The following is a 56,597-nucleotide window of genomic DNA, read 5'->3' as shown; positions in this document are numbered from 1 at the left end:
GTACGCGGGGCCGGAACGCGGGGCCGGAACGCGGGGCCGGAACGCGGGGCCGGAACGCGGGGCCGGAACGCGGGGCCGGAGCGCGGGGTTCAGCGCGGGGCCGGAGCGCGGGGCGGGAGCGCCGGGTTCAGCGCGGGGCGGGCGTAGCCGTTGCAGCCAGGTCAGCCGGGACCTCGCCGGCGGAAGCAACATCGGCCTCGGGCCCGTCGGCAGCGGCTGCGGTTGCTGCGGGAGAGGCGCTCGCGGCTTCGGCGCGGGCGCGGCGGGTACGGCGCAGGGCGCGCACGGCCAACACCAGGGCGGCCAGCCAGCCGGCGGCCAGGAGGGCGTACAGGGCGGGGCGGGTCGGACCGTCCAGTTCGGCAGAGCGGATCAGGGTGCGGGCGTTGGTCAGCACGATCACGCCGCCGACTGCCGCGCCGAGCAGTTGGGCGGGCACGATTCGTACCAGCCACGCGGCCAGCGGGGCGGCGATGAGCCCGCCGATGAGCAGCGCGGCGACGGTGGGGAGCAGGAATCCCTCCGCGCCCAACCCGATCAGGAAGCCGACGCTGGCCGCGCCGGCCACGACGAACTCGGCGGTGTCCACGGAGCCGATCACCTTGCGGGGCTCCATGCGGCCGGACACCAGTAGCGCCGGGGTGGCCACCGGGCCCCACCCGCCGCCGCCGGTCGCGTCGACGAAGCCGGCGACCAGGCCCAGGGGCCCGAGGAAACGGCCGCGTAGCCGCCCGCCGACCCGGTCGGTGCGCAGGGGTCGGGCGAAGCGGATCAGGAGGTACGCGCCGAGGGTGAAGAGAATGCCGGCCATCCACGGTGCGGCGGCCTCGGTGGAGATCGAACTGAGCAGGGTGGCGCCGGCGAAGGCACCGACAGCGCCGGGTAGGGCGATGCGGGTCACCACCCGCCAGTCGACGTTGCCGAACCGCCAGTGCGCGACCCCGGCGGCGAGCGTGGTGCCGATCTCGGCCAGGTGCACCGAGGCCGAGGCGGCGGCCGGGGCGACCCCGGCGACCAGGAGCAGGGTGGACGAGGTCAAGCCGTACGCCATGCCGAGCGAACCATCGATCAGTTGCGCGACGAGCCCGACCAGAGCGAGGACCAACAGCTTGCGCACGAGCGCCCCCTGACTTTTCGGTATCTCCTATCGACTTGGTCGACAATGCGGGATGGGACAGCCAGGGTCAAGCCCCCGATCGGTGGATGGGACGCCGGGGGGCGGTGCGCCGGGTCAGCGGCAGATGGCGCGGAACCCGGAAGGCGGGCCGGCACGCGGACTCAGGCGCGCGGGCTCAGCCGCCGGGCGACGCGGAACCGGCAAAGCGGGCCGGCACGCGGGACCCAGGCGCGCGGGCTCAGCCGCCGGGCGACGCGGAGCCCGGAAAGCGGGCCGGCGCTCAGATCCAGGCGCGCGGGTCGGCGGCCAGCTCGGTGACGCGTGCGGGCAGGGTGCCGGCGGCCACGTCGGCGACGCTGACCAGTTCCAGGATCTCCCGCTCGCTTGCCCGCAGCGCGATCCAGACCTCCTGGAGGGCGTGCGCCGGGCCGTGGTAGCCGAGCTGCTCGGGGCGTTGCCCGCGGACGTGGGCGAGGGGCCCGTCGATCACCCGGATGACCTCGGCGAGGGAGATCTCCTCGGCGGGGCGGGCCAGCCAGTAGCCGCCCTCCGGGCCGCGCTGGGCGTGCACGATGCCACCTCGGCGCAGCTGGAGAAGGATGCTCTCCAGGAACTTCGGCGGGATCTCCTGGGCGCGGGCGATCTGGTCGGCCGTGACCGGCCGGCCGCGCCCGGGGCCGCTGGCCGTCGCGGCAAGCTCGGCGGCCGCGCGGAGGGCATAGTCGACCCGAGCGGAGAGGCGCATGTCGGCAAGGTTAGTCGCTGGTCAACCGGGCGGGCGGGCGACCCTCGGCCGATCGGCCACGCATCGACGGGAAGTGGTGCCGCCGGCACCGTCCGGGCCACCGGCAGGGACCGGTGAACGGCCGCCGGCCGGGGCCGGTGAGGTACGTCATGATCCACCGCACGGTGGCGGCCGGAATGCCGATCCGGAGCGTCCCTATGCTGGGCGGGAGTACGAATGTCTGGCCGTTTGCACGGCCGCCAGCAACATATTGATAAACACCGGGCCGCGCTCGGGGGGAAGGCAACACGATGACCGATGTCGCCACACGCACCTGGGATGGCATGACCATCCCGGTCGCCGGCACCTATCTTCTCGATCAGGCGCACAAGCGGATCGGTTTCCTGTCCCGGCACATGATGGTGAGCCCGGTACGCGGCGAGTTCGCCGAGGCCACGGCGCAGATCTTCGTGGCGGAGGACCCGCTGCTCTCCTCGGTGACGGCCACCATCATGGCGGCCAGCATCACCACCGGCAGCGTCGACCGGGACACGCATCTGAAGAGTGCCGACTTCCTCGACGTGGAGCGCTTTCCCACCCTCGAATATCGAAGCACCGGCATCAAATGGCAGGGCAACGAGGACCCCATCTTCCAGTGGGCGCGTCTGCGCAACCATCGGCTGGGCGGAAGAGGCCGGAGTCACATTGTTCCGCCGCAGTCCGACGGCATTCCCGGACGATTCGTCCTCACCGGTGAGTTGACCGTGAAGGGCATCACCCGGGCCGTCGACCTGGAGGTGAACTTCGGTGGCGCTCGTCGTGATCCGTACGGGCAGAACATCTTCGGCTTCAGCGCGACGGCCGAGATGAACCGCGAAGACTACGGCCTGCTCTGGAATGTCCTCCTGGAGAGCGGCGGGGTGCTGGTCGGCAAGACGGTGCAGATCGAGATCGCCGGAGAAGCCATCTACCAGGCCTGACCGGCCTCATCCCCGCCAGGTGCCTGGCGGGGATCAGCGACAGCCACCTGGCGGGGATCAGCGACGGCGTCAGGCGCCGACGCGGCGCAGCAGACCCTCCTGGACGGCGCTGGCGATCTGCCGGCCGTCCGTGGTGAACATCCGGCCGGTGGCCAGCCCTCGCGCGCCGGACGCCGACGGGCTCAGGCAGTCGTAGAGGAACCACTCGTCAGCCCGGAACGGCCTGTGGAACCAGAGCGCGTGGTCCAGGCTCGCGCCGACCAACCCGCCCGGCCCCCACACCTCGCCGTGGACGGAGAGCACCGAGTCCAGCAGGGTGAGGTCCGAGGCGTAGGTGAGCGCGCAGGCGTGCAGCAGGGGGTCGTCGGGCAGTTTGCCGTCGATGCGCATCCAGACGCGCTGGTGCGGGTCGGCGGGCCGGTCGCCGGGGCGGACCCAGCCGGGCTCGCCCACGTAGCGCACGTCGATGGGTCGCGGGATCTGGCCCCACATGCCCAACCGCTCCGGGTAGCGGGACAGCCGGTCGGACATCGTCGGCACGTCCTGCGGCGGGGGTACGTCCAGCGGGGTCGGGGCCTGGTGGTCCAGGCCCTCCTCGGCCCGCTGGAACGACGCCGACATGAAGAAGATCGGCTTGTCGTGCTGGAGGGCGACCGCGCGGCGGACCGAGAAGGACCTGCCGTCGCGGATGTTCTCCACCTGGTACGCGATCGGCTCGACCGGGTCGCCGGGGCGGACGAAGTAGCCGTGCAGCGAGTGCACGAACCGCTCCGGGTCGACGGTGCGGCCGGCGGCGACCAGGGCCTGACCGGCGACCTGGCCGCCGTACACCCGTTGTGGGCCGACCGGGGGGCTCATCCCCCGGAAGGTCATCTCTCCGGTCGGGTCGAGGTCCAGCACTTCCAGCAGCTGGTCTACCGCCGCCTGGCCGACCGCGACCCGACCGTCACTCACTGCAGCGCCCGCGCCGACGCGGCGTCGACAAGCGAGCCGAGCTGGTGTACGCGCAGCGTGTTGGTCGAGCCGGGGGTGCCGGGCGGGCTACCCGCCACGATCACCACGTAGTCACCGGGGTTGGCCCGGTCGAGGCCGAGCAGCGCCTGGTCGACCTGGCGGAACATGTCGTCGGTGTGCTGCACGAACGGCATCAGGAAGGTCTCCACGCCCCAGGTGAGGGCGAGCTGGTCGCGCACCTCGGGGACCGGCGTGAAGGCCAGCAGCGGCAGGTCGCAGTGCAGGCGGGACAGCCGTCGCACGGTGTCGCCGGTCTGCGAGAAGGCGACGAGCGCCTTGGCGTTGATGGCCCGGGCGATCGACGAGGCGGCGACGGTGAGGGCGCCACCGTGGGTACGGGGGTCGTGCTGCAACCGCGGCACCCCGATCGAACCGGCCTCGGTGGTCGTCACGATCTTGGCCATGGTGCTGACGGTGAGCACCGGGTACTTGCCGACGCTGGTCTCGCCGGAGAGCATCACCGCGTCCGCGCCGTCGAGCACCGCGTTGGCGACGTCGGACGCCTCCGCCCGGGTGGGGCGGGAATTCTCGATCATGGAGTCGAGCATCTGGGTGGCCACGATGACGGGCTTGGCGTTCTCCCGGCACAGCTGCACGGCGCGCTTCTGCACCAGCGGGACCTCGTCCAGCGGCATCTCGACACCGAGGTCACCACGGGCGACCATGACGCCGTCGAAGGCCAGCACGATGGCCTCCAGGTGCTCCACCGCCTCCGGCTTCTCGACCTTGGCGAGCACCGGGCGGAACACGCCCTCCTCGGCCATGATGTTGTGCACGAGCTTGATGTCCTCGGCCGAGCGGACGAAGGACAGCGCCACCAGGTCGACGCCGAGGCCCAGGGAGAAGCGCAGGTCCTCGGCGTCCTTGTCCGACATGGCGGGCACGCTGACCGCCACGTTGGGCAGCGACACGCCCTTGTTGTTGGAGACCGGGCCGCCCTCGGTGACGAGGCAGCGGATGTCGTTGCCGGTGACGTCGGTGACCTCGACGGCGACCCGACCGTCGTCGATCAGCAGCCGGTCGCCGGGCTTCACCTCGTGCGGCAGCTTGGTGTAGGTGCAGGAGACCCGCTCCTTGGTGCCGATGATGTCGTCGCCGGTGATCACGACCGAGTCGCCGGTGCGCCACTCGTGTGGGCCGTCGGCGAACTTACCGAGCCGGATCTTGGGGCCCTGCAGGTCGGCGAGGACGGCCACCGGCTTACCCGCCGCCTCCGACGCCTCCCGGACCAGTCGATAGACCGCCTCGTGGTCGGCGTGGCTGCCGTGGCTGAAGTTGAGCCTCGCCACGTTCATGCCGGCCTCGACAAGACCCCGGATGCGCTCCGGGGACGAGGTGGCGGGACCCAGAGTGCAGACGATCTTTACGCGGCGTGTCACGCCCATCAGGCTAGTCTCTCCTTCAGGTCGGACTCGGGGCCGACCCCTTGCAGGCAGCGGAACAGTTGTCCAACGACGCGCGGCGCGCATCGGGCCGGCGGGCGGAACCGCACCGGGAACGTTGTGGCGACGGGCATCAGCGACCGCGCGCCGGGAATCGTACGCCTCCGCCGGCGTGCGCTGTCGGGGTGCTCCCGGCGGCGGCTCACCTCGGGTGCCCCGAGGCGGCAGGGTGGGCACCGCGTGGAGCAGGTCGCGGGAGTCGCGGCGGCGCCGACCCACGACGGCGGGTACGCCCCGGCGGCGGCCCTCGCTGGGCGCGACCGTAGCACCGGCGGGCGGGCGAGCGCCGTCGTCATCACGACAGCCACCGATGGATCGGCGGCTCAGCTGCCGGCCTTGACCAGCGGGAACTCCAGGGACCCGGCCGGGCAGAGGAAGGTCAGCACCTCCACCCGGTAGAGCCCGGCCTGTACCGCCGGGTTGGCTTCCAGCACGCTGCGGACGTCGTCGACGCTGCCGGTGCGGGCCAGCCCGAAGCCGATCGGCGGATCCGGCTCGCGCGCCGGCCCGTCCACCGAGCCGGCGACCAGGACGATGCCGCGGCGCTGCAACGCCTGCATGTGCTCGGCGTGCTCGGCCTGCAACCGCTGCACGGTCTCGGGGGGCAGGGCCCGCCCGGCCGCGCCGGGATAGATCACGATGCACTCGTACGTGTCGAGCGCGAAGTTGACCTGCGGCACTCCCATGGGTGCTCCCTCCGCCGTCGCGCCGGAACGCACCGGCTCCGGCCAGCGTCGCACGGACATCCCGCTCGTACCGGGCGCTTCCCGGCAACTCGGCTGGCGTACCCATGGCGTGTCCGCGCCCACACTCGGCCGACCGGCGGCATGGCGGTGGCGATCCGGGGGATGATCCATCGGTGGCGGGTGGGCTCTTCACGCCCGCGCTGTCCACGCCCGCCACGACGAGACGATTGGGGATCAGGCAATGGCGACAAACATCAGTGAGCAGCCCGCGAAGGCGTCCGGCACGTACCGGATCGGCGGCGACGTCACAGTCAACCGGCTCGGCTACGGGGCCATGCAGCTCACCGGCCCGGGTGTCTGGGGTGACCCGAAGGACCCGGCCGAGGCGGTTCGCGTGCTGCGCCGTGCGATCGAGCTGGGCGTGACGTTCATCGACACCGCCGACTCTTACGGGCCGTTCGTCTCGGAGGTGCTGATCCGGGAGGCCCTGCACCCGTACGCCGATGACCTGGTCATCGCGACCAAGGCCGGGCTGAGCCGCTCCGGCCCGGGCGACTGGCGTCCGGTGGGCCGCCCGGAGTACCTGCGCCAGCAGTGCGAGCTGAGCCTGCGCCACCTCGGCCTGGACAGCATCCCGCTGTACCAGCTGCACCGGATCGACCCGAAGGTGCCGCTCGCCGATCAGCTCGGTGAGCTGGCCCTGCTGCGGGAGGAGGGCAAGATCCAGCACATCGGGCTGTCCGAGGTGAGCGTGGCGCAGATCGAGGAGTCCCAGGCGATCACCACGATCGCGTCCGTGCAGAACCTGTACAACCTCGCCAACCGCAGTGCCGAGGACGTGCTGGAGTTTTGCGAGCGCAACGACCTCGCGTTCATCCCGTGGTTCCCGATCGCGACAGGTGAGCTGGCCCGGCCGGGCGGCCCACTGGACGCCATCTCCAACGCGCACGGCGCGTCGCCGGCGCAGCTCGCGCTGGCCTGGCTGCTGCGCCGCTCGCCGGTGATGTTGCCGATCCCCGGCACGTCCTCGGTCACGCACCTGGAGGAGAACGTGGGCGCGGCCGACGTGCGGCTCACCGACGACGAGTTCGAGGCGCTGGCGAAGGCGAGCTGACTCGCCGGTCCGGACGCCGTCGGGCCCGTCGCGGGCCGGTGCGGCGGCCCCCCTGCGGGACCGCCGCACGCAGACCGGGTCAGAGCGCGAGGCAGTTGGGTCGCACCGGGCCGTCGACCAGGGCGCCGCGCACGATGGTGTACGCCGTGCCGTCGAGCACCAGACCGAGGTGCCCCACCACCCGCAACGGGCAGTACGCCTGGATCAGCACGTTCGTCGCGCCGTCGTTGACGGCGGCGTTCCCGGTCGGCCGGACCAACTCGTCCTGCAGGGTGCGGATGGTGGTGTAGCGCACCGCGCCCGGGGTGTCGTCGCCGGCGTTGAGGTCGGCGAGGAAGGCCGAGCCGATGGTCATCTGTTGGCAGGCCACCACGCCCGCGCAGCTGCCCAGGCCCAGGAACGCCACGATGTTGGCGACGTACGTGCCGTACTGCGGTGTGCCCAGGCTGACGTACCGGCCGACGGTGGCGGTGCCGCCGAGCCGCTTGAGGTAGTACCGGCTGACCAGTCCCCCTTCGGAGTGGGCGACGACGTCGACGGTCGCCGCGCCGGTGCCGGCGCGTACCTGCTCGACGTAGGTGGCGAACGCGCGGGCCGAGGTGGGGATGTCACCGAGGCCCAGTCCGGGGAGCTGGTAGATGAAGGTGCGGTAGCCGTCGGCGCGCAGGCGGGCGGCGATCGGCTCGTACGCGACGGCGACGCCGCTGAGCCCGCCGACCACGATGACGGGGTTGGCCGCCGCGGCGGCGAATGGCGTGGGTGCGGCGCTGGCCGGGGCGGGGGCGGCGCTCGCGGTGGCGTTGGACGTGAGCAGCGCGGCGGTGGCGAGGGCCAGGACGAGGGCGGTCTTTCGGAGCAGCATCGCTGCACCTCCGGGGGAGGCACCCGGCGAACCGGGCAGGTGGGTGGGGGTGTCCGGTCGACCGTGCGACGATGATGCCCGCGACAATTCAGAAACGTCAATGGCTTGTTACGCGCGGGTAACCCGTTGTTCCGGCGGGGGCGTAAACGGTCATAGCGCCGCGCTCCATCTCGGACACCAACTGTGGCTGGCATGCTGTGGTCGTGGCTGTCGACGAACCCACCGAGCGCGGGCTGCGGGTGATGCCGTGGTGGCTGGTCCTGGTCGGCCTGCTGGCCGCCGTCGCCCTGGGCTGGCTGGTGCTGGACCTGCTGCTCAGCGAGGCCGACCGCGCCAGCCAACCCGACACCCGCGCCACGCTGCGCATCGACGCCATCCGCACCGGACTGACAGTGGTCGCCGGCACCGGCGGAGGACTCGCGCTGCTGCTCGCCGCCCGCCGCCAGTGGATCGCCGAACGCGCTCAGCGACACCAGGAGAGCGTCGCCGCACGGGACCAGGCGCACCGCGACCGGGTGCAGGCGCACGCCGAGACGGTGGCCGAGGCCGCGCAGCGCCACCAGGACCGGCAGTCCGGAGCCGCCGAGCACGACGCGGCGGAGCGCCGGCTGACCGAGCTCTACACCCGCGCGGTCGAGTTGCTCGGCAACGACAGCGCGGCGGTACGCCTCGGCGGCCTGCACGCGCTGGAGCGCCTCGGTCAGGACAATCCGGGGCAGCGCCCGACGATCGCGGCGGTGCTCTGCGCGTACCTGCGGATGCCGGCGCCCGACGGCGAGCCGCGCGAGACGGAGGTCCGGCGCAGCGCGCAGCGCGTGCTCACCCGGCACCTGCGCGCGGACGACGCGGCCCACTGGCCGGAGCTGCGGCTCGACCTGGCCGGCGCCACGCTCGTCGACTTCGACGCCGCCGGCTGCACGCTCGTCGACGCGAACTTCTCCGAGGCGGTGTTCACAGGTACGACCAGCTTCGCGGGCGCGACGGCGCGGGGGCGGCTGCTGCTCACGGCGGCGACCGTCGACGACGTGGTCTTCGAGGGGCTCGCGGCCGACGGCGAGGTCGTCCTGGACGGCATTCGCGTCCGCGGTGAAGCCAGTTTCGACGACGCCACATTCGTCGGCGGCCTGTCCTGCCGGCGTGCCAGCTTCGCCGGCCTGACCTCATTTCGTCGGGTGACCTTCGGTCAGCCGACCAGCTTCGACGCGACCCGCTTCGAGGACGCCGCCACGTTTCGGGAGGCCGTCTTCGACGGCGCCCTGTCGATGGAGCACACCGAGTTCGGCCGGTCGGCCGGCTTCCACGCCGTCCGCTTCACGAACATGGCGCTGTTCCGCTGGACCGTGTTCGGCGCGGAGGCGCTGTTCGACAGGGCCCGTTTCCTCGACGCGGCGAACTTCGGCCGAGCCCGGTTCCACAGCATGACCAGCTTCCGCGACACGCAGTTCAGCCGGCCGCCGCAGGTCGAACAGGCTCGGGCGGTGCCCGATCCTGGTCATCGCTGGCCGGCGGGCACGACTGTGGAACGCCTGGACGACGAGTGGTTGCTGCTGGTCGACGGCTGACCGGCCGGACGGGCGTCAGGGCACGCCAGCCGGCTTCGGCGTCAGCGCGACGCGGCCGGTGGGCGTAGGCCGTCCAGGGCGACGCCGAGCACCCGGTCGCGCTGTTCGGGTGACGGGAACTGGGCCATGGTGAGGCCGCTGATCAGCCGCACCACGTCGTCGAAGCCGATGTCGTCACGGACCACCCCGGCGGCCTGGGCGCGACGCATCAGCGGCTCACCGGCGGAGAAGATCTCCGTCCGGCAGCTGGTGAAGATCTCGGAGTCGCGCAGCAACTGCTCGGCCAGCGCCCGCTTGGTGGCGACGTACGCGACGAAGCGGTGCAGCCAGGCGACGAGCGCGTCCCAGGGTGGCAGCTCGGCCAGGCCCTCGGCGGAGTGGCACAGCTCCCGGACCTCCTCGACGTACACGGCCTCGAACAGGTGCCGGCGGGTCGGGAAGTTGCGGTAGAGCGTGCCGATGCCCACCCCGGCCCGGCGGGCCACGTCCTCCAGGGAGGCGGCGGCGCCGTGCTCGGCGAACGCCTCGCGGGCCGCCGCGATCAGGGCGTCGTAGTTACGCCGCGCGTCGGCCCGCTTGGGCCGCTGGGCGAAGACCTCGGGCGCCTGCCCCGCGCTGGTCATGACGTGCGTCACCTCACCCTGGTTGCATCCGGAGGCAACCCTCCGCTAGCTTAGTGGAGGCACCCCTCCGGAATCCCGGAGGCCTGCCTCCGGTTACCTTACCTCGGGACCCGCCCGATCGCCGCCTGGCCACCCCGATCGCCCGGACCCCGACAGACCACCCCATCGCCCACGACGGGCGACAAGCCTCATTCCCGTACGTAATCAGGGAGTTTTCTCTCGTGGCAGTGACCTCCCGACGCAGCTCGCGTCGGCTCACCTTCACCGTGCTCGCGGCCGGCGCCGGGTTCTTCGCGATGCTCCAGTCGCTGATCACCCCGGTGCTGCCGACCATCCAGCAGGACCTGCACACCTCCCAGAACACCGTGACCTGGGTCCTGACCGCCTACCTGCTCAGCGCGTCGATCTTCACGCCGATCCTCGGACGCGTCGGCGACATGGTCGGCAAGGAGCGGATGCTCGTCGTCTCGCTCGCCGCCCTCGCTCTCGGCTGCCTGCTGGCCGCCATCGCGCCGAACATCGGCGTCCTCATCCTCGCCCGGGTCGTGCAGGGCATCGGCGGAGCGGTCTTCCCGCTGTCGTTCGGCATCATCCGCGACGAGTTCCCGGCCGCGCGGGTCTCCACCGCCGTGGCCGCCATCTCGGCGATCGTCGCCGTCGGCGGCGGCCTGGGCATCGTGCTGGCCGGCCCGATCGTCAGCACGCTGGACTACCGCTGGCTGTTCTGGATCCCCATGGTCGTGGTCGGGCTGACCGCCGTGGCCGCGCACCTGTTCGTGCCCGAGTCGCCGGTCCGTACCCCCGGTCGCATCGACTGGCGCGCCACCCTGCTGCTCTCCGGCTGGCTTGTCGCGTTGCTGCTGCCGATCAGCCAGGGCGCGGCGTGGGGCTGGACCTCCGCCCGGGTGCTCGGGCTGCTGGCGCTCGCCGTGGTGCTGCTTGTCGGCTGGCTGATCACCGAGGTGCGCTCGAAGAACCCGCTCATCGACATGCGGATGATGCGCCTGCCCGGCGTCTGGACCACCAACCTGGTCGCCCTGCTCTACGGCGCATCGATGTTCTCCGTGTACGCGTTCCTTCCCCAGTTCGTGCAGACCCCCACCGTCGCCGGCTACGGCTTCGGCGCGAGCATCAGCCAGGCCGGTCTGCTCATGCTGCCGATGCTCGTCGCGATGTTCGTCGCCGGCATCGTCGCCGGGCGGCTCCAGGCCGTCTTCAGCGCCAAGGCGCAGCTCACCACCGGTGCCACCCTCAACGTGGCCGCCGCCGCGATGCTCGCCACCGCGCACGACACCCGCTGGGAGGTCGCCATCGCCGGCGGCCTGGTCGGCCTCGGCATCGGCCTGGCCTTCGCGTCGATGGCCAACCTGATCGTCGCCAGCGTGCCAGCCAGCCAGACCGGTGTGGCGACAGGCATGAACGCCAACATCCGCACCATCGGCGGCGCGATCGGCGCGGCAGTGGTCAGCGGCGTGATCACCGCGCACCCACAGGCCACCGGCCTGCCCCGGGAGGCCGGCTTCACGATGGGGTTTCTCGTCCTCACCGCGATCGCCCTGGCCGCCGCGCTCGCGGCCCTCGCCGTCCCGTCCGCCCGGCGGGCGTCGGCCGGTCGCCGGCCGTCCGCCACGACGATCGTCGAGTCGGAGCTAGCCGGCGAGTTCGCCACCATGCCAGCGACCCGCTGAGGGAACGTGTCGAAGCCCGGGCGGTTCGCCGCCCGGGCTTCGGCATATCCGGGAGTACGCTGGCCGCTCCCCCACCCACCGTCCGTCGTCTTTCAGGATGCGCCCATGTCCGAGTTGCTGACCGCCGACCGCATCGAAGAGATCGGCGCCCTGGGCGCCGAGAGCCCCGACCCGGCCGCGCTCGTCGCCGAGTTGGTGGGCGCCGTCGACGAGGGGCGCGTCGCGGACCCCGACGACATCGGGTACGCCCTGCTGGTCGCCGTGGACATCCTGGAGCAGGCCGGCGACCTGGCCGACGCGCTCGCCCTGGCCACCCGCGCCATCGCCGAGCAGCCGGACGACAACGCGTACCCGCGAGGGGTGCGCGGTGGCCTGCTGCTCCGCCTCGGACGTACCGACGAGGGCATGGCCGAACTGACCGCCCTGCGTCCGCTGCTGGAGACCAACCCCAACTCCATGTTCCTGATCGACGAACTGGCCGAGTCCGGCCACCCCGAGATGGCGCTGGAATGGCTCACCGGGGCACTCGACGCGATCCTGGAACGGACCCGCAGCCAGCAGCACGAATCCGAGGACGCCCAGGACGAGGCCGCCGCCATGATCTACGGCCTGGCCCAGCACCGACACGACCTGCGCGAAGAACAGGGCCTACCCCACGACGAGTACGACAACCTCGCCGACCGGCTGCGCGCAGCGAGCGACCACGCGCTCGACGCCCTCGACGACGGCCCGGCGACCCTGCTGTTCTGGCCGCAGGCGGAGTTCACCGCGCTGCTGCTGCGCTGGCCCGCCCTCGTCGACAGCTACCCCGCCACCTGGGACGAGCACCGCGCCCAACTCGAACGCGCCCTCGTCGACGCCTCCGGGATGGGGGGCGCCGACCTGGGCGTGGTCGTCGGCACGGTCACCGACCTGGCGGCGTTCGCCGAACGCACCGGCAGCGACCCCACCAGCGAGGAAACCCTCGACGAGTACGCCGACAGCCTCGACGAGGCAGGCGTGACCGCCTGGCCACCCGGCCGCAACGACACCTGCTGGTGCGGATCCGGCGCCAAGTACAAGAAGTGCTGCCTGCCGCGCTCGCGCGGCTGACCCTCCCCCGCCGGCTCGGCCCCTGCGGCCCCCGGAAGCCTGCGGCCCCGGGAGGCAATGTCCCTGGAGAGCCTGATGTCTGTGAGTCATCAAGATGACGAACAGACATCACGGTCGACCACAACCGCCGGCACCCTCTTGAGCGCCGGCCACCGCATAAGCCCCGCGTATGATCGACACCCCGTTCGACCGTCCGGGCTCAACGATGGAGGCGATGGCGTGACCACACACGAGCAACACGAGACGGTCGAGGACAGCCCGGTTGGCTGGGTCGCCAGCCACATCCGGCGCTACGTGCGGACCGACGGCGCCGACGGGGGCACCTTCCACGGCGTACCCTCGCTGCTGCTCACCACCCGCGGACGCCGATCGGGCAAGCTGCGCCGCACGGCCCTGATGTACGGACGCGACGGCGACAACCATCTGCTGGTGGCCTCCAACGGCGGCGCGGCCAAACACCCCGCCTGGTACCTGAACCTGACCGCCGACCCGGCGGTGGAGATCCAGGTCGACGCCGAACGAATCATCGGCCGGGCCCGGACCGCGACCGGCGAGGAGCGCGCCCGACTGTGGCCGGTGATGACGAAGGTCTTCCCGACGTACGCCCGCTACGCGAAGGAGACCGACCGCGAGATCCCGGTCGTCGTCATCGAACGCGAACCCGCCGTCGATTGATATCCCTCAGTGCCGGGGAGGGCTATGGTGACGGAAGGTAAGCACCCCACTCCGGCAAGGAGAACCGTCGTGCGCCGCATCATCACCGCCATCGCCCTACTCGGGCTGTCACTCTCCATCGTGCTGGCACCGACACCGGCCAGCGCGGCAAGCAGCGTCGAAGTCACCGCCGGGACCCTTGTCGCGCGCGGCGTCGCCGTCGACCTGACCCTCACCGTGGTCTGTCAGGCCGGCATGTCCGGCACCTCGAACCTCACCCTTCGGCAGCGGTCGGGCGACCGGGTTGCGCACGGAACGGGGTGGGCGCCGCTCCGCTGTTCGGGTGAGACCCAGGTCGTGACGGGGCGGGTGTTCGCGGATGCGGGCGGCTTCGCGTTCAACAAGGGCGTGGCGCTCGCCAGCGGACACTTCGAACTGTGCGAGCAGGAGAATTGCGACTTCTTGGACTTCAACAACACGGTTCGCATCACGCGCTGAACCGATCGAGGGCCCTAGCCAGGAAAGCGGATGACCGGAAGGTCGCCGCCATCGCCGTACGCCTTGACCTCGCTGGTCAGCACCACGGCATCGTGCTCCAGGACAGCCATCACGGCGGCGGCAGGTCAACCCGGCCGGTAACGAGGCGCCAGAACGAGCGCAGCCCGCCCGCGATCTTCAGCAGCGAGGTGATGGGCTAAGCCCAGGGTGGGTAGCGCGCGGGATATGCCCCTATCGGGCTTCCGCGCCCGCCTTGGGTCCGTGTCAGCGGGCCCTTCGTGCTCCGCGCTCGTCGCTGTCGAGCAGTTGCACACCTCAGCGGACGAACGGATCGCCCATGTCCGGCGGGCTGACGGTATCTGCCACGGCTGCTGTAATTCGCTGCGCAGTCGCCCACAAGGTGTCCGCGGGGAACCGCTTCGGATCGAATAGCACGTTGCACGCTCGGCCAGCCAGAACGCCTCGGCGGCACCGATGAGGCCTGGATCCTCGCCATGCTGAAAGTCGGTGAGCGCCCAGTCAGCGTTGTCGCGCTCGTGATACTCGGCCAGGAAGTCGCGTAGCTCGGTGAGGGTGCCCAGGCGGTCGCCCCGGAGCACGTGTACCCGCAGGTCGACTCGGTGGCCATCCTCGACTTGGCGCTCCCAGACCCGGGTGGCGACAGTGACGTCCTCCCACTCGGAGGCGAAGTCCGAAACCAGGTCACCGACGTCCGGCGGCAGATAGCCGATGTGAAAGCCGTCCAACTCACCGCCGTCCCGGATAACCGGATCAGGCCCGCCGGTCACCCCGCCGACTCCATCATTGCCTCTACCCGATCGAGATAGTCCCACCACTTCTCATCGTCCCGGCGACACGAGGACAGCAGGTTCGCGGCGACGACGAATGCCAGGATGATGACGTTCTCACCAGGGACAGCCACCGTGAACGGCTCGCCCCTCATCAGCCTCATCAAGAAGTCCGCCACCTCGCGGTGGGTCGGTTGCGCCCAGGATTCTGCTTCGGCGACTTCCTCAGCCAATGCCGAAATCTGATCGTCGCTCGGCCGACCCTTGTGGACGTCGACCATCAGGAAACCGACAAGGGCAAGGGCAAGTTCGACGGTTGCGGCCGCCGTGTCGTCGTCGTTGAGGGTACGCAAGCGCTCATCGAGCTTCGCGAAATCGCGCTGTACGGCGGCATGGATCATGGCTCGCATCGCGGCTTCGGTGGAGCTATCGATCTTCACTCTGATTCCTCTCTCGGCGCCTCTTCAACCATGACTTGCCGGCGCTGACTGTGGCCGCCGTAGCCAGGAGCGTCCCGGCGACCGCCTTCGGCAGCACTGGCATGAACTCGGCGACTGTTGCCCAAGCGGCCCCACCGGCCGATGCCCAGAAACCAACTGCTTCCGCGCTCACCCGTTCCCGCCGTCTGACGGGTTGTTCAGTGTCTCGCGCATCAGCGTCTCGGCGAGCACGAGCACCCTCTCCTCGGTTCGGCGGGCTCTGAAGCTGCCGAGGCACATGAGGACGAATAATCGGACTCACCACTGCGGGTGGTTGGTGGATTGCGCTGCCACCACCCGTGGTCAGTTTCCCAGCGCTCGGACCTTGGCGATCGTCTCCTGCACGTGCTGCTTCGCCGGGTCGCCACCCTGGGACGCCTGCGCGAGCGCCTGGCGGTACGAATCGATCATCCCGATCAGCGGACCTGCGGCTACGCCTTCCAGAGCACCGGCGACGAGTGCTCGCGCCTCGGCCGCGTCCTGTGCTGCCGCTGCGGTCTTGGCCTTCGCCTCGTCCAGCTTCTGCGACGCCGCCGCCAACCTCGCGATGATCTGTGCTGCGCTCACGCGCACCTCCCCGTGATCGACCATCGCCTCCGCCACCGCACCGGCAGAGACCACATGGGAGCGTACGAGATCCACGCACCCAGCGCGACCGGCCGCTCGCTCCCGCGTCACGCCCTGGGCAGAGACCGCCGCAAGCAAGCGGCTCCAACGAAGTTTGTGCCACTGGGCCCCGACCGGATCCGGATGTCGACCTAGATCTTGGACAGTTTCCGTTAGGAGGTTAGGAGGTTAGGAGGTAACGGAAACTGTCCAAGATCTAGGTCGTTCTGTGGGATCGGGCCGCTCAGCGTTCGGCGACAAACACCCCGACGCCACCGACGCCTTCCACCAAGCCCTCGATCTTGAGCGCGTTGATGGCCTGACGAACAACGATGGCTGAGACGTCATGCTGACGGCACAGTTCGGAGGTCGAGGGCAGCTTGTCGCCCGGCGCAAGTTCGCCGGAACTGATCTGAGCGCGGATGCCGTCGGCGATCAGCGCCCACTTCGCTTTGGCGGGCATTGGTGTCTCCCAGGTCTGCCCTGCCATTCGATCACGAGGAACTTTGTATAGCAAGCAATGTGTGGTCGATGCTTGCGCTTACATGACCTGTTATATACGCTCATCCTTGGCCGGCTCCCAGGTCTGCAACCCGGAGCTGGTTCGTTCCCACCGCGCAGGAAGCGCCCGGTCGGTCGGTCCCCCCGTTCGACCGGGCGTGCCGGGGCGTGCCCGTACGCCGCCCCGACGCCGCACGAGCCGTGAGCAGCTAGGAGACGACCCGACGGGAGCCCTCGATGCCCGATCGACCGGACGAATCCCCCATCGACCCACCAGCCCCAGCCCCACCCGCGCAACACCACCGCCTTATGTCCGATCAGGACGTTGAGGACGCCGACGATGTCCTCTTCGCCCATCCGCCTCGGGTGGTGCGGCGCTGGCTCTGCGAGTGCGGCGTCGACTACCCCTGTGCCGAGGTGCGCTTTGCTCTCCTGGTCAAATCCAGCGCCGAGGCGGGCGAATGAGCACCGACACTCTCAATGATCTACGTGCCGCCTGGCTGGCGACCATCTCCGCTGCCGACCGGGCCGGGGCGCAGTTGCACGGGGCTGGGCCGCCCGGCCGGCGGCTGCCCTGGCAGGACGCGGTCACGGAGTGCTGGCGGGCGCTGAGCCTGGTCTACGCCGGCTTGGCCGCCGACCGGGAGTCACCGGGAGGCTCGGTCGGGGACCTGCTCACCGGTCTGCGCGCCGCGCGGGTCGACGCGGACCGGGCCGCCGCGCTGGCCGCTCGTGTCCGCTGGCGGTTGGGGGCGACCGAGGACCGGCTGCGGCGTACCCGGGACGTGGCGGACGTGGTCGCGGCCCGGCGGCTCGCGACGGCGATCACCCGATTGGACCTGGTCGCGGCCCGGCTGGCGGTCGGGGGTCGCCGGATCGACAGTTCGGTGGCGGCACTGACGGGAGAACTGGCGGCCCGGCCCTCGCCGCCCCGACCCACCAGCAACGACAACGACGCCCACCACGCCAACCAGGCCACCCACGACAACCGTGCCACCGACGCCAACCAGGCCAACCACGCCGACCACGCCGACCACGCCGACTACGACGACTACGACGACGGCAGGGCCGACGACGACGGCAGCGCCGCGGTGATCGCCTGCGGCTGCCGGGCGGCGAGTGCTCTGGTGACCAGGCGGCACCGACTGACCAGGCCACGCCCACACCGGAGGGCACTCACGATGATCAGGGAGCGACGATGGTGACCGACCCGGAGGCGGCGCTGCGCGGCCTGCTGACCGGGCGGCTGCGCGGCCACGAACGGCGGCTGGGCCGGTTTGCCGAGTCGGACTGGCGGCGGTACGCGGATCTGCTCGCCGGTGCGCTGTTGGTGGCGGTACGGCGGCGGTTCGTCGCGGGGCAGGATCGGGCGCCGGTGATCCGGTTCGTGGCGTCCGCTCGGGAACGCTACGACGCGACCGGGCGCGACGTCGACCCGGTGCTGGCCGAGGCGTTGGTGTGGGCGGCGCTCGGTGAACGTCCACCCGTGCCCCACGACACGGCGTCGATTGTCGCGCGGACGGTGTTACTGCTCGGCCTGCTCGAAGACGAAGGTCTCACCGATCGCGAACTCGACGGAATCCTCGTGGCCGCCGCACACGCTGCCGACGACTCTGCGCAGGACGCGGAGCGACAACTGGCAGGCGCGCCGGCCGAATCCGACCGGCGGTGAGCGCGACAGCGCGGAAGATCGACACGAGATTGCGGAAGTCGGGGCATCCCGCTGACACGGCCACCCCGACCTCCGTGAAACCGAGTGGATCATGCCCGGAACGTGCCTTCGAAGCCCAGCCAGCCACCTCGAAGTGTCAGCGCAGGCCACGCACCAACAGCAGGTAGGCGCAGTAGGCCATCGGCACCAGCAGGAAGCAGATCAGGAACCCGAGCGGCAGGTACCGCGGCGGGGTGCCGGCGACCATCGCGGGCCGCCCCCACCGGCCCAGCACCAGGTACCCGCCGAAGAACGCCACCGCCGGCAACCCCGCGCAGATCCACGCGCCGAGGGTGAACCCGTCCACCAGACCGACACCGGAGGCCACCACCAGGATCAGCACGAGCACCCCGGCCGCAGCTCCGCAGGCGGCGTAGACGGCGACCGCCCGCGCCAGCGGCGACCACGTCGGCAGCAGCGCCGGCCGCTGGGCCAGCAGCTCCGCCTGCTGCCCGTGCCGGTCGGCCTCGTCGGCCATCCGCCGGGCCAGCTCCAACTCCACCACCGGGTCGGCCGCCGCCACGCGCTGCGCGGGCACCCCGCCGCCCGCCGGGCTCACCGCCGTCGGCAGCGCCAGCCGCGTCTCCCCCGCCGGCAGTTGGGGGTACGCCCCGACCCCCGCCCGCCCCGGCGCGCCGGCTGCGCCGGCGGACCCCCCGTCCCCGGTTCCGGGCGCCGTGGGAGCGCCAGCAGCGAAGGGCGGGCCGGAGCTGGGAGCGGTGGGCGACCCGGCGCCGGGCGGTGGGCCGGGCCAGGCGGCGGTCTCGCCCGGCCTCCCCGTCCCCTGTCCCGCGCCCGGGCCCGGGGCAGGCACGGCGGGTGGCTGGTCGATGCCGATGGCTTGGCCGAGCTGGTCGAGGCGCTGCCCCTGGGCGGTCAGCCGCTGCTGCAGGTAGTCGACGGCGGCGTGCAGGTCACGGCGGCGCGCGGATTCGGCGGCGGCGTGTTGTTCCCCGGCGCGGTGCTGGTCGGAGAGTTGTCGGGCCAGCGCGGCGTACTCCTCGAAGGACACTGTCACCGCTCCCCGTCCGGCTCGTGCCCGTCGCCGACGAACGGGACGATCAGCCTGGTGCGCTGGTCGTGCCGGTCGATCAGCAGCGCCCGGTCGGGGCGGGGCGTGTAGGCCAGGTCGTGCGCGTCGAGGTGCAGGGCCAGCTCGGCGCCGGGCACGTTGAGCGCGACCAGGCAGGCGGCGTCGTCGCGGTTCTGGGTGCCGCCGAGGTCGTCGGCGAGTCGGCGCAGCCCCCGCCACCAGCCGAGCAGGTGCACTCCCTGCGCGGGCCCTTGGCGCAGGACGGTGCGCAGGTCGTCCAGGCCGGAGCGGAATGTGCCGGGATCGGTGGCCCCGAGGACGGGCGCGGCGGCGTCCATGCCGAACACCACCAGGTATTCGCGGCCGGTGGGCTCGGCGGCCAGCGCGGTGATCCGGTCGCGCAGCCCGGCCGCGTCGAGACGGTGCACCGGGTGGCCGGCGGCCCGCAGCAGCGTTTCGGTGTCGTCGGCGACCGGGTCGGCGACGGTGACCAGGCAGGCCAGGTGGAACCGCGCGTCGCCGGGGGTGTGCTGGCGGGCCAGGCTGAGCGTCGCGGCGCGCAGCACGTCCGCGCCGGTCGGTGCGGTGCCCACCACGGCGAGGTGCCGGCCGGGGGTGGTGTCCATCAGGAACAGTGCGGTGGTGCCGTGCACGTCGACGGTTCGGCCGACCAGGGCCATCGGGCGTCGACCACCGGGGCGCAGCCCGCCGAAGGTGCTGTCGTCCTCGATCCGCGCCGCTTCGTACCCCTTGAAGACCGCTGGCGCCCGCGAGCCCGGCGGGCGGGCCTGCCACAGCTCGTGGCGTAACGCGGCGAGGTCCGACGCGGCGGCGTGCGCGTCGGGGAAGCGCAGCACGGTGTTGGCGCCGACCGCACCGGCGGCGGTGTTGACCACGGCTGAGCCGATCGGCAGGGCCGCGGCGGCGTCGTTGAGTTGGTCGAGCACCCCACCACCGCCGGGCAGCGCCACCCGCAACGCGAACTGCCCGAAGATCGCCTCGGCCCGCCCGTAGAGGGCTTCGATGCCTGTCATGCTCTGGCTGGCGAGCACCAGGTGGATGCCGTACGAGCGGCCCTTGCGGGCCAACTCCTCCAGCAGGTCGACCGATTCGCGGGCTAGCGCGTCGTTGCCGGCGAGCAGCACGTGGAACTCGTCGATGACGGTCACGATGCGCGGCAGCGGATTGTCCCGGGGCAGGTCGGCGAGCTTGGTGACGCCGTGCCGTTTGAGCGCGGTGGCCCGTCGCTGCGCCTCCCGGCGCAGTTCGCGCAGCACCGCGAGACCGTACTCGCGGTCGGACTCGATGCCGACGGCACGGGCGTGCGGCAGCCAGGACGGGTCCCGACCGGTGGGCACGAACTCGGTGAAGCTGACGCCCTCCTTGAAGTCGAGCAGGTAGAGCTGCAACTCGGCAGGCGAGTAGCGGGCGGCCAACCCGTAGAGGACGTCGAGGAGGAAGACGGTCTTGCCGGCGCCGGTGCGCCCGCCGACCAGCCAGTGCGGGGTGGCGTCGTCGAAGGCGAGCGTCAGCGCGGTGTCGACGGCCACCGTCGAGGCACCGCTGCCGGCCCGGCCGACCACCGTCCGCAGACCGTTGCCGGCGGACTCGGCCCAGCGCCGTTGGGGCAGCAGGTCGGTGAAGGGCAACGCGTCGGCGCGGCGGGTGGCGGTGCCGAGGTGCTCGGCGAGCGCGCGTACCGAGGCGGGCGGCGGGTCGCCGTCGAGCAGGACGGGCGCGGCGAGCCCGCTGCCGTCGGTGCTGAACGGGGTGCCGGGCGGGTCACCGACGTGCGCGTACCCCTGGTTGAGCCGCACCGCGGTGGTGCCGCCCAGCGGTGGCGGGGTGTCGCCGGGCAGCCGGGACGGGTGGCCGGCGAGCAGGACGCACACGGCGGCGGCCGGGCCGGCGTGGGTGAGCGCGGCGAGCCGGGCCAGCTCGCGGGGCGGCGGCGCGGCGGTGGCGACCACCACCAGCAGGCGTCGGGCGGCGGGCTGGCCGTGCTGCGCGGCGCGGGCGTGCCGCTCGGCGGCGTCCAGCAGCGCGGCCACCTCGGCCTCGTCGGTGGCCGGCGGGTCGAGCACCCCGGCGTCGAGCAGCGGGCGCAGCGGGCCGAAGGTGGCGCCGAGTGCCGCGGTGTCGATGCCGGCGACGCGGACCTGACCGGGCGGCGCGGTGGCGACCAGCCGCAGCACCAGCGCCCGCAGCAGCCCGGCGACCTGCGGGTCCCGGGCGTCGGCGTCCAGGGCCAGGTGGTGGCCGCCGCCGAGCGGGACCAGCACCGGAAAGCCGCCGTCCGACGTGGACGCCTCACCGATCCGCACCGCGGCCGGCGCGTCGGTCAACGGCGTGACGCCCGGGGCGGGGGTGGCCAGGGCGCCGCCGAGGCGGGCGAGGCGGGCCACGAGGTCGAGGGCGCCAACCGACGCGGCCGCGGTCGGCGCCGCACCCAGGACGCCGCGGGCATTGTCCAGATGCGCCCGGGCCGCCCGGTGGGAGTTGATCGCCTGCCCGAACGCCGACGCGAGCCTGCCCACCCTCTGCCCCCAACGCCGACGGCCGCCTGGTCCCAGGAACCCTAACGGACACCCGTGGCACGCGGACAGTCCTGCGAGGACGTGTCACGCCGGACCGGTCAGGCGGGGCCGCACGCCGCCGGGCCGGACACGTCGGCCACCCCGCAGCGGAACACCTCCACCGGTGCCCTCGCCACGTCGGGCACCTGCTCCACCCGCATCAGGGCCAGCCGCTTGTCGACCGGCTCCCCCGAGTCGGGCGTGAACCGGATCAGCCCGGACACCCCCGGGTAGCCCTGGCCGGCGTTCTGCCGGAGCACCTCCGCGTGCACGCCCACCGGGTTGACCGAGTCCGGCTCCCAGCGCTGCCGCGGGTCGGCGTGGTGCAGCCGGGCGGCGAGGCTCTCCACCGCCCGGACCAGCATCATCGCCGCGTCGTAGGCCAGGCTGACCCGTTCGCCGACCTGCTCCTCGGCGCCCGGCCGGCAGCGCGGCGGGTCGAGCAGGTCGTCGGCCTGGATCCAGGACAGGAAGCTGGCCCGGGCGGCGTCGCGCCCTTCCTGGGCGGCCCGCAGGGCCGCGCAGGTGGCCAGGGCCGCCTTCGAGACGTACGTGACGGGCAGGTTGCCGGGCGCGGCGGCGCGCAGCCCCGGGTTCGCCATGTAGCGGTTGGCCGAGTCGTCGGCGACGAGGTGTCGGGGCGGGTTGCCGCCGCACTCGCGCAGCGCCCGCAGGAAACCGTCGAAGTCGGACCATCGACCCGCGTAGAAGAGCAGCCCGGGGTAGCCGCACTCGTCGGTCAGCCGTTGCCCGGTGCGCCACTCGTCGAGACGGGTGATCCGGGGGCCGAACTGTCGTCGGAGCCCGTCGACGAGAGTGCCCACGTAGAGGTCCTCGGTGATCGAGCTGCCCTCCAGAGTGGTGTAGAAGACGTGCGCCTCGTTGACCTTCAGCACCTGCTTGGCGTACGCGTCGACAAGCTTCACCTGGTCCTTGTTCGGCGCGGACATCTGGAGGTAGAGGCGGGAGTTGGCGTCCATCTTGTCGGCGGAGAGGGTGGGCGCCAGCACCGGCAGCCCGACCTGGTTCAACTCGCGCAGCGCACGGGCGGTGCTGGTCCGGCTCTCCACCAGCCCCACCACCCCGAGCACCGTGGGGTCGTCCCGGGCCAACTCGGCGAGCATCGCCACAGCCCGGTCGGCGTAGATCATCTGCCGGCCGCCGTTGGCCACCACGATTTTCAGCAGCGCGGCGCCGTCGGCGCCAGCCGACTCCTTCAGCAACGCGTACTGGGCGGTGGCCATCCCTTCGAGCTCCTCGCGCTCGGAGACGTACGACTCCTCGTCCGCGCGGGTTCGGTTGCCGGTGAGCGTGCCGAGGTAGACCAGTGTGAGGAAGGGCCGCCGTCGGTCGCTGCGCTGCCAGACCTCCTCGGCGGCGCGGTTCTGCGCGAAGATGCGCTGTTGGACGGTGCGCAGCCGGTCCTGGCCGGGGTCGTTGTTGAACACCTGGGCGGCGCTGTCGCTGTAGCCGACACACTCGCCGCCACCGACCACCTCGACCGAGACCTGCCCGGTGAGCGAGGGGTGGCAGCCCGGCCCCCACCGGCTGGCCGCCCAGAGGCCGAGCGACGCCACCAGCACCAGACAGAGCGCCGCCGGCAGGAAGCGCCGCGACCACCACGGCGGGTCGGGCGCGGAGAAGGGCCGCAGTCCGCCACGTGACGGTGGGCCGGCGTCGGTCTCGTCGGGACGCAGCGCCACCAGCCAGGTGGCCGGGCGGCGCAACCGGCGCAGCTCCGGCAGCGCCGCGGCCCACTCGTCGTACGCCTCGTCGGCCTCGCTCAACGGGTGCGGCTCGGGCAGGTCCGGTGGGGGTTGCCCGCCGGACGCGACGATCAGCAGCGGGTCGTTGCGGCCGGTCTCGGTGCGGACGTCGCCGATCAGGCGGACCAGTTCCCCGCCGACGTTGCCGGGGGCGACGTGATCGAGCAGCAGCGCCGGGTACGCGGTGCGCCGCCAGTCCGACGGACGCCACGGCCGACGCCGGTACGCCTGCCGCAGGTCCTCCAGGAACGCGTGCAGCAGCAGCTTGTTGACCTGGTCGGGTTGTTCCCCGTCGCGCCAGCCCGCGGTGAGGCGCTCGGCGAAGCCGAGGAAGGTGACCGACTGCCGGGGCGCCAGGTACTGCTGGCGCATGAACCAGTTGTAGTGCCGCCCCAGCACCGGCACCCGACCGGAGACGGCAGCCCGGAAGACGACCCCCGGCACGGCGCGACGGACCAGCCAGAGCAGCACCTGCGAGACGATGCTGACGGCGTCACCGCCGGAGGGCAACGCCTCCGGCGTACGCGAGCCCTTGCGGTCGCGCAGCCGGCGGACCAGGGCCGCGCGACTGTCGTCGGCGTCGATGCCCAGGCTGAGGCTCTGCTGCATCAGCCAGTCGGCGAGCGGATAGTGCCGAAAGCGCAGTCGGGCGGCGCCGAAGGCCTCCAGGGAGAGCTGCCGGTGCAGCTCGCGCAGCAGCGCCGGCACGTCCCCGGCACCGGGCGGCACGTCGGCGTCCAGCACGGCGTGCGGGACCCGCCGTCGGGGGCCCTGGCCGAGGAACCGGCGCAGCGACACCATCAGATCCGTGGTGTCGGAGCGCACCAGCCACAGCAACGGCAGCCGCCGGTCACCGCGACGGGGCCGCCGTAGCAGCCGGGCGAGCAGGCCGAACAACTCCAACCCGCCGGGCGGCAGCCGCTCCCGGCCCGCTGTCGACTGCCGTTGGCCGATCAACTCCCGCCTGGGCAACTCCGAGCGCTGCACGTGTCACCTCCGATCAACACAGTGTGACCTTGCGGTGCAAGGCACGCCAGAGGGCGACGACCGCCGATGGGTGTGGCGGGCCGCCCACGTTCACAGTTGTCGATTAGGTTGGCGTGGCGAACACCCGATGGAGGGAGTCCACCCCGTGCGACGAGTCCTCACGGCGGCCACCACCGCCCTGACCCTCACCACCGCCGGCACCATGCTCGCCGGCACCCCCGGCCAGGCCGCCCCGACGGCCTGGGGCCGTCCGGTCGTCTCCGCCGCGCCGCAACCCGGCGCGCCCGGACTGGGCGACAGTTACTTCCCCGACTACGGCAACGGTGGCTACGACGTCGAGCACTACGACGTCCGGCTGCGCTACGAACCGGCCACCGACCTGCTCACCGGCACCACCACCATCCTCGCCACCGCCACACAGGACCTCTCGACGTTCAATCTGGACTTCCTGCTCGACGTCGAGTCGGTCCGGGTCAACGGCTGGGCGGCGAGCACCAGCACCGCGGGGGCGCACGAGCTGGTGGTCACCCCGGCCCGCACGGTGACCCGGGGTCAACAGCTCACCATCGTCGTGCGTTACTCCGGCGTCCCGTCGGAGGCCCTGGTCGGCGGTTACACCGGCTGGACGCGTACCGACGACGGCGCCCTCGCCGTCAACGAGCCCGAGTCGGCGTGGTGGTGGTTCCCGAGCAACGACCACCCGCTGGACAAGGCCACCTACGACATCTCGGTGTCGGTGCCCACCGGCGTCGAGGTGATCAGCAATGGCGTGCAGCCGAGGCCCCCGCTGGCCGAGGCCGGCAACCGCACCCGGTGGATCTGGCGGACCACCTCCCCCACGGCGAGCTACCTGGCCTTCATGGCCATCGGCCAGTACGACATCGTCACCGACACCACCCCGAGCGGCCAGCCGGTGATCAACGCCTACAGCACCTCGCTGGGCGCGCTCGGGCCGGCCGCGCGAGCCAGCATCGAACGGACCGCCGAGATCGTCGACTGGGAGAGCGGGATCTTCGGCCCGTACCCGTTCGAGGCACAGGGCGGCGTGGCCGGGCCGGTGGACGGCATCAGCTTCGCCCTGGAGACGCAGACCCGACCGGTGTACGGGCCGGGCTTCTGGCGACGGGGGGCCAACACCTACGTGGTGACGCACGAGCTGGCCCACCAGTGGTTCGGCGACTCGGTCTCGGTGGCCGACTGGCGCAACATCTGGCTCAACGAGGGCTTCGCCTCGTACGCCGAGTGGCTCTGGTCGGAGGAGCAGGGCGAGGGCACCGCGCAGGAGGTGTTCGACTTCACCTACGCCAGTTACCCGGCTGACGACGGGTTCTGGCAGGTGCTGCCCGGTGACCCTGGTGCCGCCCGGGTCTTCGACGACGCCGTCTACGACCGCGGCGCGATGACGTTGCACCAGTTGCGGCTGGCCGTCGGCGACGACGCGTTCTTCGAGATCCTGCCGGCCTGGACCGCCGAGCACCGGTACGGCAACGGCACCATCGAGCAGTTCCAGGCCCTGGCCGAACGGATCTCCGGGCTGGACCTGGACGACCTGTTCACCACCTGGCTGTTCACCGCCGGCCGACCCGACGTGGCCACCACCGCCCGTAAGGCCGCCCCGCCAATGGAGCCCAAGTCCTGGGCGAAGATCCGCGAGTCGCACGAGATGCTGTCGCACTAGAGGCAGACCAGGCACCGACCAGAGGGCCGTCGCTGACGCGGCGGCCCTTCTGTCGGTCCAGACTGGTCCTGCCGGGGCAACAGCAGCCGCCACCAGAACCGCGACCCGGGGGCCCCGCACCTCATGTGCGTCCTTTGCTCTGCTTCAACGGACGCAACACCGGTTGTCCGAATATCGGACGTGGGCCGTTGCGTGGGGTGAAGCAGAGCAAAGGACGCGAAGACCTACTGGGGTCGCCGGCCTCTTTACGGCGTCGACGTCGGCGTCCCCGCACCGGCGGCGCTCGCCTCGACGGCGCGGATGTGCCGGTACGCGAACCAGAGCGGCGGGAACGCCCCCACCGCGAAGGACAGGTCGATGAGCGTCCAGAACCAGGGAATGTCCCGGATCGGGCCGCAGATCAACGCCAGCGGCACGATGCCCGCGCAGGCGATCATGCCGACCTGCACCACCCAGACGTTGCGCACCGGGTCGCGCAGCGGCCCCCAGAACGCCACCGCCAGCACCAGGTGGGCGAAGGCCAGCCAGTCGGTGCCGTAGAGCAGGAACGGGTAGTCCTCACCGGCCGTCACCAGCCCGGTGTGCACCCGCTCGATCCAGGCGACCAGCGCCGGCAGTTGACCGGCGAGCGGATCCAGTACGCGCAGCAGCCAGCGCACCTCGATCTCCAGCGGAAACGCGGTGACACCGCTCAGGAACAGCCCGATCAGCACGATCCACAACCACCGGCGAGTTCGCCGTAGGCGCTCCTCGATCTCCATGATCGCAGCGTAACGATGATCTTCGTGCCGTCCTGCCCCGGAAACGGGCCGGCGAGGGTGACAGCTGTCTCAGCGGTTCGCCACCGGCCCGGCGGTGGCCAACTCCCTGAGCCGGACCCCGCCCGACCGAACCGCACCGGCTTCGGCGGGCACGATGACGCAGACCGCACCTGTGGGCCGCACGATGCGGGCGGCCCGGAACGCCGCTCGTCGTACCGGATGGCGCGGCTGCGGAACGACAAGCGCAAGGGTGGCCACCCGGCCCTGCCGCCGGTCCAGGGCGACGCCCGCCGCCGCCGTGGCGATCGCCGCGGCCGATCCGGCCAGGACGAGCGTCTGCCGGGGTCCGGCGTGTTCGGCGAGCCAGCCGAGCAGCGGGGCGCCGACCGCGGCGGAGACCGAGCCGGTGACCGCCAGGGCGGCGAGCACCCGGCCCCGCATCGCGGAGTCGGTGTCGAGCTGGGCGCGGGTGCCGACGGTGGTGTCGATGACCACCGCGGCGGCGGCGATCGGCAGGATCACCGCGGCGAAGCTCCAGGCGCCCGGCGCGAGGCCGGCGACGATCTGCAACCCGCTGGCGAGCAGGCCCGCGACGACGAGCGTCCGATAGCCCAGGGATCGCCGCCGGGCCGCGACGAGCGCACCCACCACAGTCCCGACCGCGAACACGGTCGACAGCAGGCCGTACCCGGAGGCGCCGGCGTTCAGCGGTCCGTCGCTCATCGCGGCCATGGTCACCTGGTAGTTGCGGCCCAGGCTGCCGAGCACGAACGACAGGGCGAGGGCGAGGAGCAGCACCGGCTGCCCACGCAGGTAGGCGAACCCGGCCCGGACACCGCCCCGGTCCGGTCCGCCGTCCGGGACCGGGAGGCCGGGCACCGCCGGCAGGCGGACGGCGAACAGCGCCACCACCACGGCGGCGAAGCTGGCCGCGTTGATGCCGAACAGCAGGGCGGGGCCGACGGCGGCCACCACCACGGCACCGAGGCTCATGCCGAGGATGCGGCCGGCGGAGTTGGTGAGCGAGCCGAGCGCCAGGGCGTTGCCCAGCGTCTCCCGGTCGACGAGGCTGGCGGCCCAGCGCCCCATCACCGGGCCTTCGATCGCCGAGACGGCACCGGTGGCCAGGGAGATCGCGAAGATCAGCGGCAGGCCGCCGACCCCGGTGAGGGCGACCGCCGCCAGTCCGGCGGCGAGCGCCGCGTGGGCACCCTGGGCGGCGATGAGCAACGGGCGGGCCGGCAGCCGGTCGGCCAGCACGCCGCCGAAGACACTGAGCAGCAACGTGGGCGCCGCCTGGAGCAGCACGGCGAAGCCCATGGACGTCGCCGAGCCGGTCTGCTTCAGGACGTACCAGTTGACCCCGAGGACCTGCATCCAGGTGCCGATGACGGAGACGAAGCCGGCGAGCGCCCAGATCCGGTAGTTGCGGTGGCGCAGCGCGGCGAAGGTGGACCCTTTGGCCACGACGAACCTCCAGCGATCGGCAGCATGATCATTCACACCGATCGCGGGGCGGTTCGGCAGCCGACAAGTCTTGCCGACTTAAACCTTTTTGCCCAATTCTGTGAGCGGCTTCACCAGCGGGAATGTCCGGTCGGTGCGGCAGCAGACCTGCCGCACCGACCGGACGCCCGCGACTCAGCGAGCGGCGAGGGCCTGCGCGGCCGGACCCACCGGGGCCGGCAACGCGCCAACACCGCCCAGATAGCCGTGGATGGCGGCGGCGGCCGCCCGCCCCTCGGCGATGGCCCAGACGATCAACGACGCGCCCCGGTGCATGTCACCGGCCACGAACACCCCGTCGGCGGCGGTCTGCCAGTCGCCGCGGGCGTCGATGGCGCCCCGAGGGTTGCGGGCCAAACCGAACTGGGCCAGCAGCGGCTGCTCCTCGGTGCCCTCGAAGCCGATCGCCAGCAGCACCAGGTCGGCCGGCAGTTCCCGCTCGGAGCCCGGCACCACTGTCACGACCCGCCGACCGTCGCGCTTCTCCACTGTCACCTCGGCGATCCGCACCGCCCGCACCTGACCGGTGCCGTCGTCCACGAACTCCTGCACCGCCACGGCGAAGACCCGCTCGCCACCCTCCTCGTGCGCCGGGTAGCTGCGCAGGACCCACGGCCAGGTCGGCCACGGGTCCCGTGCCTCGTCGCGCTCCTGCGGCGGCTGCGGGTACAGGTCGAGCTGGTGCACGCCCGCCGCGCCCTGACGGTGCGCGACACCGAGACAGTCGGCGGCCGTGTCACCGCCACCGATGATCACGACGTGCTTGCCGGCCGCGTCGATCGAGGTGCCGTCCGGCAACACCGCCCGCGCCAACCGACGCTCGGCGGTGGCCACGACGCCGGCCTGATCGGTGGCCGCGGTGGCGACCGCGCGATTCGCCGCGACCAGGTGCGCCATCGCCTGGTGTACGCCCCGAAGCGCCCGCCCCGGGGTCTCCGGAGTGTCCCGACCCTGCAACGCCCCACCGGCCAGCAGCACCGCGTCGTGCTCGGCGCGCAACTGCTCGGCGGTGACGTCCACCCCGACGTTCACGCCGGTGCGGAAGCGCACCCCCTCGGCACTGAGCTGGGCCACCCGGGCATCGATGTGCCGCTTCTCCAACTTGAAGTCGGGGATGCCGTACCGGAGCAGGCCACCGATCGCGTCGTCACGCTCGTACACCGTCACCGCGTGACCGGCGCGGGCCAACTGCTGGGCGGCGGCGAGACCGGCGGGCCCGGAGCCGACGACGGCGACCGACCGACCCGACGGCGCCGGCACCGGGCGGGGAGTGAAGCCCCGCGCCGCGGCGAAGTCGGCGATCTCCACCTCGACCTGCTTGATGGTCACCGGCTGGCCGCCGGAGATGCCGAGCACGCAGGCCGCCTCGCAGGGCGCCGGGCAGAGCCGACCGGTGAACTCCGGGAAGTTGTTTGTGGCGTGCAGCGACTCCACCGCGGCGTCCCAGTTGCCGGTACGCACCAGGTCGTTCCAGTCCGGGATGCGGTTGCCCAGCGGGCAGCCGTCGTGACAGAACGGGATGCCGCAGTCCATGCATCGGGTGGCCTGCTCACGGACCAGCTCTTCGCCGGCCGGCGGGTACACCTCCCGCCAGTCGCTGATCCGCACCGGCACCGGGCGGCGGGCCGGCAGCCGCCGGTCGTAGCGCAGGAAACCGTTCGGGTCAGGCACGTGCCACCTCCTGGGCAGCCACCCGCGGGGCGGGCGGCACCGGCGCGGCCGGCGCGCTGAGCGCGCCCATCACCGCGTCGTCGACGTCGCGGCCGGCTGCTTCGGCGGCCCGCATGATCTCCAGCACCCGGCGGTAGTCGCGGGGTACCACCGCGGTGAACTCGGCCACCGCCTCCGGCCACCGCTTGAGCAGCTCCTCGGCGACCGCCGACCCGGTCTCGGCCACGTGCCGTTGGACCAGCTCGTGCAACAGCGACTGCTCCTGCTCGCCCAGCGGCATCAGGTCGACCAGCTCCGCGTTGACCCGGGCCCGGTCCAGGTGGTGCACGAACGCCGTGCCGCCGGACATGCCGGCCGCGAAGTTCCGGCCGGTCGCGCCGAGCACCACCACAGTGCCGCCGGTCATGTACTCGCAGCCATGGTCACCGACGCCCTCAACCACGGCGACCGCGCCGGAGTTGCGCACCGCGAACCGCTCCCCCACCCGGCCGCGCAGGAAGACCTCGCCCGCCGTGGCGCCGTACAGGATGGTGTTGCCCGCGATGATCTGATCCTCGGCCCGCTGCCCCGGCTCGGCGTCCGGGTCGAGGAACGGCGCGGCGGCGTCCGGACGGACGATGAGCCGGCCCCCGGAGAGGCCCTTGCCCACGTAGTCGTTGGCGTCGCCGTGCAGGCGCAGGGTCACCCCGCGCGGCAGGAACGCGCCGAACGACTGCCCAGCCGTGCCGTGCAGCACGAACTCGATGGTGTCCTCGGGAAGGCCGGCGCCGCCGAAACGACGGGTCACCTCACCGCCGAGCATCGCGCCGACGCTGCGGTGCTCGTTGCGCACCGCCACCTCGACACGCACCGGCGCACCATCCGTCAGAGCCGGACGGGCCAGCGCGATCAGCTCGTTGTCGAGTGCCTGCTCCAGGCCGTGATCCTGCGCGCGGACCCCGCGTCGGGCCGCACCGGCGGGCAGCTCCGGCAGGTGCAGGACGGGCGCCAGGTCCAACCCGTGCGCCTTCCAGTGCGTCACCGCCGGGGCCACGTCGAGCAGCTCGGACTGCCCGATCGCCTCCTCGATCGACCGGAAACCCAGCTCGGCCAGGTAACCCCTGACCTCCTCGGCGAGGAAGAGGAAGAAGTTCTCCACGAACTCCGGCTTGCCGGTGAAACGCTCCCGCAGCACCGGATTCTGGGTGGCGATGCCGACCGGGCAGGTGTCCAGGTGGCAGACCCGCATCATCACGCAGCCCTCGACGATCAGCGGCGCGGTCGCGAAGCCGAACTCCTCCGCGCCGAGCAGCGCCGCGATCAGCACGTCCCGGCCGGTCTTGAGCTGACCGTCGACCTGCACGGTGACCCGGTCGCGCAGCTTGTTGAGCAACAGCGTCTGCTGCGCCTCGGCCAGCCCCAGCTCCCACGGGGTGCCGGCGTGCTTGAGCGAGTTCATCGGGGAGGCGCCCGTGCCGCCGTCGTGCCCGGAGATCAGGATGACGTCCGCCTTGAGCTTCGCCACCCCGGCCGCGACGGTGCCGACGCCGACCTCGCTGACCAGCTTGACGTGCACCCGGGCCGCCGGGTTGACGCACTTCAGGTCGTGCACCAACTGGGCGAGGTCCTCGATGGAGTAGATGTCGTGGTGCGGCGGCGGGGAGATCAGACCCACACCGGGGGTGGCGTGCCGGGTCCGGGCGATCCACGGCCAGACCTTGTTGCCGGGCAGCTGGCCGCCCTCGCCCGGCTTGGCGCCCTGGGCCATCTTGATCTGGAGGTCGTCCGCGTTGACCAGGTATTCGCTTGTCACACCGAACCGGCCGCTGGCGATCTGCTTGACCGCCGAACGGCGCGCCGGGTCGTGCAGCCGCTCGACGTCCTCGCCGCCCTCACCGGTGTTGGACTTGCCGCCCAGACGGTTCATGGCGATGGCGAGCGTCTCGTGCGCCTCCGCGGAGATCGACCCGTACGACATGGCGCCGGTGGCGAACCGCTTGACGATCTCGGTGGCCGGCTCGACCTCCTCGATCGGCAGCGCCGGGCGGACCCCGGTGCGCAGGGTGAACAGCCCGCGCAGGGAGCCGGCCTGCGCGGCGAGCGCGTCGACCTTGGCTGTGTACTGCCGGAAGACGTCGTACTGCCGGGTGCGGGTCGCGTGTTGCAGCAGGAAGACGGTCTCCGGGTTGAACAGGTGCAGCTCACCCTCGCGGCGCCACTGGTACTCGCCGCCGACCTCCAACCGGTCGGAGGTGGCGGTGCCGGCCGGGGGCCAGGCCAGCGCGTGCCGGGCGGCCACCTCGGTGTGCACGCCCGCGAGACCCACCCCGCCGATGCGGCTGGGGGTGCCCCGGAAGTAGCGCTCGACCAGCCGGCTGTCCAGGCCGACCGCCTCGAAGACCTGCGCCCCGCAGTACGAGGAGACCGTCGAGATGCCCATCTTGGACATGATCTTCAGGACGCCCTTGCCGAGCGCCTTCGCGTAGTTGCGCACCGCCGCGGCGGGCTCCACCCCGGCCAGGACGCCGGTGGCGACCATGTCCTCGACCGACTCGAACGCCAGGTACGGGTTGACCGCCGCCGCGCCGTAGCCGATCAGCACCGCCGCGTGGTGCACCTCCCGGCAGTCGCCGGACTCGACGATCAGCGCCGCCTGCGTACGGGTCTGCTCGCGCACCAGGTGCTGGTGCACGGCGGCGGTGAGCAGCAGCGACGGGATCGGCGCCAGGTCGGCGTTGGAATCCCGGTCGGAGAGCACCAGGATGCGGACGCCGTCCTCGATCGCCTCGGAGACGTGTCGGCAGATCTCGGTCAGCCGTGCCTTGATCCCGGCGGCGCCCTCCCGGATGCGGTACAGGCCGGAGACCCGGACCGCCTTGAAGCCGGGCAGGTCGCCGTCCTCGTCGATGGAGAGGATCTTCGCCAGCTCGTCGTTGTCGATGATCGGGTGCGGGAGCACGATCTGCCGGCAGCTCGCGGCGCCCGGGTCGAGCAGGTTGCCCTCCGGCCCGATTGTCGACGCCAAGCTGGTCACCAACTCCTCGCGGATGGCGTCCAGCGGCGGGTTGGTCACCTGGGCGAAGAGCTGGTGGAAGTAGTCGTAGAGCAGCCGCGGTCGGGTGGACAGCGGCGCGATCGGGGTGTCCGTACCCATCGAGCCGAGCGGCTCGACGCCGGTGCGGGCCATCGGCCCGAGCAGGATCTTCAGCTCCTCCACGGTGTAGCCGAAGGTCTGCTGGCGGCGTCGCACCGAGTCGTGCGTGTAGACGGTGTGCTCGCGCGCCGGCAGGTCGTTCAGCTCGATCAGCCCGGCGTGCAGCCACTCCCCGTACGGCTGGGCGGCGGCCAACTCGGACTTGATCTCCTCGTCGTGCACGATCCGCCCGGCCACGGTGTCGACCAGGAACATCCTGCCCGGCTGGAGTCGCCCCTTCGCGACCACGTGGGCCGGGTCGAGGTCGAGCACGCCCGCCTCGGAGCCCAGCACCACGAGCCCGTCGTCGGTCTGCCACCAGCGCCCCGGGCGCAGCCCGTTGCGGTCCAGCACCGCGCCGACGATCTCGCCGTCGGTGAAGGCCACCGACGCCGGACCGTCCCACGGCTCCATCAGGCTGGCGTGGAAGCGGTAGAAGGCACGCTTGGCCGGGTCCATCCCCGGGTCGTTCTCCCAGGCCTCGGGGATCATCATGAGCACCGCGTGCGGCAGGCTCCGCCCGGCCAGGTGCAGCAGCTCCAGGACCTCGTCGAAGTTCGCCGAGTCCGAGGCGGCGGGGGTGCAGACCGGGAAGACCCGCCGGATGTTGCCCGGCACGTTCGGCGAGCGCAGCAGCGCCTCGCGCGCCTGCATCCAGTTGCGGTTGCCCCGGATCGTGTTGATCTCGCCGTTGTGGGCGATGAACCGGTACGGGTGCGCCAGCGGCCAGGACGGGAAGGTGTTTGTGGAGAAGCGGGAGTGCACAAGCGCGATCGCGCTGTCCACCCGCTCGTCGCGCAGGTCCGGGTAGAAGGCCGGCAACTGGTCGGGCGTGAGCATGCCCTTGTAGACCATGGTGCGGCTGGACAACGACGGGAAGTACGCCGGCACGCCCCGCTCGGCGGTCTCCCGTTCGGCCTGCTTACGCAGGCAGAACGCCACCCGGTCCAGCTCGATGCCGCGCAGCGGGGAGCCGGCCGGCGAGCCCGGGGCGTCGGTCAGGCGGTGCGCGGCCAGGAAGAGCTGCCGGACCCGGGGCATCGCCGCCAGGGCGGTCTCGCCCAGGTCACTCGGGTCGGTCGGCACGTCCCGCCAGCCGAGCACGTCGGCGCCCTCGACCAGCGCGTACTTCTCGACCACCCGACGGGCACGCGCTTCGGCGGCATCGTCGTCGGGAAGGAAGACCAGCCCCGTGGCGTACTCGCCGGCCGGGGGCAGCTCAACGTCGGCGACCGCGCGAAGGAACGCGTCGGGCACCTGGATCATGATGCCGGCGCCGTCGCCCGTGTTCGGCTCCGCGCCACGGGCGCCCCGGTGGTCCAGTCGACAGAGCGCGCCGAGCCCGTTGGCGACGACCGAGTGTGAACGCCGGCCGTGCAGGTCCGCCACGAAGGCCACGCCGCAGGCGTCGTGCTCCTGCGCTGGGTCGTAGAGGCCCTGGGCGGGCGGGCGGCTGTGGGGCGTCGGGGACGCCTGTGGGCTGTGCGGGTGCGGCTGTTCTGTCTCCGCGTACGGCTGAGCCACCGGGCCTCCTGTCGTCACTCAGGTTGGATCAATGGTGGGGACGACGTCGGCCCGTGGGTCTATTGAGTCTACGTTAGGGCCGGGGTCGCACGGCCACCCGAGATTGATCACACCGTCCACTGGCTGGGACGTGTAGTCTCGCGCGGTGGATCCGCTACACAAGCACGTCTTCGACCGGTTGGAACGCTTCTACGACGCGGTGCCCCGCGACGCCGCCGGTGCCGAGGATCATGGCGGGCTGGTGCTGTTCGTCCGAGAAGGCGCCGGCTGGCCGTTCTACGCGCGCCCCCGCATCGACGCCACCGAGCCGCCGTCGCTGGCCGACGTGACCTCGGTCCGTGAGCGCCAGCGGAAGCTGGGCCTGCCGGAAGCCTTCGAGTGGGTGCACGAGACGAGCCCCGAGCTGCTGGCGGTGGCCCGCTCGGCGGGGCTCAACGTGCTGGAGGCGCCGCTGATGGTGCTCGACCCGAGCGCGCTGCCCGACCCGGCGACGCTGTCCGACGCGGCGGTGCGGGTGCTGGCAGCGGACTCCCCCGGCTTCGCCGCCGATGTCGCCGCCCGACGTGCGGTGGCGGCGGTGTCGTTCGCCGCCGCCGGCACCGCGCCCGGTGAGGCGGGCCCGGCCGAACGCGACGCCGCCGTCACCGAGCTCGAACTGGCCGCACTCGACGAGGAGCGGGCCCGGATCGCCGACGGCCGACGGATCTCCGCGCTGGCCGGCACTCCTACCGAGGGCGCGCTGGCCAGCGGCATGGCGATGCGGGTGGACGACGTCGCCGAGATCGCCGGGGTGGCCACCCTGCCGTCCGCCCGGCGCCGCGGGCTGGGCGCCGCGCTCACCGCCGCCCTGGCCCGGGAACTGCTGGCCGCCGGCACCGAGCTGGTCTTCCTGTCCGCGGGCAGCGAGGAGATCGCGCGGGTGTACCTGCGGGTCGGCTTCCGCCGGATCGGCACCGCCTGCATCGCCGAACCCGCCGCCCTCATCGCCTGACCTGCCCCGCGACCGGGGTCAGGTCGGTGGCCGCCACTGGGCGGCGGAGGCGGCGGCACTGGAGAGCAGCCGCGAGTTGATCGTGCCCAGTGCGGCGTCCCGGGCGCGCAGCGCCAACCGGCCCCGGGTCTGGAGCACCGCCGACATCCGCCGGGTCTGCCGGACCACGGTCGCCGCCCGGGGACGACGCACCCGGTCGTACGCCTGAACGGCGTCGGGCAACCGGGCCTCCCGCAGCAGCGACGCGAGCGTGGCGGCATCCTCGAACGCCAGGCAGGCGCCCTGGCCGAGGTGCGGCGGCATGGCGTGCGCCGCATCGCCGAGCAGCACCACCCCACCCGGCCCGACCGGAAAGCCGTACGCCCGGGGCAACGGGCGCAGCTCACGAACCTCCTGTTGGACCAGGTCCGCCGGGTCGGTGGCGTCGAGCAGCGCGCCGACCGGCGCGGGCCAGCCCGCGTACCAACGGCGCAGCAGGGCGAGCTGGGTCTCCGGCGGTTCCGGGCGGGGCGCTCCGGCGGCGGTGGCCACCCAGTAGATGCCGCCGCGGGTGGACCCGCCCGAGGAGCCGCGCTCGCCCAGCGACGCGGCCACGAACCGGTAACCCGCGCCGAGAATCTCGCCGGCCAGCGGCTGGTCGTCGGGAAGTCGAGGTGCCTGGTACCAGGGAATGACGGCCCGCCAGGCGGCGCAGCCGGAGCTGACCACCCGGGACTCGGGCGCGAGCTGGCGGCGGATGCCGCTGTCCGTGCCGTCGGCGGCGACCACCAGATCGGCTTCGATGGTGTGCCGCCCGTCGCTGACTCCCGGCCGCTCGCCCGGCTCCACACGGACGTGGCGCACGGTCACGCCGGTGCGCAGTTCGACCCGGTCGCCGAGGCCGGCGATCAGCGTGTCGTGCAGATCCTCCCGGTGCACCACCACCGGCATCCGGTCGGCCGGGATGGGCCGGGGCTGCACGAGCCAGTGCCCGTCCGGACGACGGACCCCACCGTCGGGCAACGGGGTGGCGATGGCGGCCAGGCCGGCGCCGAGGCCCAGGGCCTGCAACGCGCGGACGCCGTTGGGCCAGAGCACCACGGCGGTCCGCTCGGGGCGAACCCGCTCGGCGCGTTCCAACAGGGTGACCTGCCAGCCGGAACGGGCCAGCGCGCCGGCCACCGCGAGGCCACCGACCCCTGCGCCGACCACCACCGCGCTTCGCATCGGTGCCGCCCCCGCTCAGCTGTCCCGGTCGGCGGGACGCGCGCCCGTGGCCTCGGCCCGGTCGGTGCGGCCGGCGGACGGATCGTCCGCCGACTCGTCGCCGCTCGCCGCGAGGTCGTCGGCTGCCGCGTCCCCGGACGGTTCGCCGTCGTCCGGCCGGGAGTCGTCGTCGGTCGCCGCCGGCACGACACCGGTGTCCTGCCAGGCGGCGTACTGCTCCTCGCTGACCACCCGGTAGCCCTCCGGCGCGGTGACCCGCGTCGGGGTCTCCCGCTCGGAGAGGTCGACCTGGGAAAGGTCGGACGTGGGCGGCGGGGTCGTCGTCGGCGCCGGGCCGAGCGGGATCAGGTATTCCCGAGGGCCGCGCACCCGCACGAAGTAGATCAGGGCGCCGAGGAAGACCAGGGCGGCGGTCCAGACGTTGAGTCGGACGCCGAAGATGTGGTTGGCATCGTCGGTGCGCATCAGCTCGATCCAGAACCGGCCGACGGTGTAACCCATCACGTAAAGCGCGAACGCCCGGCCCCGGCCCAGCTTGAACCGGCGGTCGATGAGCAGGACCAGGGCGACGACGCCGAGGTTCCAGAGCGCCTCGTAAAGGAAGGTGGGCTGGTAGAGACCCGGTTCGAGGATCGGCTGCCCGGCGTCGTCCCGGAGCGCGTGCCCGGGATTGTCCGGATCCATCCGATGGATCTGCAGGCCCCACGGCAGGGTGGTCCGGCCACCGAAGAGCTCGTTGTTGAACCAGTTGCCGAGCCGGCCGACCGCCTGGGCCAGCGGCAGCCCGGGGGCCAGCGCGTCGGCCACCACACCGAACGGGATGCCGAGCTGCCGGGCCGCGATCCAGGCACCGATCGCGCCACCGGCGACCGCGCCCCAGATGCCGAGACCACCCTCCCAGATGGCGAACGCCTTCATCGGGTCGCCACCGGCGCCGAAGTATTTCTCCGGTGAGGTGACCACGTGGTAGATCCGGGCGCCGATGATGCCCGCGGGCACCGCCCAGACGGCGATGTCGAGCGTCGCGCCGGGCGCGACGCCGCGCTGCCGCAGCCGGCGCTCCGTCACCCAGCAGGCCAGCACGATGCCGGCGATGATGCAGAGCGCGTAGGCCCGGATCGGCACCGGCCCGAGCTGCCAGACCGCGGTGCTGGGACTGGGCAGGGCCGCCTGGGGAGAGAGCGAGGCGAGGGTCACGGGTGCACACGCTACCGCTGCACACCCTCGCGGCGGCACCCCGGGCCGTTGGAGCGCGCATCCCGATGACTTCTGGTTTGCGCCGCCGTAGGCTCTTTGTCCATGAGCGCGCTCACCTGGGCGGTCGCCGCGGTCGTCACCGACGACGCCGGTCGGGTGCTGCTCTGCCAGCAGGGCCGGGGCGCGCGTCGCTACGCGTTGCCCGGCGGGCGGCTGCGCCCGGCCGAGGCTCCGGTGCGGGCGGCCCTACGGGACATCCGCGCGGAGACCGGCTGGGACATCGAGCTGGTCGACCTGGTCGGCGTCTACCACCTGACCGGCCCTCCGGGGGAGGCCACGCCCGGACGCGCCGGGCCGCTGCCAAACGTCCTCGTGCACGTGTTCCGGGCTCGTGCGGCCGGCGTACGACCCGCCACCGACCCCCCGCCGGGCTGCCGGTTGTCCTGGCACTCCCCCGCCGCGCTGCCCGAGGTGGTCACCCCGCTCACCCGGGCCGCCGTCACCGACGCGACGGCCGGCCACTCCGGCGTGCTCCGCGACGTCGGCTGCGCGCCAGGAACCGTCGCCTCCGCGCCGCTGCCGGCGGCCCGCCCGGCCGAGGACGGCCGTCCGGCACGGTCCCTGCACCCCTGAGCGGCCGCAACCGTCCCAAGGTTCGCCGCGTGGTCGCGGACAGCCTCGCCTGCCAGGCCACATCCGATTGAGCGTGATGCCTGTGAGTCATCTTGATGACTCACAGGCATCACGGTCAACAGACAAGACATGCGCCCGCGCTGCGCGGTCCGGCCGGACTCAGCGAGGGTCGGCTCAGCGGGTGGGGGTACGGACGCCCTCGGCGAGTTCGGCGCTGAGGGTACGCAGAGCGGCCAGCCCCTCGGCCTCGGTGGGCGCGTCGAGCACGCACCGGACCAGCGCGCTGCCCACGATCACCCCGTCGGCGTACCCGGCGACGGTGCCGGCCTGCGCGCCGGTGCCCACACCCAGGCCGACACCGATCGGCAGGTCGGTGACCGCGCGGGCCCGGGAGACAAGCGTCGGGGCGGCGTCCGAGGTACGCGCCCGGGCGCCGGTCACCCCCATCACTGCGGTCGCGTAGACGAAGCCGCGGCAGTGCTGCACCGTCATCGCCAGCCGGGCGTCGGTGGACGACGGTGAGACCAGGAACGTGCGGTCCAACCCGTGCGCGTCCGAGGCGGCCAGCCACTCGTCGGCCTCGTCGGGGATGAGGTCCGGGGTGATCAGGCCGGTGCCGCCGGCGGAGGCGAGGTCACGGGCGAAGACGTCCACGCCGTAACGCTCGACCGGGTTCCAGTAGGTCATGGTGACCACCGGAGCGCCGGTGGCCGCCACCGCCTCGATGATGCGCATCGTGTCCGCGGTGCGTACGCCCCCGGCCAGCGCGATGTCACTGGCCTTCTGGATCACCGGCCCGTCCATCACCGGGTCGGAGTAGGGGATCTCCACCTCGATGACGTCGACGCCGGCCTCGACCATGGCGGTCATCGCGGCGATGCTGCCCTCGACGGTGGGGAAACCGGCAGGCATGCAGCCGACCAGCAGGGCCCGTCCGTCGGCACGGGCCTTGTCGAAGGCCACCCCGATCCGGCTCATCTCACCGCTCCTTGTCGAGGATGCCGAAGTAGTCGCCGGCGGTGTGCACGTCCTTGTCGCCGCGCCCGGACAGGTTGACCACGATGGTGGGCTCCCGGCCCAGTTCCGCGGCGAGCTTCGGGGCCAGCGTGACGGTGCCGGCGAGCGCGTGTGCGCTCTCGATCGCCGGGATGATGCCCTCGGTGCGGCAGAGCAGCTCGAACGCGGCCATCGCCTCGTCGTCGGTGACCGGCAGGTAGCTCGCCCGGCCGGTGTCGTGCAGCCACGCGTGCTCCGGCCCGACGCCGGGGTAGTCCAGGCCGGCGGAGATCGAGTGCGACTCCAGGGTCTGCCCGTCGGCGTCCTGAAGCACGAAGGTGCGGGTGCCGTGCAGCACCCCGGCGGACCCGCCGGTGATGCTCGCGGCGTGCCGGCCGGTGTCCACCCCGTCGCCCCCGGCTTCGAAGCCGTACAGCCGCACGGCCTCGTCGCCCACGAACGCGTGGAAGATGCCGAGCGCGTTGGACCCGCCGCCGACGCAGGCGGTGACGGCGTCCGGCAGCCCGCCGGTGAGGTCCAGGCACTGCTGGCGGGCCTCGTCACCGATGCCCCGGACGAAGTCGCGCACCATCGCCGGGAACGGGTGCGGGCCCGCGGCGGTGCCGATCAGGTAGTGCGTCTCGTCGACGTTGGCCACCCAGTCGCGCATCGCCTCGTTCATCGCGTCCTTGAGGGTGCGCGAGCCGTTGGTGACCGGGACGACTGTCGCGCCGAGCATCCGCATCCGGGCCACGTTGAGCGCCTGCCGCTCGGTGTCGACCTGGCCCATGTAGACCACGCACTCCAGGTCGAACAGGGCGGCGGCGGTCGCGGTGGCGACACCGTGCTGGCCGGCGCCGGTCTCCGCGATCACCCGGGTCTTGCCCATCCGCTTGGTGAGCAGCGCCTGGCCGAGCACGTTGCGCACCTTGTGCGCGCCCGTGTGGTTGAGGTCCTCCCGCTTGAGCAGCACCCGCGCGCCGACCTTCGCAGAGAACCGCCGGGCCTCGTAGAGCAACGACGGCGTGCCCGCGTAGTCGCGCAGCAGCGCGCCGAACTCGGCCCGGAAGGACTCGTCCGCGATCGCCGTACGCCACGCCCCGTCGAGCTCGTCCAGCGCGGCCACCAGGGCCTCGGGAACGAACCGACCGCCGAAGCGGCCGAAGTGGCCGGCGGAGTCGGGCTGCGGGCCGGCCACCGGGGCCAGCGCGTCGGCGCTCATCGGGAATCCTCTCGTTGGGACGTCGGACCGGCGCGGGGTCAGCGCACCGGCCGGGGCGTTGCCGGGTGGTTGCCGGCGTTGACCAACTCGGCGACCGCCTCGCGGGGGCTCTTCTGCGTGACCAGACCCTCGCCCACGAGGACCGCGTCGGCGCCCGCGGAGGCGTACCGGATCAGGTCGTGCGGGCCACGAACGCCCGATTCGGCGATCTTGACGACGCTGCTCGGCAGGCCGGGCGCGATCCGCTCGAACACCGACCTGTCGACCTCAAGGGTACGCAGGTCACGGGCGTTGACCCCGATCACCTGCGCGCCGGCCTCCAGCGCGCGGTCGGCCTCTTCCTCGTCGTGCACCTCGACCAGAGCGGTCATGCCGAGCGACTCGATCCGCTCCAGCAGACCCATCAGGACGTTTTGCTCCAGTGCGGCGACGATCAGCAGGACCAGGTCGGCCCCGTGCGCGCGGGCCTCATGGATCTGGTAGCTGGAGACCACGAAGTCCTTGCGCAGCACCGGCACGGTGACCGCGGCACGGACAGCCGCCAGATCGTCCAGCGAACCGCCGAACCAGCGCCCCTCGGTCAGCACACTGATCGCCCGGGCCCCGCCGGCCGCGTAGTCGACGGCGAGGTCGGCCGGGTCGGCGATCTCGGCCAGCCGGCCCTTGGACGGCGACGAACGCTTCACCTCGGCGATCACGGCAACCCCGGGCTTACGCAGCGCCGCGTACGCGTCCATCGGCGGCGGCGCCGCCGCTGCCAGTTCACGGATCCGCTCCAGCGGAACCTGCTCCTGGCGTCGGGCGACGTCTTCACGTACGCCGGCCAGGATCTCGTCGAGCACGCTTACGGACGCTGCCTGGCCGGCCTCGTCCCCCTCCGCGTGCGCATGCTCAGCAGTCACGAACGGACTCCCCTCTCCGGGCGTCATGGGCCGATGCTAGGGGCAGCCGACCGACGCCGAATGCCGGGGGTATGGCGCTGCTCACGAAAAGGGCTGCGGCATAATGGCCGACTTGCCGTGAACGGGTTGTCACGCAGCGCCACCTCCGGTATTGACCAGCGTCACGAGGTATGGAGCCTGACGACCGCGGTCGGACCGGGCCGATCCATCGATCATGCCACCAGTTCCCGCCCAACGCCCGACGGCAGCGATGGTGATCGATGCTGTGAGCAAGCTCAAGGGCGAACGGACGCCCCTGGTCACGGCCGAGGCGGGACAGTTGACCGGGCGGTCACCGCGGCGAAACCTCGACGGGTGAGCATCGTCCTCAGGCAGACTCGATGGCGCGCCTGCCCGACCGCCGCAACTCCTCGCGCGAGGTGACCATGAGCATTTCCGAGCCGCACCCGACCATCGGACTGACCACCATCTCGCGGACGGTGGCATCACTCGCCGTCGGGGTGGTGCACACCGTGGAACGGGCCATGGTGGGCGAGGGACGGATGCGGACGGCACGAGGCAACGCCTGGGAGGCGGTCTGCGCCGACCGGGCCCGCGCCGACCAACGCGCCGAGCTGAACCGCCTGGTCGCCGAGCTGACCGCCGCCCGCGCCGCGAGTCGCCGCGCCCAGTGGGAACGCCAGCCGGTCGGCTGACCGCCCGCCGGCCGCCGCGCCAACCGGCCGCCGCGGTCACCGCCTCAGCCGGTCACCGCCTCAGGCGGTCACCGCCTCAGGCGGTCACCGCCTCAGGCGGTCACCGCCTCAGGCGGTCACCGCGTCAGTCGGCCGTCGGGTCCTCGCCCCGGTCCAGCGCGTCCCACGCCTCGGTGGTCCGCCGCCCCGCCAACGGGGTCGGCGGCGCGGCCGGGTCGCTCTGCGCCGCCGGGGGCTCCGGAGCGGTCCGCACCGGACGTTCGTACCGCGCTCCCATCGCCGGCCAGTCACCGCCCCGCACGGCCGTCCACCAGCCGCCAACGGCAGCCAGCAGACCGCCGAGCAGGCAGAGCGCCGGCCACTGCCGGCTCACCGAGCCGCCCACGTCGGCGACCAGCCCATACCCGCCGCCGGCCGCCACGGCCAGACCGAGCACGCCGAGCAGCACACCGAGCACCCGACGCAGGTGCCCCCGAGTGGCCAACACCGCGCCACCCCCGGCCAGCGTCACCAGGGCCAACGCCGGCAGCCAGGGCAGCAGGCTCGCACCGCTGCGGGTGTCGCGCACCGGCGGCAGAGGCGCCGGACGCACCGTCAGCTCCACCGACCAACCGCGCGTCGCGGCCCACAGCGCCAGGCCCGCGCCGGCCAGGCAGAGCAGCACGGCGTACGTCAACGCCCGCCGGCCCACGACGGACCGCTCCCCGCCCCTCACGATTTCGTCCCTTCGTTCGCGACTGCGGGGCTCCGCTTCGCTGCACTCCTCGCGCTCACCCCGGCTGGTCCTTCGTTCGCGACTGCGGGGCTCCGCTTCGCTGCACTCCTCGCGCTCACCGGGCGGGCCGGAGTGTTTCGGCGGCCGCGATCGCGGCCAGCACGGCCGCGGCCTTGTTCCGCGTCTCCTGGTCCTCGGCGGACGGGTCCGAGTCGGCGACCACCCCCGCCCCGGCCTGCACGTAGGCGCGGCCGTCGCGGATCAGCGCGGTCCGGATGGCGATCGCCATGTCCAGGTCACCGCCGAAGCCGAAGTAGCCGACGGTGCCGCCGTAGAGGCCACGACGGACCGGCTCCAACTCCTCGATGATCTCCATGGCGCGCACCTTCGGCGCCCCGGAGAGCGTGCCGGCCGGGAAGGTCGCGGCCAGCGCGTCGAAGGCGGTCTGGTCGTCACGCAGCGTGCCGGTGACTGTGGAGACGATGTGCATGACGTGGCTGTACCGCTCGATGGTGGCGAACTCGGGCACCTCCACGGTGCCGGGCTGACAGACCCGGCCCAGGTCGTTGCGGCCGAGGTCGACAAGCATCACGTGCTCGGCCCGTTCCTTCGGGTCGGCGAGCAGCTCGGCGGCGAGCGCGGCGTCGGCGGCGGGGGTGCCGCCCCGCGGCCGGGTGCCGGCGATCGGGTGCAGCAACGCCCGGCGTCGCCCGTCCGCGGCCCCGGTGACCTTCAGGTGCGCCTCCGGGGACGAGCCGACGATGTCGAACCCGTCGAAACGCAGCAGGTACATGTACGGGCTGGGGTTGCTGGTGCGCAGCACCCGGTAGACGTCCAGCGGGTCGGCATGGGTGGCCCGCTCGAAGCGCTGGGAGAGCACGATCTGGAAGCACTCACCGGCCCGGATCGCCTCCTTGGCCGCCTCCACCGCCTTCGGGTAGCCGCCGTCGGGCGTCCGGCAGAGCACCTCGCCGGCCGGCGGACGCTCGACGGTGGAGATCATCGGCGGGATGGGCCGGGACAGCGCCGTGGTCATCGCGTCCAACCGGCCCACCGCGTGGTGGTAGGCGGCGGCGACCTGCGGGGCGCGGTCCGGGGCGTCCAACGGCGGCAGCACCGCGTTGGCGACCAGGATCGCCGAGCCGTCGTAGTGGTCGAGCACCACCAGGTCGGTGGCGAGCATCATGCCCAGCTCCGGGACGCCCAGGTCGTCCTCGGTCAGCTCGGGCAACCGCTCGAAGCGCCGGATCAGGTCGTAGCCGAGATAGCCGACCATGCCCCCGGTCAGCGGCGGCAGGCCGTCGGACGGGTCCCCGACCGGGCCGGCCAGCGCCGCCACGGTCTCCCGCAGCATCCGCACCGGGTCACCCTCGGTGGTCAGCCCGGTCGGCGGCTGGCCCAGCCAGGTCGCCACGCCGTCGCGTTCGATGAGGGTCGCGCTGCTGCGTACGCCGATGAACGAGTACCGCGACCAGGCCATGCCTGCCGAGCCGACACCCTGCTCGGCCGATTCCAACAGGAACGTGCCCGGGCCGCCGGCCAGCTTTCGGTAGACCCCCACCGGAGTCTCCGCGTCGGCGAGCAGCCGCCGGGTGACCGGCACGACCCGCCAGTCGGCGGCCAGCGCGGTGAAGGTGGCCAGGTCGGGGCTGAGGGCGCCGTCGGTCATTGGAGGGCCTCCGTCCTCGTGACGGGCAGCTCGGTGAAGAAGCAGGTCCGGTGGCCGGTGTGGCAGGCCGCGCCGACCTGGTCCACGCTCACCAGCAGCGCGTCCCCGTCGCAGTCCAGGGCTACCGACCGCACGTACTGGTGGTGCCCGGAGGTGGCGCCCTTGACCCAGTATTCGCCTCGGCTGCGCGACCAGTAGGTGGCCCGGCCGGTGGTGAGGGTGCGGTGCAACGCCTCGTCGTCCATCCAGGCGACCATCAGCACCTCACCGGAGTCGTGCGCACGCACCACGGCGGCGACCAGACCGTCGGCGGTGCGGCGCAGCTGGGCGGCGATGGCCGGGTCGAGCCGGGACGGGCGCGCCGGCGCGGGCGCGGGCGCGGCCGGCTCGTTCGGATCGCTGGGGACGCCGGTCACCGGCGGGTCAGGTACGGGCACAGTCACCAATTCTCCCGCACGCGGCGCGGGCACCGCCGACCGCTCCCGGCAGGGCGACGGCGGAGGCCCCGAGGGCCGGGGCTGCGGCGAAGGCCCGGCCGGCCGGGCCAGCTGGGCGACATAGCGGTCCAGCCGGCCGTCGACCAGGGCGGCGGCCAGGTCCGCGCCGGCCGTGTCGGCGATCTCCTGCGCGTACGGACGGATCAACGGCAGTGTGCCGGCGACCAGTCGTACGGCGGCGGCCCAGAGTTGCCCGGTGGCGCCTGGGCGCAGCCCGAGGCAGAGCAGCATGTCCGTGCGGTAGCCGGGTGGGGCCACCGGCAGTTCCAGGGCTGCCGCGAAGGCTGCCCGGCGGGAGTGGACCCGCACGGACGGGTTGGCCGGGCGCAGCACCGAGGGGCAGAGCCGCGCCAGGTCGGCGACGGCGAGCCGGACCCCGAGGCGGTCGCTGGCCGCGCGGGCGGCGGCGGCCTTACCCAGCGTGGCGATCAGCTCTTCCAGTCGGGGTGGCTCGGCGGGCTGACAGAGCACCGGCAGGTCGATCCGGGGCCGCCAGTGCGGGTCGGCCCAGAGCAGCCGCGCGGGCGCGGTGACCGGCAGCCCGAACGCCCAGTCGGCCGGTTCGCCGAGACGGTGCACCCAGGACCGGACGTCCCGGGCGGCCACCGAGACGTGGGTGACCTGGCCTGCGGACTCGGCCAGGTAGGCCCGGCGGGCCGCGTACGGTGCGCCGCCTACCAGCACGTCGAGGTCGACGTCGCTGTGCGCGGTGGCGGCGCGGCGGGCGTGGCTGCCGCGCAACAGGATGCCGACGACCGGCCGCTCGGCGGCCTGTCGCAACCGCGCGGCCCAATCCTCAAGAAAACCGCTATTCGGTAACGGAGCGTGACCCACCGCGCCATCGTGCCGTACGTCCGATCAGGGCGCAATGCCCGTTGGCGGACTTCGTGTCCGGTCCGGAGCCTACTGCCCGTTCTCGCGCACTGCGCGACGGCCAGGCAGACACCGTTCCGGGGCGTTGCGTCCGGCGCGGTATTTCATCTAGCGTTGAGTTCAACGAGTGATGAGTTTTCTGTGGAGGTGTGTGATGGACGATGCGATAGCCGTCCGAGACCTGGTCGTCGACCGGGGTGGGCGGCGGGTGCTGGACGGCATCAGCTGCCGGGTCCGGCGCGGCGCGGTCACCGGGCTGCTCGGTCCCAGCGGCAGCGGCAAGACCACGTTCATGCGCGCGGTGGTCGGGGTGCAGCTGCTCAGTGGCGGAACGGTCACCGTGCTCGGCCAACCGGCGGGGACCCCCGCGCTGCGGCACCGGGTGGGCTACCTGACCCAGGCGCCGAGCGTCTACGCCGACCTGACCGTCCGGGAGAACGCCCGCTACTTCGCGGCCCTGTTCGGGCGTGGGCGCGCCGAGGCCGACCGGGCGATCAGCGATGTCGGGCTGGCCGAGGCGGCCGGTCAACTGGTCGGCACCCTCTCCGGCGGTCAACGCAGCCGAGCCTCACTGGCCTGTGCCCTGGTCGGGGAGCCGGAGCTGGTCGTCCTCGACGAGCCGACCGTCGGTCAGGACCCGGTGCTGCGGGCCGACCTGTGGGCCCGGTTCCACGACATGGCCGCCGCCGGCACCACCCTGCTGGTGTCCAGCCACGTGATGGACGAGGCGGCGCGCTGCGACCGCCTGTTGCTGATCCGCCAGGGGCGGTTGATCGCCGACGACACGCCGGAGGCGATCCGCGCCACCGCCGGCGTGGACGACCTCGACGAGGCATTCCTGCGGCTCATCCGGGCCAGCGAGGCCACCTTCACCAGCACCGAAGCGACACCCGCACGGGAGACAGCATGAACCCCCGAATCCTCGCCGCCACCACCGGCCGCATCCTGCGGCAGCTCCGACACGACCGGCGGACCATCGCGCTACTCGTGGTGGTGCCGGCCGCCCTGCTCACCCTTGTCAACTACATGTACGCCGACCAGCCGACCCCACCCGGCCAGCCGCCGACCTTCGACCGGATCGCGCTTGTGGTGCTCGGCATCTTCCCCTTCGTGATCATGTTCCTGGTGACCAGCATCGCCATGCTGCGGGAACGCACCTCCGGCACGTTGGAACGGCTGCTCACCACACCGCTGGGCAAGCTCGATCTGCTCTTCGGGTACGGCATCGCGTTCGGACTGGCCGCCGCCGTGCAGGCCGCCCTCGCCGCCTCGGTGGCGTACTGGATCTTCAATCTGGACACCGCCGGCAGCATCGGGCTGGTGATCGGGATCGCCGTGCTCGACGCCGTGCTCGGCGTCGCCCTCGGGCTGCTGTGCAGTGCCTTCGCGCGCACCGAGTTCCAGGCAGTACAGTTCCTGCCAGTCGTGGTGATCCCCCAACTGCTGCTCTGCGGGCTGTTCGTGGCCCGCGACCAGATGGCCGGCTGGCTCCAGGCGCTCAGTGACGCCTTCCCCCTGTCGTACGCCATCGACGCGTTGCAGGAGGTCGGCGCCCACGCCGAGCCGACCGGCCGGATGTGGCGGGACGTGGTGGTGGTGTTCGGCGCGGTGGTGCTGGCGCTGGTGCTCGCGGCGGCCACCCTGCGCCGACGCAGCGGCTGACCGCCGGCGACGGGGGCGGCGGCCAGCGCGGCAGCCGACCCCGTCGTGGGCCGGGCCGACCCATGACGTGCCCAGGCGGACGAACGAAGGGCGGCGATGACTCGGCGAACCGGCCGGCGACCCGGCAAACCAGGCACCCGGGAGGCGATCCTCGACGCGGCGCGGACGGCGTTCGCCGAACGTGGCTTCGACGCCGCCTCGATCCGGGCCATCGCCGGCACGGCGGAGGTCGACCCGGCGCTGGTGCACCATTACTTCGGCAGCAAGGACCAGCTCTTCCTGGCCGCGATGAACTTCCCGTTCGATCCCGGTCAGCTGGTGCCGAAGGTGCTCGCCGGTGACCGGGACGCCGTCGGCGAACGCATGGTGCGCGCCTTCCTCGGCATCTGGGACTCCCCGGTCGGCAGCGCCGCGCAGGCACTGCTGCGCTCCGCGGTGACCAACGAGTGGACCGCTCGGCTGCTGCGTGAGTTCGTCACCACCCAGGTGCTGCGCCGGGTGCTCGAAAACCTCGACGTCGATCCGGCCGAGCTGCCGCTGCGGGGTTCCCTGGTGGCCACCCAGATGATCGGCCTGGCAATGATGCGGCACGTGGTGCGCCTTGAGCCGGTCGCCTCGGCGGACCCGGAGACCCTGGTGGCCGCGATCGGTCCCACGATCCAGCGCTACCTCATCGACCCGCTACCCGCCTGACCCCGCTGACCGCCGGTCAGCGGGGTGGGTGGGCGTCGGCCGTCAGGCGCAGTGGGGGCAGCAGTCGGGGCAGCTCGGCCGGGTCCGCCACCGGGCCGGGGAAGGCGAGCCGGACGCGACGCCGGGCACCGGGGCGACCGAGGGCCACCACCAGCCCGTACCTGTCGATGCGCACCACCCGCGGCGGCCCGTCCGGGGTCTGCTCGGTCAACCCGAGCTGCCGGCGCAGGTACTCCGTCACCTGGGCGCCGTCGCACTCGGCGAGGTCGGCGAGCAGGCGGGCCTCGACCGGGTGCACCGGGTCCGGCTCGGCCTCGGCGTACTCCACCGGGTCGATCCGGCGCACGACGCCGGCCCGCTCCCAGCGGACCTCGACCACCTCGAAGCGGAACAACCGGAACCGGGTGCCCAGGTCGAGCAGGTCGCCGGTCGGCTCGACCGCGGCGAAGTCGACAGCCGCGTGGCGGGCCTCGTCGCCGCGCAGCTCGGCCGCCCAGCCGGACACCCAGGCACGACCCAGGCCGGGCGCGCCGGCGGCCGGCGGCAGGTCGAGCACGTCGAGGACCACCGCGACGTCGCTGCCCCCGGCGGACGGTTGCAGGGCGGCGGCCAGGTGGCTGGCCACCGGCACCAGCAGCAGCACCCGCCCGTCCGCGTCGGTGACGTGCCGGGCGTGGTGCGGGCCCGGCCGGTGGGCCAGGTGCACGAGACCGGGCAGGCGTCCGGCGACGAGGGTACGGACGATCTCGGCGGAGTTGGGCCGCATGGGCGCGACCTCCTTCAGAGGTTAGGCTTACCTAAGCCGGAGCCTAGAGCACCCGCCCGCCGACGTCCACCACTCCGCCGCACCTCACCGGGTCTGCTCCAGCCACGAGGCGTAGAGCAGGCCGTACACCGAGTCGGCGTCACGGACCAGCTCGTCGTGCGGGCCGCGCTGGACCACCCGACCCCGGTCCACCACGATCACCTCGTCGGCGCCCTGCGCGGTGGAGAGCCGGTGCGCGATCGCGAGGGTCGTCCGACCTCGGGTGACCGCGTCCAGTGTGCGTTGCAACCGCACCTCCGTCGCCGGGTCCACCGCGCTTGTCGCCTCGTCGAGCACCAGCAGGTCCGGGTCAGCCACGTACGCGCGGGCCAACGCGACAAGCTGACGCTCCCCGACACTGAGCGCCTCGCCGCGCTCCCCGACGGGAGTGTCCAGGCCCGCCGGCAGACCCTCCAGCCAGTCCGACAGGCCCAGCTCGGTGAAGGCGGCGCTCAGCTGCTCGTCGGTCAGGTCCGGCCGGGCGAACCGGACATTGTCCCCCACCGTCGCGTCGAAGAGGAACCCGTCCTGCGGCACCATCACCACGCGGGAGCGCAGCGAGTCGAACCGGACGTCCGTCAACGGCACCCCGGACAGCAGCACCGCCCCGGCCGACGGGTCCATCAGACGGGTCAGCAACTTGGCGAACGTGGTCTTGCCGCTGCCGGTCTCACCGACCACCGCCACCCGGCTCTTCGCCGGGATCTCCAGGTCGATGTCGTGCAGCACCGGCGGACCACCCGGATAGGCGAACCGCACACCGGCGAACCGAATGTCCAGCGGCCCGCCCGGCAGCTCCCGCCCCTGCTCCCCCGGGTCGGCCACGTCCGGGGCGACGTCCAGCACGTCCAGCACCCGACGCCAGCCGGCGATCGCGTTCTGCGCCTCGTTGAGCACCTCGGTGGCGATCTGCACCGGCTGGATGAACAGCGTCACCAGGAAGAGGAACGCGGTCAGCTGGCCGATCGACAGCGTGCCGTCCACCCCCAGCAACACGCCGAGCACCACCACCCCGGCCAGCGCCAGCCCCGCCGCCAACTCCCCGACCGAGCTGCCCACGATGCTGATCCGGATCGCCCGCTGCTGCGCCAGACGCTGCCCGTCGATCGCCTCGTCCAGCCGCCGCTCGGTACGCCCGGCGATGCCGTACGCCCGGATCACCGGGGCGCCCACCACGCTCTCGCCGATCGCGCCCAGCAGCGTCCCGGTGCGTTGACGCACCGTCGCGTACGCGCCGCCGAGACGGCGTTGCAACTGCCGGATGACGAACACCGCCGGCAGGAACGCGGCCAGGACCACCAGGGTCAACTGCCAGGAGTACGCCAGCATGACGGCCGTCGTGACCACCAGCTGACCGAGGTTGACCAGCAGGATCACCCCGCCCCACTGGAGGAACTGGGTGATCTGGTCGACGTCGCTGGTCACCCGCGAGACCAGCGAACCCCGCCGCTCCGACTGCTGGTGCAGCATCGACAGGTCGTGCACGTGTCGGAACGCCCGCGTCCGGACGTTGGCCAACGCCGTCTCGCTGACCGTGAACAGCCGCCGCATCATCAGGTAACCGCAGATCGTGGTGATCGTCAGGATCGCCGTGGTGATCACCACCACCGACCAGACCACGTTCAGGTTCAGACCACCGACGAGACCCCGGTCGATGCCCTGCTGCACGGCGACCGGCACGGCGACCCGACCGACCATGTAGACCAACGCCAGCGCCAACGTGCCGGCCAGACCGATCCGTAGCTCCGGCGAGAGCGCCAAGCCCCGACGCAGGGTCTGCCAGGTCGTCTCCTCCCGCGCCTCCTGGGTGTCACTACTCCGAGTCCTCGCGCTCACCGGGCTGGCCTTTCGTTCGCGACTGCGGGGCTCCGCTGCGCTGCACTCCTCGCGCTCACCGGGCTCGCCTTTCGTTCGCGACTGCGGGGCTCCGCTTCGCTGCACTCCTCGCGCTCACCGGTCCACCTCGATTTCCAGGCCCGAGGGCAACGGCGCCACATCGTCGCCGTACGAACTCTCCTGCGCGCGCTCGACCTCGGCCTGCTCGTAGGCGGTGACCAGGTCGACGTACCCGGGCACGGTCGCCAACAGCTCGCTGTGGGTGCCCCGGGCGACCACCCGCCCCTGCTCCACGTAGATGACCTCGTCGGCCAGGGCGATGGTGGCCCGGCGGTACGCCACCACCAGGATCGACGCGGCCGGAACCCCCGCCTGCGCGGTCGAGGACCGTAGTCCCGCCAGGATGGCCGCCTCCACTCGCGGATCGACAGCGCTTGTCGCGTCGTCGAGGACCAGCAGGCGCGGTCGACCGGCCAGCGCGCGGGCCAGGGTGAGCCGCTGCCGCTGACCGCCGGACAGCGAGGTGCCCCGCTCGCCGACCATGGTGTCCAGACCCTCGGGCAGCGCGGCGACGAATCCGTCCGCCTCGGCCAGCCGCAGTGCCGCCCAGACCACCTCGTCGTCGACGCCGGACCGGTCGAGGGCGATGTTGGCGCGGACCGTGTCGTCGAAGATGAAGGGCACCTGGGCGACCAGGGCCACCGTGCCGGCAAGCGACGCGGAGGTCAGCTCGCGCACGTCCACGCCGTCCAGGCTCACCGTGCCGGAGTCCGGGTCGACGAGGCGCGCCGCCAGCGACGTGATGGTGGACTTGCCGGCGCCGGTGGGCCCGACCAGGGCCACCGTCCGACCGGACGGCACCGTGAAGCCGACCTCGCCGAGGACCTGCGCGCCGGGCGGGTGCGCTTCGGCCGGTGGGTAGGAGTAGTGCACGTCGCTGAAGGTGAGGGTGGCCGGGCCGGAGCCGGCCGGGTCGAGCACCCGCTGCCCGTACGGCATCTCGCCGGTGGCGTCGAGCACCCGGCGGACCCGGTCCCAGCCGGCGACGCTGCGCGGCAGCTCGGCCAGCACCCACCCGATGGCCCGCACCGGAAAGGCCAGCACGGTGAAGAGGAAGGCCACGCTGACCAGCTCGGTCACGCTGATCGCGCCCTGGCGCAGCCGGAACGCCCCGACCACCAGTACGGCGAGGGTGCCGAGGCTGGGCAGCGTCTCCAGCAGCGGGTCGAAGATGCCGCGCAGTCGGCCGACCGCGATCAGCGAGTCGCGCAGCTCACCGGCGCGGCCCGCGAACCGGGCGGTCTCCTGGGCCTCGCGGCCCATCGTCTTGACGACCAGGGCGCCGTCGAAACTCTCGTGGGCGATCCCGCTGACCTCGGCGCGCAGGCGCTGCGCCCGGGCTTGGCGGGGGGCCATCCGGCGGGAGTAGACGACATTGAGCGCGAACAGCGCGGGGAAGACGGCGAGGCCGACCAGGGCGAGCGCCCAGTCGGTCGCGAACAGCGACACGATCGCGCCGACCAGCATCACCAACGTGCCGACGGCGAACGGTAGCGGCGCGATCGGATACCAGGCCGCCTCCACGTCGGAGTTGGCGTTGGACAGCAGGGTGCCTGTGGAGTTGCGGTGGTGCCAGGACAGCGGCAGCTCCAGGTACCGGCGGGTGACCCTGCGACGGTAGGAGGCCTGTAGGCGGTACTGCATGTAGCCGGCGCCGAGCCGGCGGCCGAAGATGCCCGCCACCCGCAGCACGCTGATCCCGAACAACGCGGCCGCGGCCAGCGCCAGGGTGCCGGCGCCCACCTCGCCGCGTTCGATCGCCGGGAGCGCCACCTCACCGATGACCGACCCGACGACCCGGGCGCTGACAATGATCATCCCGCCGAAGAGCACGCTGCCGACGACCGCCACCGCGAAGATCCGCGGCTGTTCACGGATCGCCTGCCGCAGGACCCCCAGCCCTCGACTGAGAACGTCCCGACTTGTCTTGCTCGCCACGCTCTCCCCCGCCGTAAGCCACAATTATCTCCCTCATCCTTACCGGTCGGGGCCAGTGCCGCCGACCCTGAGCGGATATGTCGACCGTCACGTACCGCGCGGCGACGTGCCGCCGCCGCCGAGCGGCGTCCGCTGTCGCGCGGCGGCGGGTCACCGGGCCTACGATCGGGCCATGCCGCGGTACGCCCGAGCCGAGCGCGAGGCGCTGGCCGATCTTCTGCTGGCCCTCGGGCCGGCCGCTCCGACGATCAACGAGGGCTGGGCGACCCGTGACCTCGCCGCGCATCTGGTGCTGCGGGAGCGCCGCCCGGACGCGGCGGGTGGGATCCTGTTGCCGCCGCTGCGCGGCTACGCCGAGCGGATCCGTCGGCGGCTCGCCGCGCGGCCCTACCCGGAGCTGGTGGCGCAGGTGCGGCGACCGCCGCTGTGGAGCCCGGTCAGCAACCCGGTGACCGACGAGTTGGCCAACACGATGGAGTTCTTCATCCACCACGAGGACGTCCGGCGGGCCGGCTCCGGGTGGCAGCCGCGTGATCTGCCCACCGGCCTGCAGAAGGCCCTGTGGAAACGTGCCGCGCCGATGGCCCGGCTGGCACTGCGCCGCTTCCCGGCTGACCTCTACGTGCAGGCGCCCGGCCACGGTGAGGTCTCCGTCGGTCGCGGCGGTGAGCCGCTGCGCCTGGTGGGCGCCCCGGCGGAGCTGGTGCTGTTCTTCTCCGGCCGGCAGCGGGTGGCCCGGGTCCAACTGAACGGTTCGGCAGAGGCGGCCCGGCGCCTGCGCACCGCCAACCTGGGCATGTGACCGCGTGTGCGCAAACGGTCACAAATGACTGTGGAATTTCCCACACCCAGCGAAACATGTTGATACCTCCTCCCGTACGCTTCAGCGCGCCGATCCGCGCCGGGCGGCACGAAGTGGGGGCGCATTGTGCGGGACTTCGCGATTTCGGCGCTGCGGGAACCCCCGTTCCCCACGGGCCGCCACCGGGCCACGGACCAGGTGGCGGGTGAGAGCCTCGAGTGGGCGGGCACGTTCGGGCTGGTCGATTCCAGCCAACGTGTGCGCCGCCTGGAACGGGCCGACGCCGCCGGCCTGGCCGGCCGCGCCTGCCCGGACGGCTCGGTGGATGGGCTACGGCTGCTCACCGACCTGATCAGTTGGCTCTTCGTGATGGACGACGCCTGCGACGAGGACGGCCTCGGCGCCGACCCGGTCCGGCTGGGCCCGGCGATCAGCACCCTGCTCGACGTGCTGGACCGGTGCGGTGACCCGGACGTCGTACCGCCCGCCGTCGGGCCACTGGGTGACGCGCTGCACGACCTCTGCCGCCGGACCCGGCTGCACGATCACGCTGGACTGCTGCTGCGGTTCGTCAGCCAGATGCGGGAGTACCTGCTGGCGCTGCTCTGGGAGGCGGGCAACCGGGAACGTCGGCGCGTCCCCGAGGTGGCGGAGTACGTCCAGCTGCGCCGGCACATCGGCGGCGTGCACCCCTGCCTCACCCTGACCGACCTGGCGTCGGCACGGCCCTCCGCGCCAGCCCAGCGCGCCGACCCGGCGCTGGTCGCCCTGGATCTGCTGGCGGTGGACCTGGTCTGCTGGTGCAACGACCTCTTCTCCTACGGCAAGGAGAGCCAGAACGACCCGGACGCGCACAACCTGGTCACGGTGATCGCCCAGGACAGCGACGCGGACGAGGTGGCCGCGCTGCGGAGTGCGGCACACCGGTTCAACCAGGGGTTGGCTACCTACCTGGACGCGGAGGAGGCGCTCCGTGCCGCCGGCGACGACGGGATCCGCGACGCGTTGACCGCCCGACGCAACTGGGTCCGGGCCACCTACGACTGGTCGATGGTGGCCGCCCGGTACGCCTGATCGACCGTACTGGTCGGTGGGATGGGACGGCCGGACGATCACCAGGGCTAGCCGATGCACGGTGACACGCAATACTCTTCGGTAACCATCATGACGTGACGACCGTCACGCCACCACCCCCGAAGGCGGCTACAGCGATGGCTCTCGATGTACCGTACCGCTCCATCCCGGACATGTTCCTCAAGCGCGTGGCGGCCACCCCCGACCGAAACGCGTTCGCGTCCCCGAACTCCGACGACTCGGGACCTGCCTGGGTGACCTGGGCGCAGGCCGGGCAGCGCGCCAAGGCGGTCGCCGCCGGCCTGCACGGCCTGGGCGTCGGCCAGGAGGATCCGGTCGCGATCCTCGCCAACACCCGGCTGGAGTGGGTGATCGCCGACCTCGGCATCATGTGCGCCGGCGGCGCGACCACCACCGTCTACCCGACCACCGAGCCGGCGGACGCGACGTACATCATCGCCGACTCCGGGTCGAAGGTGCTCTTCGCGGAGAACCCGGCCCAGGCGGCGAAGATCGCCGGTGCGACCCTGCCCGCGCTCACCCACGTGGTGCTCCTCGACGGCGCGGTCGACCCGACCGCCGCGGTCACGCAGTTGACGCTCACCGAGCTGGAGGAGCGCGGCACCCAGGCGCTGGCCGCCGAGCCGGATCTGATCGACATGCTCGTGGCCGGCATCGGCCCGGACCACCTGGCCACCCTGATCTACACCTCCGGCACCACCGGCCAACCCAAGGGCGTCGAGCTGCTGCACGGCGGCTGGTGCTGGGAGGCCGTGGCGCAGGCCGAGGTCGGGCTGCTGCGGGACGACGACCTGCAGTACCTGTGGCTGCCGCTGGCCCACTCGTTCGGCAAGACCCTGCTCTGCGGCGCCATCCACGTCGGCCTGCCCACCTACGTCGACGGGCGGGTGGACCGGCTGGTCGACCTCCTCTCGGTCATCCGTCCGACGCTGATGTGCGGCGCCCCCCGGGTGTTCGAGAAGGTCTACAACAAGGCCGTCACCACCGCGCAGGGCGCCGGCGGCGCGAAGGCGAAGATCTTCGCCTGGGCCGTCGGCATCGGCAAGGAGAAGATCAGCCTGGAGCAGGCCGGCAGGCCGGTGCCGGCGGGGCTGAAGCTGCGCTACGGGTTGGCCGAGAAGCTGGTGTTCAGCAAGCTCCAGGCCCGTCTGGGCGGCCGGATGCGGGTGCTGGTGTCCGGCGCGGCACCGCTCAGCCCGGAGATCGCCACCTTCTTCGCCGCCGCGAACCTGCCGATCTCCGAGGGCTACGGCCTGACCGAGACCAGCGCCGGCAACTTCGTCAACCCGCCGGCC

General features: G+C 72.5%; 49 protein-coding genes and 1 pseudogene (1 of these 50 cut by a window edge). 20 read left to right on the top strand and 30 right to left on the bottom strand.

The window, feature by feature from the left end; all coding sequences use genetic code 11:
- Positions 1-127 precede the first annotated feature (127 nt).
- Positions 128-1,117, bottom strand: a complete 990-nt coding sequence (locus ACLQ3B_RS02875; protein ID WP_425777065.1) for a sulfite exporter TauE/SafE family protein — start codon at positions 1,115-1,117, stop codon at positions 128-130.
- A gap of 280 nt (positions 1,118-1,397) precedes the next feature.
- Positions 1,398-1,862 (bottom strand): RrF2 family transcriptional regulator, encoded by a 465-nt coding sequence (locus ACLQ3B_RS02870; RefSeq protein ID WP_091407884.1) that lies wholly within the window; start codon positions 1,860-1,862, stop codon positions 1,398-1,400.
- Positions 1,863-2,152: 290 nt separating this feature from the next.
- Between ACLQ3B_RS02870 and ACLQ3B_RS02865 the strand changes: the two genes are divergently transcribed.
- Positions 2,153-2,821 carry a YceI family protein gene (locus ACLQ3B_RS02865; protein ID WP_425777064.1) on the top strand — a complete coding sequence of 223 codons (669 nt, stop codon included), beginning with the start codon at positions 2,153-2,155 and terminating at the stop codon, positions 2,819-2,821.
- Positions 2,822-2,890: 69 nt separating this feature from the next.
- Here the strand turns inward: ACLQ3B_RS02865 and ACLQ3B_RS02860 are convergent, their stop codons facing one another.
- The 3 genes from ACLQ3B_RS02860 to ACLQ3B_RS02850 form a co-directional block, all read right to left on the bottom strand.
- Positions 2,891-3,775 (bottom strand): acyl-CoA thioesterase, encoded by an 885-nt coding sequence (locus ACLQ3B_RS02860; protein WP_425777062.1) that lies wholly within the window; start codon positions 3,773-3,775, stop codon positions 2,891-2,893.
- Entirely contained in the window at positions 3,772-5,220 is a 1,449-nt protein-coding gene (gene pyk / locus ACLQ3B_RS02855) for a pyruvate kinase (protein ID WP_357190401.1), read from the bottom strand. Before pyk ends, ACLQ3B_RS02860 begins: the two co-directional genes overlap by 4 nt.
- A gap of 380 nt (positions 5,221-5,600) precedes the next feature.
- Positions 5,601-5,963 carry a YciI family protein gene (locus ACLQ3B_RS02850; RefSeq protein ID WP_425777059.1) on the bottom strand — a complete coding sequence of 121 codons (363 nt, stop codon included), beginning with the start codon at positions 5,961-5,963 and terminating at the stop codon, positions 5,601-5,603.
- 241 nt (positions 5,964-6,204) lie between these two features.
- On the opposite strand from ACLQ3B_RS02850, the gene ACLQ3B_RS02845 reads away from it, so the two are divergent.
- Positions 6,205-7,077, top strand: a complete 873-nt coding sequence (locus tag ACLQ3B_RS02845; protein WP_425777057.1) for an aldo/keto reductase — start codon at positions 6,205-6,207, stop codon at positions 7,075-7,077.
- 79 nt (positions 7,078-7,156) lie between these two features.
- Here the strand turns inward: ACLQ3B_RS02845 and ACLQ3B_RS02840 are convergent, their stop codons facing one another.
- On the bottom strand, positions 7,157-7,939 hold the full coding sequence (locus ACLQ3B_RS02840) for a lipase family alpha/beta hydrolase (protein ID WP_425777055.1): 783 nt from the start codon (positions 7,937-7,939) through the stop codon (positions 7,157-7,159).
- A gap of 203 nt (positions 7,940-8,142) precedes the next feature.
- Between ACLQ3B_RS02840 and ACLQ3B_RS02835 the strand changes: the two genes are divergently transcribed.
- Positions 8,143-9,501, top strand: coding sequence for a pentapeptide repeat-containing protein (locus ACLQ3B_RS02835; protein ID WP_425777053.1), 1,359 nt, complete (start codon positions 8,143-8,145; stop codon positions 9,499-9,501).
- 41 nt (positions 9,502-9,542) lie between these two features.
- On the opposite strand, the gene ACLQ3B_RS02830 is transcribed toward ACLQ3B_RS02835, so the two are convergent.
- Positions 9,543-10,124, bottom strand: coding sequence for a TetR/AcrR family transcriptional regulator (locus tag ACLQ3B_RS02830; RefSeq protein WP_425777051.1), 582 nt, complete (start codon positions 10,122-10,124; stop codon positions 9,543-9,545).
- Between the two features lie 221 nt (positions 10,125-10,345).
- On the opposite strand from ACLQ3B_RS02830, the gene ACLQ3B_RS02825 reads away from it, so the two are divergent.
- The 4 genes from ACLQ3B_RS02825 to ACLQ3B_RS02810 all read left to right on the top strand — a co-directional run bounded on the left by ACLQ3B_RS02825 (position 10,346) and on the right by ACLQ3B_RS02810 (position 14,056).
- A complete protein-coding gene (locus ACLQ3B_RS02825; protein ID WP_425777049.1) occupies positions 10,346-11,812 on the top strand; it encodes an MFS transporter in 1,467 nt (488 codons plus the stop codon).
- 105 nt (positions 11,813-11,917) lie between these two features.
- Positions 11,918-12,904, top strand: coding sequence for an SEC-C metal-binding domain-containing protein (locus ACLQ3B_RS02820; protein WP_425777047.1), 987 nt, complete (start codon positions 11,918-11,920; stop codon positions 12,902-12,904).
- A 219-nt stretch (positions 12,905-13,123) separates the two neighbouring features.
- Positions 13,124-13,579 (top strand): nitroreductase family deazaflavin-dependent oxidoreductase, encoded by a 456-nt coding sequence (locus ACLQ3B_RS02815; RefSeq protein WP_425777045.1) that lies wholly within the window; start codon positions 13,124-13,126, stop codon positions 13,577-13,579.
- 69 nt (positions 13,580-13,648) lie between these two features.
- Positions 13,649-14,056 (top strand): hypothetical protein, encoded by a 408-nt coding sequence (locus ACLQ3B_RS02810; RefSeq protein WP_425777044.1) that lies wholly within the window; start codon positions 13,649-13,651, stop codon positions 14,054-14,056.
- Positions 14,057-14,181: 125 nt separating this feature from the next.
- On the opposite strand, the gene ACLQ3B_RS02805 is transcribed toward ACLQ3B_RS02810, so the two are convergent.
- The 4 genes from ACLQ3B_RS02805 to ACLQ3B_RS02790 form a co-directional block, all read right to left on the bottom strand.
- Positions 14,182-14,844, bottom strand: a complete 663-nt coding sequence (locus ACLQ3B_RS02805) for a hypothetical protein (protein WP_425777042.1) — start codon at positions 14,842-14,844, stop codon at positions 14,182-14,184.
- The gene (locus ACLQ3B_RS02800; RefSeq protein WP_425777040.1) at positions 14,841-15,284 is read right to left on the bottom strand and encodes a hypothetical protein; all 444 of its coding nucleotides are present in this window, start codon (positions 15,282-15,284) and stop codon (positions 14,841-14,843) included. Before ACLQ3B_RS02800 ends, ACLQ3B_RS02805 begins: the two co-directional genes overlap by 4 nt.
- 342 nt (positions 15,285-15,626) lie before the next feature.
- Positions 15,627-15,965, bottom strand: a complete 339-nt coding sequence (locus tag ACLQ3B_RS02795) for a DUF6244 family protein (RefSeq protein WP_425777038.1) — start codon at positions 15,963-15,965, stop codon at positions 15,627-15,629.
- 208 nt (positions 15,966-16,173) lie between these two features.
- The gene (locus ACLQ3B_RS02790; protein ID WP_425777036.1) at positions 16,174-16,419 is read right to left on the bottom strand and encodes a winged helix-turn-helix domain-containing protein; all 246 of its coding nucleotides are present in this window, start codon (positions 16,417-16,419) and stop codon (positions 16,174-16,176) included.
- Positions 16,420-16,739: 320 nt separating this feature from the next.
- Between ACLQ3B_RS02790 and ACLQ3B_RS02785 the strand changes: the two genes are divergently transcribed.
- Genes ACLQ3B_RS02785 through ACLQ3B_RS02775 form a run of 3 tightly spaced genes read left to right on the top strand, consistent with a single transcriptional unit; the run spans position 16,740 to position 18,102 of the window.
- On the top strand, positions 16,740-16,895 hold the full coding sequence (locus tag ACLQ3B_RS02785; RefSeq protein ID WP_425777034.1) for a hypothetical protein: 156 nt from the start codon (positions 16,740-16,742) through the stop codon (positions 16,893-16,895).
- Positions 16,892-17,635: a hypothetical protein gene (locus ACLQ3B_RS02780; RefSeq protein ID WP_425777032.1), complete on the top strand. Its 744-nt coding sequence runs from the start codon at positions 16,892-16,894 to the stop codon at positions 17,633-17,635. The genes ACLQ3B_RS02785 and ACLQ3B_RS02780 overlap by 4 nt, the downstream gene beginning before the upstream one ends.
- Positions 17,629-18,102, top strand: a complete 474-nt coding sequence (locus tag ACLQ3B_RS02775; protein ID WP_425777031.1) for a hypothetical protein — start codon at positions 17,629-17,631, stop codon at positions 18,100-18,102. The genes ACLQ3B_RS02780 and ACLQ3B_RS02775 overlap by 7 nt, the downstream gene beginning before the upstream one ends.
- A 136-nt stretch (positions 18,103-18,238) precedes the next feature.
- Here the strand turns inward: ACLQ3B_RS02775 and ACLQ3B_RS02770 are convergent, their stop codons facing one another.
- From ACLQ3B_RS02770 to ACLQ3B_RS02760, 3 genes are all read right to left on the bottom strand, one after another.
- The gene (locus ACLQ3B_RS02770; RefSeq protein WP_425777029.1) at positions 18,239-19,159 is read right to left on the bottom strand and encodes a hypothetical protein; all 921 of its coding nucleotides are present in this window, start codon (positions 19,157-19,159) and stop codon (positions 18,239-18,241) included.
- Entirely contained in the window at positions 19,156-21,711 is a 2,556-nt protein-coding gene (locus ACLQ3B_RS02765; protein WP_425777027.1) for an FtsK/SpoIIIE domain-containing protein, read from the bottom strand. The genes ACLQ3B_RS02770 and ACLQ3B_RS02765 overlap by 4 nt, the downstream gene beginning before the upstream one ends.
- A gap of 98 nt (positions 21,712-21,809) precedes the next feature.
- Positions 21,810-24,503 (bottom strand): hypothetical protein, encoded by a 2,694-nt coding sequence (locus ACLQ3B_RS02760; protein WP_425777025.1) that lies wholly within the window; start codon positions 24,501-24,503, stop codon positions 21,810-21,812.
- A 145-nt stretch (positions 24,504-24,648) separates the two neighbouring features.
- On the opposite strand from ACLQ3B_RS02760, the gene ACLQ3B_RS02755 reads away from it, so the two are divergent.
- Positions 24,649-26,181, top strand: a complete 1,533-nt coding sequence (locus ACLQ3B_RS02755; protein ID WP_425777023.1) for a M1 family metallopeptidase — start codon at positions 24,649-24,651, stop codon at positions 26,179-26,181.
- Between the two features lie 245 nt (positions 26,182-26,426).
- On the opposite strand, the gene ACLQ3B_RS02750 is transcribed toward ACLQ3B_RS02755, so the two are convergent.
- The 4 genes from ACLQ3B_RS02750 to gltB all read right to left on the bottom strand — a co-directional run bounded on the left by ACLQ3B_RS02750 (position 26,427) and on the right by gltB (position 34,815).
- Positions 26,427-26,942 carry a hypothetical protein gene (locus ACLQ3B_RS02750; RefSeq protein ID WP_425777021.1) on the bottom strand — a complete coding sequence of 172 codons (516 nt, stop codon included), beginning with the start codon at positions 26,940-26,942 and terminating at the stop codon, positions 26,427-26,429.
- A 69-nt stretch (positions 26,943-27,011) separates the two neighbouring features.
- A complete protein-coding gene (locus tag ACLQ3B_RS02745; RefSeq protein ID WP_425777019.1) occupies positions 27,012-28,409 on the bottom strand; it encodes an MFS transporter in 1,398 nt (465 codons plus the stop codon).
- Between the two features lie 174 nt (positions 28,410-28,583).
- A complete protein-coding gene (locus ACLQ3B_RS02740; RefSeq protein WP_425777017.1) occupies positions 28,584-30,119 on the bottom strand; it encodes a glutamate synthase subunit beta in 1,536 nt (511 codons plus the stop codon).
- On the bottom strand, positions 30,112-34,815 hold the full coding sequence (gene gltB, locus ACLQ3B_RS02735; RefSeq protein WP_425777015.1) for a glutamate synthase large subunit: 4,704 nt from the start codon (positions 34,813-34,815) through the stop codon (positions 30,112-30,114). Before gltB ends, ACLQ3B_RS02740 begins: the two co-directional genes overlap by 8 nt.
- 145 nt (positions 34,816-34,960) lie before the next feature.
- On the opposite strand from gltB, the gene ACLQ3B_RS02730 reads away from it, so the two are divergent.
- Positions 34,961-35,806 carry a GNAT family N-acetyltransferase gene (locus ACLQ3B_RS02730; RefSeq protein WP_425777013.1) on the top strand — a complete coding sequence of 282 codons (846 nt, stop codon included), beginning with the start codon at positions 34,961-34,963 and terminating at the stop codon, positions 35,804-35,806.
- Between the two features lie 18 nt (positions 35,807-35,824).
- Here the strand turns inward: ACLQ3B_RS02730 and ACLQ3B_RS02725 are convergent, their stop codons facing one another.
- Both ACLQ3B_RS02725 and lgt read right to left on the bottom strand, forming a co-directional pair.
- Positions 35,825-37,012, bottom strand: a complete 1,188-nt coding sequence (locus ACLQ3B_RS02725) for an FAD-dependent oxidoreductase (RefSeq protein ID WP_425777011.1) — start codon at positions 37,010-37,012, stop codon at positions 35,825-35,827.
- A gap of 15 nt (positions 37,013-37,027) precedes the next feature.
- Positions 37,028-38,209, bottom strand: coding sequence for a prolipoprotein diacylglyceryl transferase (gene lgt, locus ACLQ3B_RS02720; RefSeq protein WP_425777009.1), 1,182 nt, complete (start codon positions 38,207-38,209; stop codon positions 37,028-37,030).
- Between the two features lie 102 nt (positions 38,210-38,311).
- Between lgt and ACLQ3B_RS02715 the strand changes: the two genes are divergently transcribed.
- Positions 38,312-38,842 (top strand): NUDIX hydrolase, encoded by a 531-nt coding sequence (locus ACLQ3B_RS02715; protein WP_425777007.1) that lies wholly within the window; start codon positions 38,312-38,314, stop codon positions 38,840-38,842.
- Positions 38,843-39,016: 174 nt separating this feature from the next.
- On the opposite strand, the gene trpA is transcribed toward ACLQ3B_RS02715, so the two are convergent.
- From trpA to trpC, 3 genes are read right to left on the bottom strand one after another with little or no spacing between them, the layout of a single operon-like run.
- On the bottom strand, positions 39,017-39,820 hold the full coding sequence (gene trpA / locus ACLQ3B_RS02710; RefSeq protein WP_425777006.1) for a tryptophan synthase subunit alpha: 804 nt from the start codon (positions 39,818-39,820) through the stop codon (positions 39,017-39,019).
- A gap of 1 nt (position 39,821) precedes the next feature.
- Entirely contained in the window at positions 39,822-41,060 is a 1,239-nt protein-coding gene (gene trpB, locus ACLQ3B_RS02705) for a tryptophan synthase subunit beta (RefSeq protein WP_425777004.1), read from the bottom strand.
- A 38-nt stretch (positions 41,061-41,098) separates the two neighbouring features.
- Positions 41,099-41,902 carry an indole-3-glycerol phosphate synthase TrpC gene (trpC, locus tag ACLQ3B_RS02700; RefSeq protein ID WP_030334428.1) on the bottom strand — a complete coding sequence of 268 codons (804 nt, stop codon included), beginning with the start codon at positions 41,900-41,902 and terminating at the stop codon, positions 41,099-41,101.
- A gap of 485 nt (positions 41,903-42,387) precedes the next feature.
- On the opposite strand from trpC, the gene ACLQ3B_RS02695 reads away from it, so the two are divergent.
- Positions 42,388-42,657: a hypothetical protein gene (locus ACLQ3B_RS02695; RefSeq protein WP_425778014.1), complete on the top strand. Its 270-nt coding sequence runs from the start codon at positions 42,388-42,390 to the stop codon at positions 42,655-42,657.
- 124 nt (positions 42,658-42,781) lie between these two features.
- Here ACLQ3B_RS02695 and ACLQ3B_RS02690 read toward each other — a convergent pair whose 3' ends face one another.
- The 4 genes and pseudogenes from ACLQ3B_RS02690 to ACLQ3B_RS02675 all read right to left on the bottom strand — a co-directional run.
- Positions 42,782-43,372 (bottom strand): Trp biosynthesis-associated membrane protein, encoded by a 591-nt coding sequence (locus ACLQ3B_RS02690; protein ID WP_425777002.1) that lies wholly within the window; start codon positions 43,370-43,372, stop codon positions 42,782-42,784.
- A gap of 115 nt (positions 43,373-43,487) precedes the next feature.
- Complete coding sequence (locus ACLQ3B_RS02685; protein ID WP_425777000.1) at positions 43,488-45,041, bottom strand: anthranilate synthase component I; 1,554 nt, start codon at positions 45,039-45,041, stop codon at positions 43,488-43,490.
- Positions 45,038-45,478, bottom strand: a complete 441-nt coding sequence (gene hisI / locus ACLQ3B_RS02680; RefSeq protein WP_425778013.1) for a phosphoribosyl-AMP cyclohydrolase — start codon at positions 45,476-45,478, stop codon at positions 45,038-45,040. The genes ACLQ3B_RS02685 and hisI overlap by 4 nt, the downstream gene beginning before the upstream one ends.
- Before the next feature lie 207 nt (positions 45,479-45,685).
- A pseudogene (locus tag ACLQ3B_RS02675) lies at positions 45,686-46,009 on the bottom strand (phosphoribosyl-AMP cyclohydrolase); the annotation flags it as partial.
- Between the two features lie 556 nt (positions 46,010-46,565).
- Between ACLQ3B_RS02675 and ACLQ3B_RS02670 the strand changes: the two are divergent.
- From ACLQ3B_RS02670 to ACLQ3B_RS02660, 3 genes are all read left to right on the top strand, one after another.
- Entirely contained in the window at positions 46,566-47,321 is a 756-nt protein-coding gene (locus tag ACLQ3B_RS02670) for an ABC transporter ATP-binding protein (RefSeq protein ID WP_425776998.1), read from the top strand.
- Complete coding sequence (locus ACLQ3B_RS02665) at positions 47,318-48,073, top strand: ABC transporter permease (protein ID WP_425776996.1); 756 nt, start codon at positions 47,318-47,320, stop codon at positions 48,071-48,073. The genes ACLQ3B_RS02670 and ACLQ3B_RS02665 overlap by 4 nt, the downstream gene beginning before the upstream one ends.
- Before the next feature lie 96 nt (positions 48,074-48,169).
- On the top strand, positions 48,170-48,766 hold the full coding sequence (locus tag ACLQ3B_RS02660) for a TetR family transcriptional regulator (protein WP_425776994.1): 597 nt from the start codon (positions 48,170-48,172) through the stop codon (positions 48,764-48,766).
- Between the two features lie 16 nt (positions 48,767-48,782).
- Here the strand turns inward: ACLQ3B_RS02660 and ACLQ3B_RS02655 are convergent, their stop codons facing one another.
- The 3 genes from ACLQ3B_RS02655 to ACLQ3B_RS02645 form a co-directional block, all read right to left on the bottom strand.
- Entirely contained in the window at positions 48,783-49,532 is a 750-nt protein-coding gene (locus ACLQ3B_RS02655; protein ID WP_425776992.1) for a DUF2470 domain-containing protein, read from the bottom strand.
- 84 nt (positions 49,533-49,616) lie between these two features.
- Positions 49,617-51,407, bottom strand: a complete 1,791-nt coding sequence (locus ACLQ3B_RS02650) for an ABC transporter ATP-binding protein (RefSeq protein WP_425776990.1) — start codon at positions 51,405-51,407, stop codon at positions 49,617-49,619.
- 114 nt (positions 51,408-51,521) lie between these two features.
- A complete protein-coding gene (locus ACLQ3B_RS02645; protein ID WP_425776988.1) occupies positions 51,522-53,405 on the bottom strand; it encodes an ABC transporter ATP-binding protein in 1,884 nt (627 codons plus the stop codon).
- A gap of 172 nt (positions 53,406-53,577) precedes the next feature.
- Here ACLQ3B_RS02645 and ACLQ3B_RS02640 point away from each other — a divergent pair, with 172 nt between their 5' ends.
- The 3 genes from ACLQ3B_RS02640 to ACLQ3B_RS02630 all read left to right on the top strand — a co-directional run.
- Entirely contained in the window at positions 53,578-54,207 is a 630-nt protein-coding gene (locus ACLQ3B_RS02640) for a TIGR03085 family metal-binding protein (protein ID WP_425776987.1), read from the top strand.
- Positions 54,208-54,333: 126 nt separating this feature from the next.
- Positions 54,334-55,281, top strand: coding sequence for a terpene synthase family protein (locus tag ACLQ3B_RS02635; protein WP_425776985.1), 948 nt, complete (start codon positions 54,334-54,336; stop codon positions 55,279-55,281).
- Positions 55,282-55,418: 137 nt separating this feature from the next.
- Positions 55,419-56,597, top strand: partial view of an AMP-dependent synthetase/ligase gene (locus ACLQ3B_RS02630; RefSeq protein ID WP_425776983.1) — the 5' portion only. The gene runs 648 nt beyond the window's last position; the window shows 1,179 of its 1,827 coding nt (coding positions 1-1,179); it begins with the start codon at positions 55,419-55,421; its stop codon lies beyond the right edge, outside the window.

Origin of the sequence: Micromonospora sp. DT53 (assembly GCF_049841535.1) — a bacterium.
Classification (GTDB): Bacteria; Actinomycetota; Actinomycetes; order Mycobacteriales; family Micromonosporaceae; genus Micromonospora.
Note: the sequence above shows the minus strand (reverse complement) of the source record. Positions and strands in the feature narration are given on the sequence as shown.

What these genes read in the sequence shown, in the direction of transcription:
- ACLQ3B_RS02715 (WP_425777007.1), top strand. Translation starts at nt 38,312, where the DNA reads ATGAGCGCGCTCACCTGGGCGGTCGCCGCGGTCGTCACCGACGACGCC.
- ACLQ3B_RS02695 (WP_425778014.1), top strand. Translation starts at nt 42,388, where the DNA reads ATGAGCATTTCCGAGCCGCACCCGACCATCGGACTGACCACCATCTCG.
- ACLQ3B_RS02665 (WP_425776996.1), top strand. Translation starts at nt 47,318, where the DNA reads ATGAACCCCCGAATCCTCGCCGCCACCACCGGCCGCATCCTGCGGCAG.
- ACLQ3B_RS02655 (WP_425776992.1), bottom strand. Translation starts at nt 49,532, where the DNA reads ATGCGGCCCAACTCCGCCGAGATCGTCCGTACCCTCGTCGCCGGACGC.
- ACLQ3B_RS02685 (WP_425777000.1), bottom strand. Translation starts at nt 45,041, where the DNA reads ATGACCGACGGCGCCCTCAGCCCCGACCTGGCCACCTTCACCGCGCTG.
- ACLQ3B_RS02670 (WP_425776998.1), top strand. Translation starts at nt 46,566, where the DNA reads ATGGACGATGCGATAGCCGTCCGAGACCTGGTCGTCGACCGGGGTGGG.
- ACLQ3B_RS02790 (WP_425777036.1), bottom strand. Translation starts at nt 16,419, where the DNA reads ATGGCAGGGCAGACCTGGGAGACACCAATGCCCGCCAAAGCGAAGTGG.
- ACLQ3B_RS02865 (WP_425777064.1), top strand. Translation starts at nt 2,153, where the DNA reads ATGACCGATGTCGCCACACGCACCTGGGATGGCATGACCATCCCGGTC.
- ACLQ3B_RS02845 (WP_425777057.1), top strand. Translation starts at nt 6,205, where the DNA reads ATGGCGACAAACATCAGTGAGCAGCCCGCGAAGGCGTCCGGCACGTAC.
- ACLQ3B_RS02785 (WP_425777034.1), top strand. Translation starts at nt 16,740, where the DNA reads ATGTCCGATCAGGACGTTGAGGACGCCGACGATGTCCTCTTCGCCCAT.
- ACLQ3B_RS02870 (WP_091407884.1), bottom strand. Translation starts at nt 1,862, where the DNA reads ATGCGCCTCTCCGCTCGGGTCGACTATGCCCTCCGCGCGGCCGCCGAG.
- ACLQ3B_RS02780 (WP_425777032.1), top strand. Translation starts at nt 16,892, where the DNA reads ATGAGCACCGACACTCTCAATGATCTACGTGCCGCCTGGCTGGCGACC.
- pyk (WP_357190401.1), bottom strand. Translation starts at nt 5,220, where the DNA reads ATGGGCGTGACACGCCGCGTAAAGATCGTCTGCACTCTGGGTCCCGCC.
- ACLQ3B_RS02840 (WP_425777055.1), bottom strand. Translation starts at nt 7,939, where the DNA reads ATGCTGCTCCGAAAGACCGCCCTCGTCCTGGCCCTCGCCACCGCCGCG.
- ACLQ3B_RS02660 (WP_425776994.1), top strand. Translation starts at nt 48,170, where the DNA reads ATGACTCGGCGAACCGGCCGGCGACCCGGCAAACCAGGCACCCGGGAG.
- ACLQ3B_RS02750 (WP_425777021.1), bottom strand. Translation starts at nt 26,942, where the DNA reads ATGGAGATCGAGGAGCGCCTACGGCGAACTCGCCGGTGGTTGTGGATC.
- ACLQ3B_RS02830 (WP_425777051.1), bottom strand. Translation starts at nt 10,124, where the DNA reads ATGACCAGCGCGGGGCAGGCGCCCGAGGTCTTCGCCCAGCGGCCCAAG.
- trpA (WP_425777006.1), bottom strand. Translation starts at nt 39,820, where the DNA reads ATGAGCCGGATCGGGGTGGCCTTCGACAAGGCCCGTGCCGACGGACGG.
- ACLQ3B_RS02640 (WP_425776987.1), top strand. Translation starts at nt 53,578, where the DNA reads ATGCCGCGGTACGCCCGAGCCGAGCGCGAGGCGCTGGCCGATCTTCTG.
- trpB (WP_425777004.1), bottom strand. Translation starts at nt 41,060, where the DNA reads ATGAGCGCCGACGCGCTGGCCCCGGTGGCCGGCCCGCAGCCCGACTCC.
- ACLQ3B_RS02775 (WP_425777031.1), top strand. Translation starts at nt 17,629, where the DNA reads ATGGTGACCGACCCGGAGGCGGCGCTGCGCGGCCTGCTGACCGGGCGG.
- ACLQ3B_RS02850 (WP_425777059.1), bottom strand. Translation starts at nt 5,963, where the DNA reads ATGGGAGTGCCGCAGGTCAACTTCGCGCTCGACACGTACGAGTGCATC.
- ACLQ3B_RS02820 (WP_425777047.1), top strand. Translation starts at nt 11,918, where the DNA reads ATGTCCGAGTTGCTGACCGCCGACCGCATCGAAGAGATCGGCGCCCTG.
- ACLQ3B_RS02725 (WP_425777011.1), bottom strand. Translation starts at nt 37,012, where the DNA reads ATGCGAAGCGCGGTGGTGGTCGGCGCAGGGGTCGGTGGCCTCGCGGTG.